At 47.5% G+C, this 57,671-nt stretch carries 45 protein-coding genes, 2 pseudogenes and 1 riboswitch (1 of these 48 cut by a window edge); of the genes and pseudogenes, 40 read left to right on the top strand and 7 right to left on the bottom strand.

Translation table 11 applies throughout. The annotated features are described in order from the left end of the window. From B2U90_RS02575 to B2U90_RS02545, 7 genes are all read left to right on the top strand, one after another. Window positions 1-686 carry the 3' portion of an L-lactate permease gene (locus tag B2U90_RS02575; protein WP_113856294.1) on the top strand. Its footprint begins 838 nt before the window's first position, so 686 of the gene's 1,524 nt are visible here — the last part of the coding sequence; its start codon lies off the left edge, out of view; the stop codon is at window positions 684-686. A 16-nt stretch (window positions 687-702) separates the two neighbouring features. Then, window positions 703-1,344 (top strand): nicotinate (nicotinamide) nucleotide adenylyltransferase, encoded by a 642-nt coding sequence (nadD, locus tag B2U90_RS02570; protein ID WP_113856293.1) that lies wholly within the window; start codon window positions 703-705, stop codon window positions 1,342-1,344. Window positions 1,345-1,899: 555 nt separating this feature from the next. Further along, a complete protein-coding gene (locus B2U90_RS02565) occupies window positions 1,900-2,682 on the top strand; it encodes a carbon-nitrogen family hydrolase (protein WP_292017031.1) in 783 nt (260 codons plus the stop codon). A gap of 36 nt (window positions 2,683-2,718) precedes the next feature. Continuing rightward, complete coding sequence (locus B2U90_RS02560) at window positions 2,719-3,663, top strand: AEC family transporter (protein WP_292017030.1); 945 nt, start codon at window positions 2,719-2,721, stop codon at window positions 3,661-3,663. A gap of 90 nt (window positions 3,664-3,753) precedes the next feature. Next, a complete protein-coding gene (locus B2U90_RS02555; RefSeq protein WP_292017029.1) occupies window positions 3,754-4,920 on the top strand; it encodes a M20/M25/M40 family metallo-hydrolase in 1,167 nt (388 codons plus the stop codon). A gap of 293 nt (window positions 4,921-5,213) precedes the next feature. Then, window positions 5,214-6,713, top strand: a complete 1,500-nt coding sequence (locus B2U90_RS02550) for a succinate CoA transferase (protein WP_292017028.1) — start codon at window positions 5,214-5,216, stop codon at window positions 6,711-6,713. Window positions 6,714-6,872: 159 nt separating this feature from the next. Continuing rightward, complete coding sequence (locus B2U90_RS02545; protein WP_292017027.1) at window positions 6,873-8,783, top strand: fructose-1,6-bisphosphatase; 1,911 nt, start codon at window positions 6,873-6,875, stop codon at window positions 8,781-8,783. 205 nt (window positions 8,784-8,988) lie between these two features. Here B2U90_RS02545 and gdhA read toward each other — a convergent pair whose 3' ends face one another. After that, a complete protein-coding gene (gene gdhA, locus B2U90_RS02540; protein WP_059075654.1) occupies window positions 8,989-10,338 on the bottom strand; it encodes an NADP-specific glutamate dehydrogenase in 1,350 nt (449 codons plus the stop codon). Between the two features lie 520 nt (window positions 10,339-10,858). On the opposite strand from gdhA, the gene B2U90_RS02535 reads away from it, so the two are divergent. The 10 genes from B2U90_RS02535 (at window position 10,859) to B2U90_RS02490 (ending at window position 20,306) form a co-directional block, all read left to right on the top strand. Next, entirely contained in the window at window positions 10,859-11,587 is a 729-nt protein-coding gene (locus B2U90_RS02535) for a suppressor of fused domain protein (protein WP_159897750.1), read from the top strand. 34 nt (window positions 11,588-11,621) lie between these two features. After that, window positions 11,622-12,452: an FAD binding domain-containing protein gene (locus B2U90_RS02530; protein WP_292017026.1), complete on the top strand. Its 831-nt coding sequence runs from the start codon at window positions 11,622-11,624 to the stop codon at window positions 12,450-12,452. Window positions 12,453-12,484: 32 nt separating this feature from the next. Next, a complete protein-coding gene (locus B2U90_RS02525) occupies window positions 12,485-13,363 on the top strand; it encodes a polysaccharide deacetylase family protein (protein ID WP_170087952.1) in 879 nt (292 codons plus the stop codon). Between the two features lie 443 nt (window positions 13,364-13,806). Then, window positions 13,807-14,694, top strand: coding sequence for a prephenate dehydrogenase (locus B2U90_RS02520; RefSeq protein WP_059075658.1), 888 nt, complete (start codon window positions 13,807-13,809; stop codon window positions 14,692-14,694). Further along, complete coding sequence (aroB, locus tag B2U90_RS02515; RefSeq protein ID WP_292017024.1) at window positions 14,675-15,748, top strand: 3-dehydroquinate synthase; 1,074 nt, start codon at window positions 14,675-14,677, stop codon at window positions 15,746-15,748. The genes B2U90_RS02520 and aroB overlap by 20 nt, the downstream gene beginning before the upstream one ends. Beyond that, entirely contained in the window at window positions 15,745-17,046 is a 1,302-nt protein-coding gene (gene aroA, locus B2U90_RS02510; protein ID WP_059075660.1) for a 3-phosphoshikimate 1-carboxyvinyltransferase, read from the top strand. Before aroB ends, aroA begins: the two co-directional genes overlap by 4 nt. Continuing rightward, window positions 17,039-18,142: a chorismate synthase gene (gene aroC / locus B2U90_RS02505; RefSeq protein ID WP_292017023.1), complete on the top strand. Its 1,104-nt coding sequence runs from the start codon at window positions 17,039-17,041 to the stop codon at window positions 18,140-18,142. Before aroA ends, aroC begins: the two co-directional genes overlap by 8 nt. Next, complete coding sequence (gene pheA / locus B2U90_RS02500) at window positions 18,135-18,986, top strand: prephenate dehydratase (RefSeq protein ID WP_059075662.1); 852 nt, start codon at window positions 18,135-18,137, stop codon at window positions 18,984-18,986. The genes aroC and pheA overlap by 8 nt, the downstream gene beginning before the upstream one ends. Continuing rightward, window positions 18,983-19,807, top strand: coding sequence for a shikimate dehydrogenase (gene aroE / locus B2U90_RS02495; protein WP_292017022.1), 825 nt, complete (start codon window positions 18,983-18,985; stop codon window positions 19,805-19,807). The genes pheA and aroE overlap by 4 nt, the downstream gene beginning before the upstream one ends. Continuing rightward, complete coding sequence (locus B2U90_RS02490) at window positions 19,800-20,306, top strand: shikimate kinase (protein WP_292017021.1); 507 nt, start codon at window positions 19,800-19,802, stop codon at window positions 20,304-20,306. The genes aroE and B2U90_RS02490 overlap by 8 nt, the downstream gene beginning before the upstream one ends. A gap of 92 nt (window positions 20,307-20,398) precedes the next feature. Here the strand turns inward: B2U90_RS02490 and aroD are convergent, their stop codons facing one another. After that, a complete protein-coding gene (aroD, locus tag B2U90_RS02485; RefSeq protein ID WP_292017020.1) occupies window positions 20,399-21,148 on the bottom strand; it encodes a type I 3-dehydroquinate dehydratase in 750 nt (249 codons plus the stop codon). 243 nt (window positions 21,149-21,391) lie between these two features. On the opposite strand from aroD, the gene argC reads away from it, so the two are divergent. From argC to B2U90_RS02455, 6 genes are all read left to right on the top strand, one after another. Next, complete coding sequence (gene argC, locus B2U90_RS02480; protein WP_292017019.1) at window positions 21,392-22,336, top strand: N-acetyl-gamma-glutamyl-phosphate reductase; 945 nt, start codon at window positions 21,392-21,394, stop codon at window positions 22,334-22,336. 46 nt (window positions 22,337-22,382) lie between these two features. After that, complete coding sequence (gene argB, locus B2U90_RS02475) at window positions 22,383-23,243, top strand: acetylglutamate kinase (protein WP_292017047.1); 861 nt, start codon at window positions 22,383-22,385, stop codon at window positions 23,241-23,243. Window positions 23,244-23,341: 98 nt separating this feature from the next. Continuing rightward, window positions 23,342-24,526 carry an aspartate aminotransferase family protein gene (locus B2U90_RS02470; protein ID WP_075581516.1) on the top strand — a complete coding sequence of 395 codons (1,185 nt, stop codon included), beginning with the start codon at window positions 23,342-23,344 and terminating at the stop codon, window positions 24,524-24,526. A 130-nt stretch (window positions 24,527-24,656) separates the two neighbouring features. Then, window positions 24,657-25,895, top strand: coding sequence for a Zn-dependent hydrolase (locus B2U90_RS02465; RefSeq protein WP_170087950.1), 1,239 nt, complete (start codon window positions 24,657-24,659; stop codon window positions 25,893-25,895). A 106-nt stretch (window positions 25,896-26,001) separates the two neighbouring features. Further along, complete coding sequence (gene speC / locus B2U90_RS02460; protein WP_059075669.1) at window positions 26,002-28,158, top strand: ornithine decarboxylase; 2,157 nt, start codon at window positions 26,002-26,004, stop codon at window positions 28,156-28,158. A gap of 573 nt (window positions 28,159-28,731) precedes the next feature. Then, window positions 28,732-30,348: a YadA C-terminal domain-containing protein gene (locus tag B2U90_RS02455; RefSeq protein WP_292017018.1), complete on the top strand. Its 1,617-nt coding sequence runs from the start codon at window positions 28,732-28,734 to the stop codon at window positions 30,346-30,348. Window positions 30,349-30,486: 138 nt separating this feature from the next. Here B2U90_RS02455 and B2U90_RS02450 read toward each other — a convergent pair whose 3' ends face one another. The 3 genes from B2U90_RS02450 to B2U90_RS02440 all read right to left on the bottom strand — a co-directional run bounded on the left by B2U90_RS02450 (window position 30,487) and on the right by B2U90_RS02440 (window position 32,585). Then, complete coding sequence (locus B2U90_RS02450) at window positions 30,487-30,750, bottom strand: heavy-metal-associated domain-containing protein (RefSeq protein WP_059075671.1); 264 nt, start codon at window positions 30,748-30,750, stop codon at window positions 30,487-30,489. Between the two features lie 113 nt (window positions 30,751-30,863). Then, complete coding sequence (gene metF, locus B2U90_RS02445) at window positions 30,864-31,721, bottom strand: methylenetetrahydrofolate reductase [NAD(P)H] (protein ID WP_075581513.1); 858 nt, start codon at window positions 31,719-31,721, stop codon at window positions 30,864-30,866. Window positions 31,722-31,751: 30 nt separating this feature from the next. Then, window positions 31,752-32,585 carry a MetQ/NlpA family ABC transporter substrate-binding protein gene (locus tag B2U90_RS02440; protein ID WP_292017017.1) on the bottom strand — a complete coding sequence of 278 codons (834 nt, stop codon included), beginning with the start codon at window positions 32,583-32,585 and terminating at the stop codon, window positions 31,752-31,754. 78 nt (window positions 32,586-32,663) lie between these two features. Next, window positions 32,664-32,758, bottom strand: a riboswitch (SAM riboswitch). 446 nt (window positions 32,759-33,204) lie between these two features. Between B2U90_RS02440 and B2U90_RS02435 the strand changes: the two genes are divergently transcribed. The 4 genes from B2U90_RS02435 to B2U90_RS02420 are packed head-to-tail and all read left to right on the top strand — an operon-like array spanning window position 33,205 to window position 36,763. Further along, window positions 33,205-34,014: an energy-coupling factor ABC transporter ATP-binding protein gene (locus tag B2U90_RS02435; protein WP_075581511.1), complete on the top strand. Its 810-nt coding sequence runs from the start codon at window positions 33,205-33,207 to the stop codon at window positions 34,012-34,014. A 1-nt stretch (window position 34,015) separates the two neighbouring features. Beyond that, window positions 34,016-34,699: an energy-coupling factor transporter transmembrane component T gene (locus B2U90_RS02430; protein ID WP_292017016.1), complete on the top strand. Its 684-nt coding sequence runs from the start codon at window positions 34,016-34,018 to the stop codon at window positions 34,697-34,699. A gap of 13 nt (window positions 34,700-34,712) precedes the next feature. After that, window positions 34,713-36,203 carry a tryptophan transporter gene (locus B2U90_RS02425; RefSeq protein WP_059075676.1) on the top strand — a complete coding sequence of 497 codons (1,491 nt, stop codon included), beginning with the start codon at window positions 34,713-34,715 and terminating at the stop codon, window positions 36,201-36,203. Beyond that, the gene (locus tag B2U90_RS02420) at window positions 36,134-36,763 is read left to right on the top strand and encodes a GDSL-type esterase/lipase family protein (protein WP_292017015.1); all 630 of its coding nucleotides are present in this window, start codon (window positions 36,134-36,136) and stop codon (window positions 36,761-36,763) included. Before B2U90_RS02425 ends, B2U90_RS02420 begins: the two co-directional genes overlap by 70 nt. 96 nt (window positions 36,764-36,859) lie before the next feature. On the opposite strand, the gene B2U90_RS02415 is transcribed toward B2U90_RS02420, so the two are convergent. Beyond that, a complete protein-coding gene (locus tag B2U90_RS02415) occupies window positions 36,860-38,044 on the bottom strand; it encodes a PucR family transcriptional regulator (RefSeq protein WP_162816286.1) in 1,185 nt (394 codons plus the stop codon). Window positions 38,045-38,282: 238 nt separating this feature from the next. Here B2U90_RS02415 and B2U90_RS02410 point away from each other — a divergent pair, with 238 nt between their 5' ends. From B2U90_RS02410 to B2U90_RS02390, 5 genes are all read left to right on the top strand, one after another. Continuing rightward, window positions 38,283-39,449, top strand: a complete 1,167-nt coding sequence (locus B2U90_RS02410; protein WP_292017014.1) for a pyridoxal phosphate-dependent aminotransferase — start codon at window positions 38,283-38,285, stop codon at window positions 39,447-39,449. Beyond that, window positions 39,446-40,666, top strand: coding sequence for a dicarboxylate/amino acid:cation symporter (locus B2U90_RS02405; RefSeq protein WP_059075680.1), 1,221 nt, complete (start codon window positions 39,446-39,448; stop codon window positions 40,664-40,666). The genes B2U90_RS02410 and B2U90_RS02405 overlap by 4 nt, the downstream gene beginning before the upstream one ends. Window positions 40,667-40,808: 142 nt before the next feature. Further along, window positions 40,809-41,798 carry a 2-dehydro-3-deoxygalactonokinase gene (locus B2U90_RS02400; protein WP_292017013.1) on the top strand — a complete coding sequence of 330 codons (990 nt, stop codon included), beginning with the start codon at window positions 40,809-40,811 and terminating at the stop codon, window positions 41,796-41,798. 17 nt (window positions 41,799-41,815) lie between these two features. After that, a complete protein-coding gene (locus tag B2U90_RS02395) occupies window positions 41,816-42,457 on the top strand; it encodes a bifunctional 4-hydroxy-2-oxoglutarate aldolase/2-dehydro-3-deoxy-phosphogluconate aldolase (protein WP_292017012.1) in 642 nt (213 codons plus the stop codon). A 13-nt stretch (window positions 42,458-42,470) separates the two neighbouring features. Next, window positions 42,471-43,271 (top strand): gluconate 5-dehydrogenase, encoded by an 801-nt coding sequence (locus B2U90_RS02390; RefSeq protein ID WP_075581507.1) that lies wholly within the window; start codon window positions 42,471-42,473, stop codon window positions 43,269-43,271. A gap of 113 nt (window positions 43,272-43,384) precedes the next feature. Here B2U90_RS02390 and B2U90_RS02385 read toward each other — a convergent pair whose 3' ends face one another. After that, window positions 43,385-44,398 (bottom strand): LacI family DNA-binding transcriptional regulator, encoded by a 1,014-nt coding sequence (locus B2U90_RS02385; RefSeq protein WP_234995333.1) that lies wholly within the window; start codon window positions 44,396-44,398, stop codon window positions 43,385-43,387. Window positions 44,399-44,753: 355 nt separating this feature from the next. Here B2U90_RS02385 and uxaC point away from each other — a divergent pair, with 355 nt between their 5' ends. The 8 genes and pseudogenes from uxaC to B2U90_RS02345 form a co-directional block, all read left to right on the top strand. Beyond that, window positions 44,754-46,166: a glucuronate isomerase gene (gene uxaC, locus B2U90_RS02380; RefSeq protein WP_113856263.1), complete on the top strand. Its 1,413-nt coding sequence runs from the start codon at window positions 44,754-44,756 to the stop codon at window positions 46,164-46,166. A 108-nt stretch (window positions 46,167-46,274) separates the two neighbouring features. Then, window positions 46,275-47,609 (top strand): gluconate:H+ symporter, encoded by a 1,335-nt coding sequence (locus B2U90_RS02375; RefSeq protein ID WP_059075685.1) that lies wholly within the window; start codon window positions 46,275-46,277, stop codon window positions 47,607-47,609. A 72-nt stretch (window positions 47,610-47,681) separates the two neighbouring features. Then, window positions 47,682-49,148 carry a tagaturonate reductase gene (locus tag B2U90_RS02370; protein WP_292017011.1) on the top strand — a complete coding sequence of 489 codons (1,467 nt, stop codon included), beginning with the start codon at window positions 47,682-47,684 and terminating at the stop codon, window positions 49,146-49,148. Window positions 49,149-49,312: 164 nt separating this feature from the next. After that, entirely contained in the window at window positions 49,313-50,257 is a 945-nt protein-coding gene (locus B2U90_RS02365) for a sugar kinase (RefSeq protein ID WP_059075686.1), read from the top strand. A gap of 12 nt (window positions 50,258-50,269) precedes the next feature. Beyond that, window positions 50,270-51,250, top strand: coding sequence for a bifunctional 4-hydroxy-2-oxoglutarate aldolase/2-dehydro-3-deoxy-phosphogluconate aldolase (eda, locus tag B2U90_RS02360; RefSeq protein WP_292017010.1), 981 nt, complete (start codon window positions 50,270-50,272; stop codon window positions 51,248-51,250). 157 nt (window positions 51,251-51,407) lie between these two features. After that, window positions 51,408-52,664: a tyrosine--tRNA ligase gene (tyrS, locus tag B2U90_RS02355; protein WP_292017009.1), complete on the top strand. Its 1,257-nt coding sequence runs from the start codon at window positions 51,408-51,410 to the stop codon at window positions 52,662-52,664. 232 nt (window positions 52,665-52,896) lie between these two features. Continuing rightward, a pseudogene (gene rpoB, locus B2U90_RS02350) lies at window positions 52,897-56,289 on the top strand (DNA-directed RNA polymerase subunit beta); the annotation flags it as partial. A gap of 356 nt (window positions 56,290-56,645) precedes the next feature. Then, window positions 56,646-57,671 (top strand): annotated as a pseudogene (locus tag B2U90_RS02345) (DNA-directed RNA polymerase subunit beta'); the annotation flags it as partial.

The raw sequence follows: 57,671 nt of genomic DNA, 5'->3' as shown, positions 1-57,671 counted from the left end.
GTCCATTTATCATCATGTTTGTCTTGCTGACCGTGACATCCCGGCTTTTTCCGTTTATTCATAATATGTTAGTGTCTGTAAAATCAGTATTTACAATTTATAACGGCATCAATCCATCGAGCATTACTATTAATTGGTTAACAAATAGTGCTGATGTTATAATGATTTCCGCTATTATTGGTGGACTTATCCAAGGAATGAGCATCAAGGAACAGATTTCAGTCTTTTTTAAAGCTATTTATAAAAATTGGAGTATGATTGTAACGATATGCTCTGTCATGGCTGTTGCCATTATTATGAATTATAGTGGAATGATCCGGACTATAGCTATGTTTATGGTTGTTGCAACCGGAGGTTTTTATCCATTTGTATCCCCTTTAATTGGGGGGTTGGGATCTTTCGTAACAGGGAGTGCTACAACCTCTTCTGCATTATTTGGAAATCTACAGACTGCTACCGCAGAGGCCCTTGGAATATCCGAAGCATGGCTGGCAGCAGGTAATCTATTTGGTGGGGGTGTAGGAAAGATAATTAGCCCACAGATGATTTCATTAGGAGCATCGGCAGTACAGCAGCCTGGGTTAGATAATCGTATTTTACGAGCAACTTTTAAGTGGTTTTTTATTTTAATTGCTATTGGGGGAATATTTTGCTATTTTATTCCTATTATTTTTAAATTATATTGAAGGAGGATACAAATCGATGTTTTGTGAGGATAAAGATTTTCAGGGGAAGAAGAGAATCGGAATTATGGGGGGAGCTTTTGATCCTGTTCATAATGGACACATTCAAACGATGGAAAATGCTATAAAATCGTATCAATTAGATATGGGTGTGTTTTTGCCGACTGCAGATAAAGAAATTCACTCAAAGAAGAATAAATTAAAGGGCGAAATGCGGTGTCAAATGTTAGAGATGTCTTTGCCAGACAATCTTCCTATATATGTATCAAAATATGAGGTTGATTATAAAGGCAGTACAATTCCGTATACTGCTAAAACGATAGAACATTTTATGCATTGTTGTGATGAAAAAGATGTGAGATTTTATTTTATTGCAGGTTCGGATATTATTTATCACCTATCCAGGTGGAAGGCGATTGATGTCTTAAAAGATATATGTGAATTTATATTTGTGCCTAGAACAGATGATGCCTTTGTTCGAGTAAGCGAACAATTGCAAGGACTACGCCAAAACGGTTTGCAGTACACATTAAGTACATGGAAAACGATTCCCATATCGTCTACGCAGATTCGTAATGCTGTACGTAGCCATAAAGATGTAAGTCGGTTATTGCCCGTCCGGGTGCTAACGTTTATACGAGAAAACAAATTGTACCAGTAACTACGTGATATAAAACTTCTAATACCTATAAAAAAATATAGGTATTACCTTTTGATTGGAAAAATATCCAGATCGTAAGTTTTTGTAGTGCATTACGAATATACTTTGGGATTTTGTTTATAAAATCTTCTGCAACAGATAGATTCTTCTGTAGCGTGGAATACCTTATCAATGATGATTAGCAGTCTTTCCTGAAAAATACATATCTACATATTAAAAATCATAGGTTATTTTAAATTTGGGAGAGTTTAAATATTTAAAATTCACATTGATAAAAGATTTTAAGTCCATTTTTATTAGGACCTTAAAGCTTCTACTGTCAAATTGAACCCGGCCTTGACACTATACAAAATCAAGTTAATAAATCTTATAATACACTTATGAATATTGTGTCTAACAGTTAATTATTAAGAAGGTTATAATAGAAATGAGAAATTTTTCTGCTCTATTACAGACTTCTTATTTTTGAGTTTTTATCAGCCGTTGCATTGCCTGACAGCCTCTTATATAATAAATATGCGGGTTTGCATTTTTTGTATTAATGGGGGTGAGTCTATGAAGATAGCAGCGGTACAGGCAGCTATTTGTTATGGCGATGTAGATGCCAATTATCATATAGCCGATCAGGCCATGGAAGCGGCGGCAGCTGCAGAGGCCGATATCGTCGTATTGTCCGAGCTTTGGAATACATCGTTTTATCCGCTAAACGTATATGATCTGGCTGATGAAGAGGGAAAGAGAACAAAGGCTTTTCTTTCTGATGCGGCAAAACGGTATCATGTCCATATTGTTGGCGGTTCTGTTGCCAATAAAAAACAGGGAAAGCTGTATAATTCGACTTTTGTCGTAGATAAGACAGGTGAGGTAGTTGGAGAGTATGATAAGGTTCATCTGTTTACACCAGGAAAAGAAGATACGGTCTTTACGGCAGGAAACCATCTGAATATTTTTGAATTAGATGGCGTGAAAATGGCGTCGATTATCTGCTATGATGTACGGTTCGGTGAATGGGTGCGCATGGCAGCCCTGGCTGGCGCACAGATTCTCTTTGTACCGGCGGCCTGGCCCAATCCACGGCTGGGACACTGGCAGATTCTGAATCAGGCACGGGCTATTGAAAATCAGATGTTCGTCGTAGCTGTCAACAGCTGTGGCCAGGCCGGAGAGTATCAGTTCTGTGGCGGTTCCATGATTATCGATCCCTGGGGCAAGGTCCTTTCCCAGGCAGATGGACGGGAGCAGATTATCACCAGTGATGTCGATTTGTCTGTCATCGAAGGCATCCGTCAAAGCATTAATGTTTTCCGTGACCGCCGGCCGGAATTATATCATCTCTGATATGCCCCGATTATAGATAAGTGAGGAAGTGTTGGTATGGAAGGGGCTATACATGGCCTGCAGGGTATTTTTGAAGTTATTTTTATTATTTCTATCGGCTTTATTTTGTCCCGTAAGGGATGGTTTGATAGCAGTACAAGCGCTCTTTTGACGAAGATTGTCATGAAAGTGGCGCTGCCCTTTTATATGGTAGTCAACATGGTCCGGGATTTTACGCATGATTCATTGGTACAGATTGCGCCGGACCTGGTACTGCCTTTTACTTCTATTTTCCTGGCCTACTTTGTAGGCCGGCTTGCGGCGGCAGTCCTGCATATCCGCAAGGACCGGCAGGGGATATTCATTACCTGCTTTTTTATTGCCAATACGATTTTTATCGGCCTGCCTGTCAACCTGGCCTTGTTTGGTCCTAAAAGTGTACCATCGGTCATGCTTTATTATATGGCTAATACGACCATGTTCTGGACACTGGCGGTGTATCATATTGTCAATGATAGTACAGGTGGAAAGCATATGCCGCTCTTTTCTGTGCAGACAATTAAAAAGGTTTTTTCACCGCCGCTGGAGGGCTTTCTCATCGGCCTCGTTCTGGTTATGCTCGACGTGAAGCTGCCTGATTTTCTGGTCATGAGTTTCCAATATGTCGGAAACATGGCAACTCCGTTGTCCCTGATTGTCATTGGCATTGAAATGAGCCTCATTTCCTGGAAAGACATTCATTGGGACCGGGATATCATCGGCGCTTTATGTGGCCGGTTCCTCGTCTGTCCCTGCTGTGTGCTGGTGCTGCTGCCATTTATCCCTATCACGGATATGTCGGCCAAGGTATTTACCATGCAGGCCAGTATGCCGGCTATGACGCAAATGACCGTCGTGGCGAAATCCGTCGGTGCTGATGTGCAATATGCCACCGAAATCAGTTTCCTGTCTATTGCTCTTGGATTGGTGGTCATTCCCCTGTATATGGCTATTGTCGGTTGAGATAAAGAATTATATAATAGTAAAAGGACGGCTGTCCCAGTGCAGATGCCGTCCTTTTTAGTTGAAACGATGAAATAAAAGGAGTAAGCCATGTCTCTCTATGATGAATTTTCTAAGAAGGTGCAGCAGTATGCTCCTGCTGCCTTTGAATTGAATTATGCGATTGCCAATGATCCCGAGTTATCCGGGGAAGAATATCATGCCTGTGCCCGTCACATAGCGGCCTGCCGGGATGCTGGCATGGATGTGACGGAACGGTTCAGCGGACAGGCCACAGCCTATAAGGCGGTTGCCTGCCATGCGGAATCGCCGGTTTTGCGGGTAGCCGTCCTGGCTGAATACGATGCTCTTCCCGATATCGGTCATGGCTGCGGTCATTCGGCTGGCGGTGCTATCAGTTTTCTGGCCGGAGCTGCGTTTCATGCCATGACGAATCTGCCCGTCTCTGTCGATGTCATCGGCACGCCGGATGAAGAACTGCGGGGTGGCAAAATTCCCATGTGCCAGCAGGGGATTTTCAAGGACTACGATCTTGCCATAATGGTCCATATGTCGTCGTGTCAGACGACGCCCAATTCCCGCTTTCTGGCCCTCGATGATTATCGCATCCGGTTTCATGGACAGACGGCCCATGCGGCAGCCCATCCGTGGAAAGGCCGGAATGCACTGAACGGGGCCATGCTGGCCCTCCATGCTATCGATATGATGCGCCAGCATGTAAAGCCTGATACGCGGATTGGTACGTACATCGTCAATGGCGGGACGGCTTCTAATATTATTCCAGACTATGCTGAAGTGGAATGCTGCGTCCGCCATTCTACCCGGACCTATCTCGACGAAGTGGTTCAGCGCCTGATGCATTGCTTTGAAGGTGCGGCCATTGCTACGGAAACGACCTTTGATGTATCCCAGCTGGGGTATAAATATGATGACCTTGTATGGAATGAAACGGCGACGGAAGTCGTGCGCGGCGTGCTCCGGGATATGGATGTGCCCTTTGTAGAACCTGACTGCGGTGGCAGCTCGGATATTGCCAACGTCAGCCATCAATGCCCGGTGCTCCACGTCCATCTGGCCATGGGGGATACGTTCTATCCGGACCATTCCAAAGAAATCGCCGATATGGTCAAAAACAAGGCCATTGAACCGGTCATCATCCGCGGTGCAGAAATCATCGGGGCAACCGTATTGCGTCTGGCGGAACATGAAGACTTGTGCAAGGCGATGAAGGAAGAATTTGATGCGGCGGAAAAATAATACAGCAAGCCGTTGAAAGAAAGACGGACAAGAGGTTTTGCCTTTACGAACGGGGCTATCTCACGAAGACACCGTGCTTTGTGAGATAGCCCCGCTTTTTTTATCGTCAGCTTGTATAATAGTTCTGCGTGAAATCTTTATAAACAGTTCATCCGGATCCTTCTGGCAGTGAAATCTGTATGTACCAGAATGCTATGAATAGTGTTATACTAATATATGAAATACATACGGAATATGTTATTAATTTATGCATGATGAGGAATAGAATCGAATGCAGGAAATGAGGGATTGCAATGATTGACATTTCAGATCGTATACGAAATAAAGCATACATCTCGAGAGTTACAACGGCCGAAGAAGCGGCGAAGCTGATTCATCCTGATGATATTGTGGCCGTGTCGGGGTTTACACCGGCCGGGTATCCCAAAGCCGTACCGCTGGCTCTGGCGAAGCGGATAGAACGGGAACATTTTCAGATTACGCTCTATGCCGGGGCATCCATCGGTGATGAAATTGATGGGGCCCTGGCACGGGTACATGGCGTTTCCCGCCGGTTTTCCTATCATACGAATAAAGATCTGCGCCGCGAAATCAATGATGGCAGTGTGGCTTATGCCGATTATCACGTCAGCGTATTTGCCCAGCTGCTAAGGGAAGGGTTCATGAAGCACCCCGATATCGTCGTGGTGGAAGCGGCAGCTATTACAGAAGCAGGGAATCTCATCCCTACTACGTCCGTAGGGACGACACCGGCTATGATTGACGTGTGTCAGAAAGTCGTCGTTGAAATCAATGTGACACAGCCGCTCAGTCTGGAAGGAATGCATGACGTATACGATGTTCCCAATCCGCCATTCCGTGAACCCATTCCCATCGTCCATACAGGAGACCGTATTGGCAAGCCGTATATTACCTGTGGCTGGGATAAAATCGTTGCTATTGTTCCCTGTGATATTCCCGATGCTCCCCGGTCGTTTAAACCTGTCGATGAAAACGGCCGGAAGATGGGAAATCTCATCGTGCAGTTTTTTAAGGATGAAGTAGCAAAAGGCCGGCTGCCGGAACATCTTCTGCCACTCCAGTCCGGTGTCGGATCGGTGGCTAATGCGGTCATTCAGGGGCTGGCAAAAAGTGATTTCGAACATTTGTCTATCTTTACGGAAGTGCTCCAGGACGGGATGTTTACCCTCATCGATGCCGGGAAAGTCGATGCCGTATCGACAGCTTCCATTTCGGCATCCCCGGAAGGGCTGAAGCATTTCTATGAACATATTGATGAATATAAGAAAAAAATCGTCATCCGGCCCCAGGAAATTTCCAATAATCCCGAAGTAATCCGCCGCATCGGAGCTATTGCCATGAATACGGCCATCGAGTTTGATATCTATGGTCAGGTCAATTCGACACATATCTGTGGCAGTCGTCTCATGAATGGAATTGGCGGTTCCGGGGACTTTGCCCGGGCGGGATATCTGACGATTTTCTTTACCAGTTCGACGGCAAAAAACGGTGCCATCAGTTCCGTAGTTCCCATGTGCTCCCATGTGGATCACACGGAGCACGATGTGGATGTGCTCTGTACAGAGCAGGGTATTGCAGACCTGCGCGGTCTTTCTCCTGTCGAACGGGCACGGACTATCATAGCCAACTGTGCCCACCCGGATTACAGAGACCAGCTCACAGATTATCTGGACCGGGCTATTGCCGTAACAGGCAGCCAGCATGAACCACAGCTCCTGAAAGAGGCCCTGTCATGGCAGCAGCGCTACCTGGAAACAGGGAGTATGAAATAGTATAACACCCTCACAAGTCAGATTTTTCCAGTCTGTCTTGTGAGGGTTTTGTGCATCCTCTGTACATCCCTAGATTTTTATGTCGGTTTTCGTGTACAATATAAATAAAGACTTTGTATATCATGATCGGCACGGCCGAAGAATGGGGAGATACGATAAATGGAAAATTATGCTGGATATTCCGATGAATATATCAAATATCTGGAACTCCTGGCTAAAGAATACCCGACCCAGGAAGCGACGTTTACAGAAATCATCAATTTGCAGGCTATCGTGAATCTGCCAAAGGGAACGGAACATTTCATGAGCGACCTCCATGGTGAATATGAAGCGTTTTATCATATATTGAATAATTGTTCCGGTGTTATCCGGGAAAAAGTGGAAATGCTCTTTTCCAATTCCATGAGTCAGGAAGAACGGGATGACCTGCTGACACTCATTTATTATCCAAAAGAAAAACTGGATCTTATGAACCGCAAAAAGCTGGTAACGGACAAATGGGCCCGTAAGACGCTCCATCATCTGATCCGTCTGGCGAAATTGCTTTCGTCCAAGTATACCCGTTCCAAAGTACGTAAAGCGATGCCGCCGGTTTTCCGGTTCGTCATCGATGAATTGCTTCATGCCCAGCCCGATGAAGATAAAAACCGTCACGTCTATCATTCCAAAATCCTCGACACGATTCTGGAAACGGGGAGCACCCGTTCCTTTATTTATGCGTTGACGGCTTTGATTAAACGGCTGGCTGTGGATCATCTGCATATTATCGGCGATATTTATGACAGGGGGCCCCATGCAGATAAAATCATGGATAATCTCATGCATCATCATTCCATGGATATCCAGTGGGGAAATCATGACATTCTTTGGATGGGAGCTGCCGCCGGCAGTGCTGCCTGTATTGCCAATGTTTTGCGCAATAATATCCGATATCATAATTTGGAAATCCTGGAAAGCGGGTATGGCATCAGCCTGCGCCCGCTGGCCTTGTTTGCCTTGAAGATGTATACCAAAGATGATGGCATCGAACCGATGGTTAAGGCAATCAATGTCATCTTATCCAAACTGGAAGGGCAGGTTATTTTTCGTCATCCGGAATATAATATGGATGACCGTCTGCTGTTTCATAAAATCAATCTGGAAACAGGGACCATTACGCTGGATTCCGGGACATATGAACTGACTACGAAGGATTTCCCGACATTCAATCCTCAGGATCCCTATACCCTGTCTCCGGAAGAACATCTTATTATGGCTGAATTACAGACGGAATTTTTGCAGAGCGAACGGCTCCAGCGGCATATCCAGTTCCTGTACAGCCATGGTTCTATGTACCGGTGCTATAATAATAATTTATTATTCCATGGCAGCCTGCCGCTCAACGATGATGGCAGCTTTAAAGAAATTTATTTCGATGGACATGGGTATAAGGGCCGGGCTTTTATGGATCATGCCGATCATATGGCACGGCGCGCCTATACCAAGAGGGATACGGACAGCTTGGATTATATGTGGTATATGTGGGGCGGCCCCGATTCTCCTGTGTCCGGGCGTATTGTAAAGACCTTTGAACGCAGTTACATTGCCGATAAAGATACGTGGAAAGAACCAGAAAATGCCTATTTCCGCTTGAACCGGGATAAAGACGAATGCATCAAGATTCTTCATGAGTTCGGGATTGATTCGCCGCAGGGACATATTATCAACGGACATACGCCGGTAAAAGTGAAAAAAGGGGAAAGTCCGATCCGGGCCGAAGGCAAGGAACTTTGCATTGATGGGGGCTTCTGTAAAGCCTATCAGAATTCGACAGGGATTGCTGGGTATACATTGATTTTTAATTCCCACGGAATCCGCATCAAGGCTCATTATCCCTTTACGGATGTAGAGGAAGTATTGCGGACCAATGCCGATATGGGGTCCGAATCGACTCAGGTAGAACTGGAACCTAAACGGGTCATGATTGGTGATACGGACAATGGCAAAAAATTGTTGCAGATGATTGATGACTTGAAGGCCCTGCTCCAGGCATATCGGCAGGGGATTATCATCGAACGGCGTGGTGAATGATGAAGCGCACGTGAACTGCTGTATAGAAAATGAAGGAGATTGCATGGGGCTGAAGCCCGTATGCAGTCTCCTTTTTTTGCGTTGCGCGTTCTTTTGCCGGATAACGTATGATATGACCTCGCTCACATCGGCATCGCAGCGGCATGAAAAAGAGGCTGTCTTTTAGACAGCCTCCTGATAGTACATGAGTTATGGAGTTGTAGATTTAGAATACACCCTGCTGGAGCATAGCATCGGCTACACGTTCGAAACCGGCGATATTAGCACCTGCTACGAGATTATATCCGAAACCGTTGCGTTCTGCTGCGTCTACAGAATTCTGATAAATCGTGTTCATGATTTCATGGAGACGGGCATCGACTTCTTCTGCAGTCCATACGAGTCGTTCGCTGTTCTGGCTCATTTCCAGAGCGGACGTAGCAACGCCACCGGCGTTTACGGCTTTGGACGGAGCAACGACCATGTTCGGCTGTTCCATCAAATATTTCAATGCGTCGTTAGTAGTCGGCATGTTGGCAACTTCGATGTAGTACCGGATACCATTAGCGACGATTTGTTTTGCTTCTTCCATATGTACGTCGTTCTGCATAGCCGACGGCATAACGATATCAACTTTGACGCCCCACGGTTTTTCACCCGGATGGAATTCTACGCCAAATTTATCAGCATAGTCCTGGACGCGGTTGCGACCGGAAGCACGCATTTCGAGGAGGTAATTGATCTTTTCTTCAGTTACGACGCCATCAGGATCATAGATATATCCGTCCGGACCAGAGAGGGTAACAACTTTGGCACCGAGCTGGGCAGCTTTCTTGCAGATACCCCAGCAAACATTACCAAAACCAGCGGCGGCAATCGTTTTGCCTTTAATGTCTTCGCCATCGTGTTTGAGGACATTTTCCAGATAGTATACAGCACCATAGCCTGTCGCTTCCGGACGAATACGGGATCCACCATAGCTGAAGCCTTTCCCGGTCAGTACGCCGTTTTCGAAGCAGCCTTTCAGACGACGATATTCGCCGAAGAGGTAACCGATTTCACGGCCGCCAACGCCCATATCACCAGCCGGTACGTCGATGTCCGGACCGATGTAACGATAAAGGGCCTGCATGAAGCTCTGGCAGAAACGCATAATTTCTGCATCGGATTTGCCATCGGGATCAAAGTCTGCGCCACCTTTGGCGCCACCGATAGGAAGACCCGTCAGAGAGTTCTTGAAAATCTGTTCGAAACCGAGGAATTTAATGATACCGGGATATACGTTTTTCTGGAAACGGAGACCACCTTTATATGGCCCGATTGCGCCGTTGAACTGGCAGCGATAACCTGTATTGGTATGGATTTTACCGTTATCATCTTCCCAGACAACGCGGAATGTAAACATCCGTTCCGGTTCGACCATGCGATTCAGGAGATCGTATTTTTCGTATTCCGGATGACGTTCTACGACAGGATCCAGGGACGAGAATACTTCTTCTACGGTCTGGACAAATTCCGGTTCATTAGCGTGTTTCGTTTTGACGTTTTCGATTACAGATGCAAGATACTTGTTCATAAAGCTTCACCTCATTTGAAAAATTAGTTTACCCCGAACTTCTCTCTACGGCCTTATCATAACACTTTTTTTTTCGTTTGCAAATACCATAATGTGAAAATAAATTATAACATTTTCAGGAAAATACTAAAAATATAAATAAATGCAAATAAAATATAATGAAAAAATTTAATTTATATTAAAAAATAAATGAACGGCTGTATCATGCCTTAATATTATTTTATAAATGATAATTTGTAATGTATTATAAATAGACTATATTTGTTTGCTATATAAGGACAAAATGCGTAATGCGATATAGATGGTATATGTGATATGATGAATATCTGTACATCATATCACATCATATAATGTATATATAGCATATACTTACCGGTACAGATAATGCAGTCTTCCGGATATCTGTTTTCCCATATAAACCGGCATTAGAGACCTGACTAAAAAAGGAAAGGGCGTCTGATGGGTTCAACAAATGGCCGGTCTATGTTATAGTAAGATAGAACATAAGGGAGTGATACCGATGGACCGTTGTCCGATTCCTAAAATCACACATTTTTTTTCTATGAATGATCTGGTAATGAAACCGGTGCCCGTATTGCATCGTGAATATACCGGAGCAGTGGAACAATACTTCCATACGTTGTTTCCCAACCGGAAACGGACGGTCCTGGCTGATACGGAACCGGTTCCGCTGCCTGTTGATATAGAGGTTTTATATCCTACGACAGAAGAGCCGTTTTATGTTATTCATACTCTGGGGATGAGTGCCACACCGATGACCTATCCCGAAGGAACGGAAAGTAGCGAAGTGCGGGAATCATATAGTGAACTGTGTCTGATGCTGCCATCTGACTGGCCGTTTGCCCATGACCGAATTCTTTCTATGGGGGAACAGGCTGCCTGGCCGCTTCGGATGATCCGTGATCTGGCTAAATTTCCGCATGCTCATCATCTGTGGATGTCTTACGGGTTCATCCTTCCCAATTCAGAGTCAAACGAACCATTCACTACGGAAAGTGATCTTTGTGGAGTCCTTATGGTACAGTTTGATGGTGAATTGGGAGAACTGACTTTGGACGATGGCATAATTATCCAATTACTAATGCCAGTCCTGTTGTATGCCGATGAACTGGAAGCCTATGATAGGCTGGGGCCGGATGCACTGATTGAGCGGATCCTGGATTGTACTCATGAGTCGTTTCTTTTGGATTTGCATCGCAGTCATGTTGCACAAGGACTATTAAAGTAATAGAATAAAACTGTTGTGAAAGGAGGTGCGCCAAGTGGTATCGAGTGATAGTGTCATTGCTCCCCATACATCGGCTGAAGCGTATAGTGCTTACCGGACTGTCGCATCGTCAGTTCTTGTAGCCGGTGCGCAGGAGTTGAAACGTAAAGATACTCATTATAAACTGGCCATCGAATTGGATCATACCGGGCTTTCCTATATCCGGGACGAAGGAGAAGAAATCGCTGTCGGCGCGATGACGACGATGGCAGAAATAGAGAAATCGCCACTGTTGAAGGGCCTGGCAGGAGGGGCCATATGTGCATCTTTGAGAGAGGTACCGGACCGGGAACTGAAACAGAGGGCAACGCTGGGTGGCCTGATTGCTTCCAAACAGCCTTTTTCCATGCTGCTTCCTATTCTCTTGTCCCTGACTGTCGATGTGGTCCTGGAAGACAAAGGGCGTATGGAATTGCGGGATTATCTTTCGTGTCCTCCTATGGGGGAATTAATCACAGAAATCGTGATTGCCCGGGAGTTCGTCTATACCGCGTATATGGCCTACAGAAGTGAGACGGGCCAGCAGCCATATCTGACTGGCGCTGTCACTATGGGAGAAGATCAGTGGCGGATTGTCGTCGGCGGTCGTCCCGGTGCAGCAGCTATTGCAGAAAAGGCTAGTGAGGAATTGTCTGCCAAAGGACTGCAGGCCAGAGAAAATGTGGCTCACATGGTCAGCGAAGAACTGGATTTTGAAAATTTCGGCCCTTGTTCTGAGCAGGAACGCCGGGAGCTGACTATAGATATGATGCGCATATTGATTAAAAAAGCGTGGAAAGGATTCAGCCGTCAGAACAGCCTGACGATGAAATCTGTTAAAAGGTAAGGAATGGAATCAAAAGGTAAGGAGTAGAGAACGTGAAGGGAAGAATAATAACTGGTTTATTGGCCATATGTGTGTTAGCAGGTAGTGGATGGTTTTTGTATAATCATCACGGACATATAGCACCGGAGGTACAACAGGCTGCTGCCATATCTCACCCCGATGTGGCATTTGTGGGAGATGATTTTACTCTGCCAGCTGTCGATAATGACCTGCCTGTGTATGATCATTATACGGTACAGCAGCGTAAGGACAAAGGTCTTCCTCTGACATACGGTACGACCAGGGATTATTATTATGGGGATCATGTGGCCTATCTAACCTTTGATGATGGGCCGAATAAAGAAAATACGACAAAAATACTGAAAATCCTGAAAGACGAACAGATTCATGCTACGTTTTTTCTGACCGGTAATAATGTAGAACGGTATCCCGACGTCGTGAAGGCTATTTATGAATCGGGCAATGCCATCGGCATCCATTCCTACAGCCATGATTATAAGAAACTGTATGCGTCGCCTAAAGCCTATATGGATGAAGTCAATCAGACGGCCGGTCTGATTTATGATGTCATCCACGTGCGTCCTATTATCAGCCGTGCGCCGGGTGGCACATCGGGACATTTTACCAAGGCGTTCTGGCAGGCTCTCAACCAGGAAGGGTATATCGAAGTAGGCTGGAATGCCCTGACGGGAGATGCCGATGGGACGGGTAAAACAGCTGGAAAAGAAATAGAAAATATTAAGAAGCAGCTGGCATTGCGGCCATATCTCCACAGCCACCTGGTCATTCTCATGCATGATGCCAGTGGCCATCAGGCGACGGTAGAAGCTTTGCCGGGACTCATTAAACTGCTCAAGAGCCAGGGCTATACATTCCGCGTCGTCACAACGGCCATTCCGCCGAGCTGGTGATGGTATACAAAAGTCCTTGACAAGGAAACAATTTCGGTATAGTATATGTTTATCTTATTTTAAATTTCAGTTCTGCAAGGAGCCGTACCATGAATAACGCTATGTCTTTCACGGCAGTTGCATATAGCTTTAGAAACAGCCAGGCCTACCTGTATTTGGGCACTGGCTATTTTTGCTGTGATAAATGCATAGACGAGACAAAGACATGGGTTGTTTGAATCAGTGGGAAAATATCACTGTATAAGACGGCAGCGGCGGATGCAGCATAAGGCAGGCTCATGGGAGCCTGTTTTTTTTGTGGTATGCTATCTGATTCCTGTTGCAGACCGTACGGTATAAAAGAAAATCAGAGGAACCTCTTTTTCTAGCGTACGTCATTTAGTATACTAAAGAGGAAACGTTGCCAACAGCTATCAGGCAGCGAATATTTTGGGGGGAACGCAATGGAAAGTACAGACAGTGGTTTTTTTACGGATTATGTCATCGCGATTGTCGGGCTGGGACTTATTGGCGGTTCGTATGCCAAGGGATTACGAAAATTACATGTCAGGTCTATCATTGGGATTGACGTTAATCAGGCGGCTCTGGCAGAGGCACTGGCCGATGGTTCCATTGATGAAGCATCGAATGATGGCAGTCAGCTTCTGGGGGAGGCCGATATAGTTATTTTCTGCATGGCTGCAGATGCTATGATGGCGTTTATTGGACAGCACCGTCAGGATTTTAAACAAGGGGCTCTGCTGACAGATGTCGCTGGCATCAAAGGGGATTCGGCTGACCGGATCAGGTCACTGCTCCGGAATGATCTGGATTTTGTCCCGGGACATCCAATGGCAGGAAGGGAAGGCAGTGGCTATGGCATGTCCCGGGCTGAAATTTTTGATGGCGCCAATTATATACTCGTACCTATGGAAGGCAATAAGCCGGAACATGTCGATGTGATTGAACGGATGGCACGTGCCCTTGGCTGTGCCCACGTGGTACGCGTAGGAGCAGCAGAACACGATAAACTTATTGCTTATACGAGCAGTCTGCCCCATGTTTTGGCCATATCTCTCATAAATAGTGAATCGATGGATACGATGACGCGGTATTTTGTTGCCGGCAGTTTCCGTGACGGGACACGCGTTGCAGATATTAATGCCCCGCTCTGGACCAAACTGTTCCTTTCTAATAAGGATAACCTTTTGAAAGAAATTGACCGGTTCAGTGCATCGTTGAAAGCGTTTGCCGAACTGCTTTCTGATGAGGATACCAAGGGCATGACCCAATTTTTACAGCAGGCCGCTTTGCGGAGAAGGGAATTAGTTCATGAAACAAATCCACGTTGAATTAGGAAACGATTCGTATGAAATCTATATTGAAAATGGCCTTCTCGACCGGGCCGGCAACTATATCCGCAGTCTGACAAAAGCAGAAACAGTTGCCATCATTACGGACAGCACATTGGAACCACTCTATGGTAAACGCCTGGAACAGAGCCTGCAGCAGGCAGGATTCCGGACCGGATGCATTGTCATTCCCGCAGGAGAAGCGTACAAAAATGCCAATCAGCTGTTAGACATCTATCAGAAGCTGTCGGACCTGGGTATTACCCGGTCGGATATGATTATTACCTTCGGTGGCGGCGTCGTCGGAGATCTGGGAGGTTTTGCGGCAGCTACGTTCCTGCGGGGCGTGCCGTTTGTTCAGATTGCTACCTCTATCATCGCCCAGGTGGACAGCAGTGTCGGTGGTAAAGTGGCGATTGATCTGCCGAGCGGCAAGAATCAGGCCGGTGCTTTTTATCAGCCTAAAGCCGTATTAATTGACCCGGATTTATTGCAGACACTGCCGGAACGGTTTGTCCGCGATGGATTGGGAGAAGTCATCAAATACGGTTGTATCCGTGATGCGGGCCTGTTTTCCCTTATGGAAACACTGGATGAACATAGCATTACTTCTCATTGGGATGAAATTATAGAAACTTGCTGCCGGATTAAGGCGGATGTGGTGGAACACGATGTGTATGATATGGGGGAACGAATGATCCTGAATTTCGGCCATACAATCGGGCATGCGATTGAACGCTTGTATGGGTTTGGTCACTATACTCATGGGGAAGGCGTTGCCATAGGAATGGCTCTTCTCACGGCACGGACTGAGGCACTGGGACTGACCGAAGCGGGGACGGCCCGACGTCTGGTGGACATCCTGAAACGATATCACCTTCCGTATACGGTGGACGCATCGGCTGACGACTTGTTACCTTATATCGGACATGATAAGAAAAAACGCGGTTCTCATATGACACTCATCATTCTCAATCGGATTGGTTCCTGCCGGCTGCTGCCAGTGGAACTGGCTGATCTTTCGACTTATATCACAGGAGGCACACCATCATGAATATCTGCATGACACCCCATCCGTTCGGGGGCGTACTGGCCGTCCCATCATCGAAAAGCCTGGGACACCGCGATCTTATCTGTGCCGCTCTGGCAGAAGGAGAAAGCGTGGTCGAACATATTTCCCCATCGGAAGATATCGAAGCGACTTGCCGGGTTCTCCGCCATTTTGGTGCTCAAATAGAAGAAATTTCCGATACACTGCCAGGCCGCGTTTCCTATCGAATACAAGGCGGTATCCGCCAGGATCGCAATCCTGTGACGGTTGATTGTGGTGAATCGGGTTCGACACTGCGTTTCCTTATCCCGCTGGGACTTTTGACCGGCCGCACTGTCACGTACACGGGCCGGGGACGCCTTGTTTCACGGCCTCTCCAGCCATATTATGCTATCTTCCAGTCCCGCCATATTGCCTATCAGACAGCTGACGACGGCGGTCTTCCTCTGACGGTGACGGGGACACTCTCTCCCGGCGCGTATACTCTGCCGGGCAATGTCAGTTCCCAGTTCTTTACAGGGCTGCTCCTGACACTGCCACTCCTTACGGGAGATTCGGCTCTCTATAGCTCGACGACACTGGAATCAGCCAGTTATGTCGGCCTTACCCTGGATACGATGGCCCGCCATGGCGTGCAGGTTGAAGAAGAAAAACCAGGTGTGTATCAGATTGCTGGCGGTCAGTCGTACCAGCCGGGCCGGTACGAGGTAGAAGGAGATTATTCCCAGGCTGCATTCTGGCTGGCCGCAGGCTGTCTGGGCCATGATGTGAAACTGACCGGCCTCCGCCGCCACAGCGCCCAGGGAGATGAAGTCATCGTCGATATTATCCGCCGCATGGGTGGCAGGATAACAGAAGAACCAGACGGCCTCATGGCCAGTCCGTCTGCTTTAAAAGGGACGACGATTGATGCCGGCGACTGCCCGGATCTGGTCCCGGTGCTGACGGTTTTGGCGACGGCTGCCAGCGGCACGACTCATATCGTCAATGCCGCCCGTGTCCGCCTCAAGGAATGTGACCGGCTCCACGCCATGGCAGAAGAATTGAATAAATTAGGCGGCAGGATAACAGAAGAACCAGACGGCCTCATCATTGAAGGTACCGGCCAGGTTCATGGTGGATGCGTACAGGCCTGGAACGATCATCGCATTGCTATGTCTCTGGCAGTGGCTTCCCAGATTGCTGAAGGGCCGGTACAGATCGATGGGGCAGAATGCGTCAGGAAATCCTATCCCCGGTTCTGGCAGGATGTGGCGGCTATGGGCGGAACATATACAGAGGAGGCTGGCAGTGATGAATAATACCTTTGGATATCATGCAGGACTGACAATTTTTGGAGAATCTCATGGAAAGGCCATCGGGGCCGTCCTGGACGGACTTCCTGCCGGTATTTCTATCGACTGGGATGCCGTACGGCAGGAAATGGCCCGTCGTGCTCCCGGAAGGAATGCTATGTCTACGGCACGACAGGAAGCCGATGCCTTTGAAATCGAAAGCGGTTATTTCAACGACCACACGACAGGAACACCGCTGTGTGTCCTGATACGCAATAATGATCAGCACAGTCGGGATTATGACCAGCTGCGCCATATGATGCGGCCCGGTCATGCCGATTACAGCGGTAAGGTACGGTATGACGGATACAATGATTACCGCGGGGGCGGTCATTTTTCCGGCCGTATTACAGCACCACTCGTCTTTGCCGGTGCCATAGCTTCCCAAATCCTGGCCAGGGAAAGTATCTGCATAGGGGCCCATATCCTGCGCATCGGACAGGTTGCTGACCGCCATTTTGCTCCCTGCGGTGAGTCGCCATCCCTGTTTCAGCAATTGAAACAGCAGACGCTGCCTGTCCTTGATGGAACTAAGGCGGCTTTGATGGAACAAGAAATCCTGACAGCCAAAAGCCAGCTCGATTCGGTAGGTGGCTTGATAGAAGGGCAGATATTGGGACTGCCGGCAGGCCTGGGTGATCCGTTCTTCGATTCGGTCGAAAGCCGGCTGTCTCATATGTTTTTCTCTATTCCTGCCGTCAAAGGGGTAGCCTTTGGTGATGGATTTGACATGGCATCGCATCATGGCTCTGAAATCAATGACTCCTTTTATTATGACGGGACAGTGATCAGGACGCGCACCAATCACAATGGGGGAATCAATGGCGGTATCACTAATGGGATGCCGGTCAATTTCCACCTGGTCATCAAGCCGACGGCATCCATTTCGAAAGAACAGGATACCATCGATACGGATACACAGGCGGATTGTAAACTGGTCATTAAAGGGAGACATGATCCCTGCATTGTCCAACGGGCCGTACCTGTCGTAGAAGCGGCCACGGCCTGGACCATACTGGATATTTTCCTCGGCAGCAGGAAGACAGGTGGCGCTCATGACTAAGACGAAGCCAATGGCCATCGCTTGTTTTGGCTTGCCCGGGTCTTATACGTATGAAGCGATGATGTCCTATTTTGACGGGAAAGATATAGAACCTCAGTATGCCTCACAGTTTGAAGATGTCGTCCAGGCCGTGGCGCGGCGACAGGTGCGTTACGGGGTCCTGCCCATTGAAAATTCCTCAACGGGCGGTATTACTGATGTGTACGATCTGATTCACCGCTATGATTGCCACATTGCCGGAGAAAAGTACGTGCGTATCGAACATAATCTGCTGGGAGTGCCCGGAGCGACTCTGGCCGATATACACGAAGTCTATTCCCATCCCCAGGGCATTGCCCAGTGCCGGGATTTCCTGAAAGGACATGAAGACTGGCTGCTTCATCCCTATTTCAGTACGTCCCAGAGTGCCGAAATGGTGCATAAGACGGGCGATGTCCACATCGGAGCCATTGCCAATACCATATCGGCCGATATGTACGGGCTTACCATACTGGCCCGCCATATCAACGACAACACCATGAACTATACCCGGTTTTTCATTATTTCTGCAGAAATGGAAGAAAGCGATGATATGGACAAGATTACGCTGGTATTGACGACCAAACACAAGCCCGGTGCGCTGTATCATGTGTTAGGCCATTTCTTCTATAATGCCATGAATATGACTCATCTGGAATCGCGGCCTATCAAGGGGCGTCCGTTCGAGTATTTTTTCCATATTGATGTCATGGGTAATATACGGAATCCAGCAACAGCTATCGTACTGCACAATCTGGAAGAACATTGTAATTATTTTAAAATCCTTGGGAATTATCCATCTGACAAAGGGGGCAATATTCGATGAAAGCAGGACTAATAGGAAAAAAACTGGGGCACACGGCTTCTCCGGCTATTCATGAAAAAATTTTTCAGGCCATGGGTGTGTCCGGAACCTATGATGTACTGGAAATGCCCCCGGACAGTCTGGCAGAAAATTTAAAACGCCTGGCACAGGATGGATATACAGGCTGTAATGTTACCATTCCCTATAAAAGGGATGTCATGCCCTATCTGACGGATATATCCCGGGAAGCACGGATCATCGGGGCCGTCAATACGATTCATTTCACCGATGAAGGAGCATTCGGATATAATACCGATTATGACGGATTTGGCAGGTCTCTGGAACAGGCTGGTATCGGAGTTGCCGGACAGGACTGCGTCGTCCTGGGGACCGGAGGAGCCGCCAGAGCCATCATCCAATATCTGGCAGACAAGAACGCCAGGTCGATTACAATTGTTTCCCGCCAGCCTCATTCCAAGATAGAATTTGATGCATTCACGAAGAAAATCGGAGCATCGGAGATAGATTACCAATCGCTTGAAATGTCTCGCGGCGGGGATGTACTGGTCAACTGCACGCCTGTAGGCATGTTTCCCCGCATGGACGGATGCCCTGTTTCTGAAGCATGCATTGCGGCCTTTCCGGCTGTCGTAGATCTCATTTATAATCCCAAAGATACAGAACTTTTGAAAACGGCACGCCGCCATGGTGCCCGGACACGGAACGGCATGTACATGCTCGTGGCTCAGGCAGTGGGGGCAGAAGAACTATGGACGGGGCAGAAAATTGCTTCATCCATAGTTGAACAGATTGCTAAGGAAATGGAGCACCTCTATGAATGATAAACGGAATATTATCATTATTGGCATGCCCGGCTGTGGGAAAAGTACGTTGGGAAAAGCTCTTGCCATCCGGCTGAACCGCCCCTTTTATGATGCCGATGATGTCATTGTCTGGCAGGAAGGAAAATCCATTCCGGAACTCTTTGCCATCAGTGAAGACTGTTTCCGCGATGCCGAAGTCCGGGCCAGCCGGTTTCTGGCGTCTAAAGAAGGGATTGTCGTCGCCTGTGGGGGAGGCGTCATTAAACGGCCGGAAAATATCTCTATATTCAAGAAAACGGGTACGGTCTTTTTCCTGGATCGTTCTCCCGAAGATATCGTCAGCGATGTTGATGTCTCCGTACGGCCCCTCTTGAAAGATGGCAGGCAAAAAGTGTATGATCTCTATGAAGAACGCATCGGTCTGTACCGGGAGGCTGCCGATTACTGTATCCGCAACGATAAGCCTATGGAATCGGTCCTCGACGAATTTGAAACACTGATTGAAAATATCCCGTAATATAAAAACCGACTGCCGTGTGGAGCAGAAATTGCTTCATGCGGCAGCCGGTTTTTGTCGTATGCTGGGAAAAAGAAAATGAGCAGTGTGATTCAGCCATGGAGCGCCTGTAAAATCTGGTGCAGTGTCGTTACTTCCAGCTGGCCCGGGGCAGAGGCCTTTTTGGCTGAACCAAAGGTCAGAGAAGATCCGAAACATTCTCCGCTGATGCGGCTGATAGCACCGAGGCGTCCCATAGACATGGTGATGAGCGGTTCATCAGGATACTGGGATTTGATAGCTTCCGTCGCCGATAAGAGAGTCAATACGTCCTTCGCTGATTTGGGCATGCAGGCCAGTTTTGCAACATCAGCTCCCAGCTTTTTCATGCCGATGAGACGGCCTGTGATTTCGTCGAAGGATGGCGTCTTATGAAAATCGTGGCTGCTCATGATGACCGTGATGCCATATTCTTTGGCAACTGTCAAAGTCTTTTTGATGTCCTCGCGGTCACGGAAGTATTCAATGTCCACAGCATCGATGGTACCGCTTTTGATAGTATAGTCCAGGAGAGAGAAGTAGTAGCTTTCGGGAACGTCCGTTTCGCCGCCTTCTTCTTTCGTGCGGAACGTGAACAGGATGGCTTCGTCCGGTAATTCCTGCCGGACGACTGTCAGGGCCTGGCCGACGGCATCCAGGGACAGGACATCCTTTAGAAAGTCGATGCGCAATTCGATGACATCATATATCTTATCCTTTAGATAGCGGCATTCCTGGACGAGTTCGTCCAGGGAACGGCCGACAATGGGAACACAAATTTTCGGCATGCCGTTATCGAGAGGCACGTTGCCAATTTTTACCATAATATATATTCCTCCTAATGCAGCAGATTTTTCTCTTTTGACGATATTATAACGTACGCAGCTGATGCAGGCAATGAAAGACTATCAGAATATAGCCGGATGACAGGGGAAAGATACAGATTTTGGGTCATACGGTACTTTTTTCTTGACAAATGGTATGACATTAACTATAATGAATAAAAATTCAATAAATATTCATTAAAATTAATTAAGCTGCACATACGGCATCTAAGGAGTGGCACCATGAAAACAAAAGTATTTATTGACGGTCATTCAGGTACGACAGGACTGCGCATCCATGAACGGCTGGCAGCACGTCAGGATATTGAATTATTACAGATTTCTGAAGAATTGCGAAAAAATCCGGATGAAGTAAAAAAATATATGAAAGCGGCAGATATTGCATTTCTCTGCCTGCCTGACGCAGCGGCCGTCGAAGCGGTCGGTCTGGCTGAAGGAACCGGTGTCAAAATCATCGATACGTCTACAGCTCACCGCATTGCACCGGGATGGGTCTATGGATTCCCTGAATTATCAAAGGAACAGAGCGGAAAGATCGCTCATAGCAGTCGTGTCGGCAACCCCGGCTGTCATGCCAGTGGCGTCATTTCCCTTGTCCAGCCTTTGACCGCTGCCGGGATGATGCCTGCTGACTATCCCGTTACCGCTTTTTCCCTTACGGGGTACAGTGGTGGTGGCAAAAAGATGATAGCTGCCTATGAAGGAGAAAAGACGACAGACCTCCTGTCACCCCGCCAGTACGGACTGGGACAGACGCATAAACATCTGCCAGAAATTGTTACCATCTGTCATCTGGCGGATAAACCGATGTTTTCGCCGATTGTAGATGATTATTACAGTGGCATGGAAGTGACCGTCCCGGTCTTTACGAAACTGCTGAAGGGCGCGCCGGGCATACAGGATGTATGGGAGACATTGGCGGCCCATTATGATGGCTGTGACTTTATCCATGTACGCCCCCTGGGGGAAGATAAAGGTGGTTTTCTGGCGGCCAATGACATGAGCGGCCGCGATGACATGGAAATTTTCGTCACAGGAAATGATCAGCGGATTCTCCTTACTTCCATTTTTGACAATCTGGGGAAGGGTGCATCGGGAGCCGCTATCGAGAATATGAATATTATGCTTGGCATAGATCCGAAAACGGGTCTGAATCTGGGAGATTAAGGAGAATCGTACAGTTATGACAACGACAACTTTTATGGATCACGACATACAGGAAGTGAGCAATGCCCAGAAGGCACGCATTTTGCGCGATGCCCTTCCTTATATCCGGGAGTATTACGGCAAAGTCGTAGTCGTCAAATATGGCGGCAATGCGATGATTAATGAAGAACTCCGCAAAGCCGTACTGGCAGATATTGTGCTTTTGCACCTCATTGGTGTCAAAGTTGTCCTGGTCCACGGCGGCGGACCGCATATCAAGGATATGCTCAATCAGGTGGGGCTGGAATCGAAATTCCTGAATGGTCTGCGTGTAACCGATGAAGCGACGATGAAAATCGTTCAGATGGTACTGGCTGGTCAGGTCAATAAGGATCTGGTCAATCTCCTGGGATCATTGGGAGGCAAAGCCATTGGTCTGTGCGGTATCGACGACGATATGATCCAGGTAAAAAAACAAAGTGATGAACTGGGACTGGTCGGGGAAATCACTCATATCAATCCGGAACTCATCCATGACAGTCTGGCCAATGGATACATTCCCGTCATTTCGTCTATTGGAACCGATGGCAAAGGCGTTTCCTATAATATCAATGCCGATACGGCGGCGGCTGAAATTGCCGGTGCTCTCCAGGCAGAGTGCATGATTTCCCTGACCAATATCGACGGTGTGCTCCGCAATCCTGAAGATCCGTCCACCTTGTTCCATAGCCTGACTATGCAGGAGGTGCAGAAGCTTACTGACGAAGGAATCATTGCCGGTGGCATGATCCCCAAAGTCAAATGCTGTACTGACGCTATCGACTGTGGTGTAAAGCGGGTATTCATCATCAATGGTACAGTACCTCACGCTATTCTCATCGAAATGCTGACCGAAGAAGGGCTGGGAACTATGTTTGTTAAACAATAATGCCTCGATGACTGTTGTTTCAGCAGCCATTGGAATTACTATACGTATCCGGGCATCTGCTATATGTATACAGGGTTGTTTTAAAGGAGGAAATAAATATGTCTGTAGAAACAGAAAAGAAAGAATTTGAAAAATTAGATAAAGAATATATCGTTAATGTATATAACCGCCTCGATGCCGTTCTCGATCATGGCAAAGGCTCTCTGGTATACGATGTCAATGGCAAGGAATATATCGACCTCAGTGCCGGCATTGCCGTCAACGTGTTTGGCGTTTGCGATGACGTATGGCAGAAGGCTGTCATCAATCAGCTGGGCAAACTCAGTCATATGTCCAACGTTTTCTATACAGAACCACAGATTGTCCTGGCAAAAAAAATCTGCGAAAAAACAGGCATGAAGAAAGTCTTTTTCTCCAATTCCGGTGCTGAAACAAATGAATGCGCCATTAAAGCAGCCCGTAAATATTCCCACGATAAATATGGCGATGGCCGCTATACTATCATTACTCTGAAAAATAGCTTCCACGGCCGGACAATGGCTACTCTTACTGCCTGCGGTCAGGATTCACTCCATCAGGACTTCGGTCCCTTCCTGCCGGGATTTGTCTATGCCGAACCGGATAATTTCGAATCGGTCAAAAAACTGGCTGAAGAAAATAAGACCTGTGCCATCATGATGGAACTGGTACAAGGTGAAGGCGGTGTCCATCCGCTGAATCCGGATTTCGTCCATCAGGTTGCGGATTATGCCAAAGCTCATGACATCCTGCTCATTATCGATGAAGTGCAGACAGGTAACGGCCGTACGGGCGCCCTCTATGCTTATATGAGATATGGCATACAGCCAGATATTGTAACGACGGCCAAGGCCATCGGTGGCGGGCTGCCATTTGCCGTGACGATGTTTGCTGACTCCTGTCAGCACGCCCTGACGGATCATACCCACGGCTCGACTTTTGGCGGTAATCCTATCTGTGCTGCCGGAGCCATTTCCATTATTGACCGTCTCGATGATGACCTCATGGCCGATGTCCGTAAAAAAGGCGAATATATCAAAAAAGAACTGGAAAGCTGCCAGAATGTAGAATGGGTATCCGGCTTGGGTCTCATGCTGGGCGTCAAACTGAAAAAAGATCTTATGGAAGTCGTCAACGGATGCGTCGATGCCGGCGTCCTGGTCCTGACAGCCAATGGACTCCTGCGCCTGCTGCCTCCGCTGAATATCCCCATGGACGTACTGCAGAAGGGTATAGAAAAAATTAAAGCCGTCATTGATGGCTGATACAATCTAAAACAGAAGCTGCTGTGAGAAACAGAACCCAATCCCCGATAAACGGGCTCTCATGGCAGCTTTTGTTTTTATGCTGTTCATGCTATGATATGTCATAGTATATAAAGAAAGGAAAGTTTCTATGATAACAAAAGCAGAACGAATAAAGAAAGATATAACGACGATTGCCCAGTTTCAGTCGAAGAAAGGACGGGGCTGTAACCGTTTTTCCTATACACCGGCATTCCGGCAAGCTGCTGATTATATCGCAGAAGAAATGAAAAAAGCCGGACTTACCGTACGGGAAAATGCCGTAGGTGCCATATTAGGGACCTTGCAGGGAGAACAACCGGAACTCGCCCCTGTTGTTTCAGGCAGCCACCTCGATTCTGTGCCAGAAGGAGGCAATTTCGATGGGATTGCAGGCATCTGTACCGCACTGGAAGCGGCGAGGGCTTTTCACGATGCAGGAATCCGGCCCCGCCGGCCTTTTTGCTGTATAGCTATTCCGGAAGAAGAAGGACCTCAGTTTGGCTCTGGCCTGTTTGGAAGCCGGGCTATGTGCGGGCAACTTTATGACGATGAAATTCATCGTTTCCGCAATGCTCAGGGGCAATCGATTGCAGAGGTCCTTACGGCCTATGGTAAGAATCCTGAAAAAATTGCCAGTGAGACGATACATACAGGAGACTGGGCTGCTTTTTTAGAATTGCATATCGAACAAGGGCCTGTCCTTGACCGGGAACATCTTGAACTGGGAATCGTTGAAGCAATTGTAGGATTGAAATATTATTTTGTTACTATTAAAGGAATTTCTAACCATGCAGGTGCCACACCGATGACAATGCGGGCTGATACTGTATTAGCTATGGCAAACGCTGTATCGGCCGGCGCTGATACAGCGTTGACATTGGGAGACGGTACGGTCTTTACCACCGGAATAATCCAGACTCATCCCGGGGCAGGTAATATTATCCCGGATAAGACGGTGTTTTCCATTGATTGCCGGAGCCGGAACATGAATAGTATTGAAACGGTCATGAAGGCTGTAAAGGCCTCATTGGAAACGAGTAAGAAACAGAATCCCGGCCTTTCCTATGCTATAGAAGAGCGGTTACATGCCGATCCTGTCGAAATGGATCAGTCTTTGCAGAACCTTCTGGAAACTCAGACACAGATGCTTCATATTCCATACAAACGCATGTGTTCTGGAGCCGGTCATGACACAATGGTTTTCAATCATTTGATGCCGACTGCTATGATTTTCGTACCCAGCCGGGATGGAAGAAGCCATGTGCCGGAAGAATGGACCGATTACAGGTATATCCAACAGGGGGCCGAAGTCCTCTATCAGACACTTCGACAGCTTACGGCACAATAGGAATGAATATATCTTATTAAATTACCTGTCAAGTCTTGTTATTCTTATATATTAAGACTAAAATAGGGCTATCAAATTGAAAGGAAGAGGATAGGAGAGAAAACATATGAAACATTTAAAGATTGCGTACAGTTTTGACGTGCAGTATTATTTTGTGGACAGCGACCGGGAAATCGTGCCTGTAGAACAGACGGATTTTACCGATGTGGCTGTCGCCGTCTTATCAGATCAGGACTATGACTACATTGATACCATCGATGCTACCGGGTTTGGCATCCCTATCATGGTCATCATGCCAAGTGGAGAAAAGCTGCCGTCTCATTATCTGGATAAGGTAGACATGGTCCTTTCGGAAGAAATGGTCAATAAGAGCCGTTGCATTGAAACGGCGGAACGTCTGGCCAGTAATTATGAACAGACTGTATTACCTCCGTTTTTCGGGGAGCTTGTCGAATACGTCAGCGAAAAGAACAACCCATTCGACTGCCCGGGCCATCAGGATGGCGCCTTTTTCAAGAAGCATCCGGCAGGTCGGTATCTGTACGATTTCTTTGGTTCTCATATTTTTCAGTCAGACATCTGTAATGCCGACGTTACTCTGGGGGATCTGCTCATTCATGAGGGGCCGGCTCTCGATTCACAGGATTTTGCTGCCAAGGTCTTTCATGCAGACAAGACCTACTTCGTCCTCAATGGGTCATCGGCATCCAATCGTGTCGTGACTAATGCGCTTCTTACGCCGGGTGACCTGGTACTCTATGACCGGAATAATCATAAATCAGTAGCCATCGGGGCGCTCATACAGGCCGGAGCTACGCCGGTATACCTGGAAACGGCCCGCAATCCCTATGGGTTTATTGGCGGCATTGATGCTCATTGCTTTGATGAAACGTATCTGCGGCAGCTTGCTGCTGAACGGGACCCGGAAAAGGCGAAGCAGCCCCGCCCGTTCCGTCTGGCAGTCATTCAGCTGGATACGTATGATGGGACTCTGTATAATGCCCGCTACGTAGTAGACCGCATTGGTCATCTCTGTGATTACATCCTCTTTGATTCAGCCTGGGCCGGATATGAACAATTCATTCCCATGCTCAAAGATAGCAGCCCGCTGCTCCTGGACCTGGGAAAAGACGACCCGGGCATCTTTGTCGTCCAGTCCGTACACAAACAACAGGCTGGCTTTTCCCAAACGTCACAGATTCACAAAAAGGATAGTCATATTCACGACCAGCCGCGCTATGTGAATCACAAGACTATTAATAACGCATTCATGGCTCAGGCGACGACGAGCCCGTTTTATCCGCTCTTTGCTACTCTCGATGTCAATGCCAAAATCCATGCCGGTGACGCCGGGCGCAAGATGTGGCGGGACTGTGTAAAAATGGGAATAGAAGCCCGCAAAGATATTCTTCGCCGCTGTCACTATATCCGTCCCTTTGTGGCACCTGTAGTGCATGACCGGCCGTGGCAGAAGGGAAATACGGAAGCTATGGCCGATGATATTGATTACTTCACTTTTGAACCCGGTGCCAGATGGCATGCCTTTGAAGGGTATGGTCCCAATCAGTATCGCGTCGATCCCTGTAAACTGCTGCTGACGACGCCGGGAATCGATGCCGAAACGGGAGAGTATGAAAACTTCGGTATCCATGCCAATATTCTGGCTACGTATCTACGGGGAAATGGAGTCATTCCGGAAAAATGCGATCTCAATTCTATCCTGTTTTTGCTGACGCCGGCAGAAAATAAGAATAAACTCCGTTTTCTCACGAGCCAGCTTGTCCGCTTTGAACGGTTTGTGGATAACAACGTCCCTATGCAGGAAGTCCTGCTGGGCGTATACAATAAGTACCCCGGCCGCTATACGGGATATACGCTGCGGCAGCTTTGTCAGGAAATGCACGACTTCTTCAAAGACCGGAATGTTAAGGATTTGCAGAAAAAACTATTTCGCAAAGAATTTTTCCCGGAATACGTCATGCGTCCCCAGGAAGCTCATTATGCCTTTATCCGGGGTGAACGGGAACTGGTGCCTCTCGATGAAATCGAAGGCCGCATTGCTCTGGAAGGAGCGCTGCCATATCCGCCGGGCGTCCTTTGCGTCGTACCAGGTGAACGCTGGTCCCATACGGCTGTCCAATATTTCAAGGCATTGGAAGAAAGCCTGAATGAATTGCCCGGCTTTGCCCTGGAAATCCAGGGCGTATACCTGGAACACGAAGGTGACCGCATCCGTGCGTATGGATATGTATTAAAAGAATAGAACAGGAATGTTGCTGTGTATTATAAAATAAAAGTCTGTCGCATGCCAGGTGCGGCAGACTTTTTGTCTACAGTGTCAAAATTATTGCTTACGTATACGATGCTAATGAATATTTGCATATATTTTAAAACAAAATTGACATGGAAAAGATAGCACATTACATCAATAGGATAATAATATATCCATTTCGTGACAAATATATGTAAATTTGATACAATAGGGTCAAGCAAAAAGATTTGTTTTTTTTGTTTATTATTTTATAGGAAGGAGGTGGCAATATGGCTCCTGACCAGTGTATATTTGTGCCGATGATGTGCAATACAATATATGAAAAGAAGAAAATTTTTGCGCCTCGAATATACCGGGGGGGGTATTTGTTCGACACTATTTTCTATTAATATAAGAAATCATTACGATAAATATAAAAAAAGATACAGCTATTACAGCATGCTGCCTGTTTTATATTCTCTGCTCCTTTCCTTGGGTAACCTGACATGCCGGTCAGGAACAAGGAAAATTAGTTCGTGAAATAAAAATTCATAAGTGTATTTCATGTAACAGGAGGAGAGAATCATGAATTTATCAGGGAAAAAATTGACGACAGCTATTTTAGCAGGCTTGATGGGTGCCACTGTTGTTGGTATTTCTGTAGTAGGTGCAGAAAATCCGGTTGTTCTTGATGGGACGACTTTAAAAGTTTCTACTAATATAGGAACTAAACCTATTATGAATCCGGTGAATGTAACTAAAGGGATTATAGATGGAACGACAACAGGTGGAAATATTGTTAAGTCTGATAGCACCGTAGGTGCTAATTTGAATGCACTAGATGCAGCTGTTGTAGGGAAAGCAGACAAAGCAGCTTTAGATGCTAAGGCCAACAAAACGGATTTTGATGCTCTTAAAACGAAAGTAGGTAATGCCAAAGTAGATACGGCGCTCCATGTTGATAAAGATGGCAAACTGGTAGTTGGTACAGATAAAAAAGTCAATAAGGCTGTCAGTGTAGAAAAAGGCTTCAAAGATGGAACGACAGAAGCCGGCCAGGGCAACATCATCAGTGCCGATAACACGGTAGGCCAGAATCTGACAGCTTTAGATACTGCAATTGCAGCCAATAAACAAGAAACTGATGAAGCTCTTGCAAAGAAAGCTGACCAAGCAGACTTAGAAAAAGCCAAAGTAGATACGGCGCTCCATGTTGATAAAGATGGCAAACTGGTAGTTGGTACAGATAAAAAAGTCAATAAGGCTGTCAGTGTAGAAAAAGGCTTCAAAGATGGAACGACAGAGGCCGGCCAGGGCAACATCGTCAGTGCCGATAACACGGTAGGTCAGAATCTGACTGCTTTGGATAATGCGGTTGCCACTAACCAGAAAGCCATTGGTACTGAAACGAAGGAGCGTGCAGCTGCTGACCAGACGCTGCAAGATAATATCGATGCAGAAGCTACTGCCCGTGATCAGGCCGTTGCACAGGAACGAGCTGAACGCAAGGGCGCTGATGCCGCACAGGATAAAGTCATCAAACAGGTCAATGACAATCTGGTAAGCTCTGTCAACACGATTAACAAGAACGTAGCTGATGGATTTAATGCACTGAGTGCCGTAGATTTGCAGGAAGCCCAGACCCGTGCAGCAGCAGACCAGACGCTGCAGAATCAGATTGCAAACAATACACAGGCTATCGGCACGACGAAAGATGGTAACTATGTCAAGAGCAATAATAGCGTTGGCCAGAATCTGAATGCCCTGGATGCCCAAGTAGGTCAGAATAGTGCTAATATCAATCAGTTGTTCAGTGATTACAGCTCTATGAAGACGGATATCAATAAAGTTGGTGCTCGTTCGGCTGCATTGGCTGGTCTTCATCCTCTCGACTTTGATCCGGCTAATAAACTCAACTTTGCTGTTGCTTCCGGTTCGTTTAAAGGAGAAAACAGCGTTGCTCTCGGCGCATTCTATCGCCCGAACGAAAATGTTATGTTCAGTGCTGCCAGCACTATGGGTGATTCTGACAATGCGTATACCTTTGGACTGAGCTTTAAGATTGGCCCGTCCTCGGCTAAGACAAAGACCACTTCGCCCGATGCGGAAGAACTGTACAAAGTTGTTGGTCAGTTACAGGATCAGTTAGCGGCTCAGCAGAAAGAAATTGAACAGCTCAAAGCAGAAAAAACTGCTAAATAACCTGCCATAGCAGAAACAACTGTAAAAGTAACATAGAATATACTATAAAAGGACCAGGGCCTGTCAAACGACAGGTCCTGGTCCTTTGTGTGCGGCATCGTAAGTACACATGCATCAGAATGGTAGTGACGACGCTTTTTATTCTTTTGTATCGGTAATCTTGTCTACGGAATAGCCGGCATTGACGACGGCTTTAAACATGGCTTTTTCATCCGCCTCATCGGTTACATGGACGGTAGCCCGTTTATCCATAAGGCTGACTTTGGCTTTCACGACGCCAGGTACGGCTTCCAACGCTTCTTTTACGTGGGCCGCGCAATGGTCGCACATCATGCCGCTGATATAGATATATTTTTCTTTTCCTTCCTGACTGGAACCGAAAAGGTTACTGAAGAATCCCATGTATATCCCCTCCACATCTCGTATATGAGAATGAATTTTATTATATACATCTATTATACGGAAGAAATGGCAAAAATACAAGTCAATGCAATCCGGTGTTTGTCTTATGAGTGCTACAGCAGTGTGCGGATAGCGTTGGCAATGCGGGTGGCCACGTATGGATTGTTCATGGTGTAGATGTGGATGCCGTCTACGCCGTTGGCCAGGAGATCTACAATTTGATCGATGGCATAGGCGATTCCGGCATCGCGCAGGGCGATATTGTCATGACCATACCGGGTCAGGATCTTCTGGAATTTCAGTGGAAGAGTAGCTCCGCAAAGAGTGACCATCCGTTCTATTTGTTTCTTGTTGGTTACGGGCATGATACCCGCTTCGATAGGAACGCGGATTCCAGCCTGGGTCGATTTGTCGAGGAAGTTGTAAAAATCGTGATTATCGAAGAAAAGCTGGGTGATGAGTTCGCTGGCACCGGCATCGACTTTGATCTTCAGATGGTCTATGTCTTCTGCCAGTGTTTTAGAATTGGGATGGCCTTCGGGATAGCATGCGCCGATGATATTGAATTCATCACCTGTCTGTTGACGGATGAAGGCGATGAGGTCACTGGCATGGGGAAATACGCATTTTGGTTCGATGCCGGGCGTTTTATCTCCGCGCAGGGCCAGAATATTTTCGATACGGTGTTCCCGTAATTTCTGCAATGTATCCAGTACTTCATCTTTGTCCAGGTTGATGCAGGGCAGATGGGCCGCCGTTTCGCAGTTCAGGCTTTTGATTTTGGAAGCGACTTCTACGGTGAGATTTCCTCCTTTGCCGCCGGCACCGCAGGTGACGCTGATAAAATCCGGATGGAGACCGCTCAGTTTTTCCAGCGTCGGATAGACCGTTTCAACGGGAATTTCTTTTTTGGGCGGAAAGACTTCAAAGGAAAAAACAGTTTTCTTAGAAAATAAATCACAAGTTTTCATCTACATACCCCTCGTCATGAAATAGTGTTATCAGAAGCTGGGAATAATAGCTCCGTTATATTTTTCTTCAATAAATTTCTTTACTTCCGGTGATTGCAGTGCTTTTGCCAGTTTCTGGATTTCCGGACGATTTTCATCACCGCGGCGTACGACCAGAACGTTGGCATAAGGCGAATCCTTGGATTCGGTGAATAAGGCATCCTGGAGCGGATTGAGTCCGGCTTCGAGAGCGTAATTGGTGTTGATAAGTGCGATATCTACATCATCCAGGGAACGGGGAATCTGGGCGGCATCGAGTTCGATGAACTGGAGGTTTTTGTCATTTTTTTCAACATCCTGCACGGTAGATGCGATACTGCCTCCGTTCTTCAGGCTGATCAGGCCGGCTGTCTGGAGTACGAGAAGTGCACGGCCACCGTTTGTAGGATCATTGGGGATGGCGACTTTGGCATTTTGTCCAAGCTGGGCCAGTTCCTTGAGCTTATGGGAATAGATGCCCATTGGTTCGACGTGGACCTTGCACAAGGCAACCAAGTCCGTACCGTGTTCACTGTTGAATTTTTCCATATAGGGTTCATGCTGATAGAAATTGGCGTCTAGTTCTTTATCCTGCAAGGCCAGATTGGGTTTGACATAATCTGTAAATTCGATAATATTCAGGTCTACTCCTTCAGTGATGAGCATGGGCTTGATTTCTTTCAGGATTTCCCCATGTGGTACCGGTGATGCACCGATAGTAATTTTGACATTCTGAGATACTTCCCGGCCACCGGCCGGTTTCTGTCCTCCGCAGCCGGTCATGAGAACAGCTGCAGCTCCTATAGCGATGGCAGCAGCGGTTATCCAGACTTTCCATTGTTTCATACTATCCCTCCTGTAATCTAAAGCCTCCAGAGGGCATAAAAAAGACTCTTTCCCGAAAGAGAAAGAGTACAGTGATTTTCTTTATCTCCCGGAATTTCTTCCGCAGGAATTGGCACCGTATTATCGGTTGCCGGGTTTCATAGGGCCCGTCCCTCCGCCACTCTGGATAAATGTATATACCGTCATAAGACAGTACGTAATGAAATTGTTGAAGTTATTTTACCATGATTGCAGAATTTGTCAAGGAAGAAAAAAGATTGGCTGATTTCTCTTGACTTTAAGAAAAAAAGCCGTATAATTACAAGTAATCTACATAGTATTGTCGATGAACGAAACGAGTACGTGTACAGCGACAGCTACAGCGAGCCGATGGCAGTGAGAGTTCGGCGCCGGTCCGTACAGGGAATGGATTCGGGAGATGCGGCCTGAACGGTGACCAAGTAGGGTTCGACGGTGTAGTTCCACCGCTATCAAAGAAACGTGTATCGCTCTTTTTGAGGGCCGTACATAGTGAGATGGGCTTTAAAGCCAATGTGGGTGGTACCGCGGAAGAATCAGACCTTTCGTCCCTTTAGAGGGATGAAAGGTTTTTTTATTGTTTAAGAGAGGATGAACAGGAATGCTGGAAATGAGAGATGTGACGTTCCACTACACAGACGGTACACCTGTATTGGAACATATGAACCTGACGATTGGTACCGGTGAATTTATCGGCCTGGGCGGCCGCAACGGCTGTGGGAAGACGACGGTAACCCGCTTGCTCATGGGTCTTGAAAAACCCGTATCGGGAGATATTTTCCTCGATGGGAAAAGAATCAACGATGAAGAAGCGGCAGCCCGCAGTCCCTATATCGGATATGTATTCCAGCGGCCGGAACGGCAGATGTTCCGACCGACTGTGCGGCAGGAAGTAGCTTATGGACCGGAACAGCTGGGCCGCAGCCGTGAAGAGGTTGCATCGGCTGTTACAGAGGCGCTGCAGGCTACAGGGCTGGAATCTCTGGCGGAAGCTTATCCACCCAATCTTAACCGGGGAGAAAAACAACGCGTTGCCATTGCGTCGGCCATTGCCATGCACACACAGTACCTTATCCTCGATGAACCGACGAGTGGCCAGGACAGTGCCGATAAAAAATCGCTCATGGCACTTTTGTCCCGGCTTCATCGGGATGGACTTACCATTCTTATCATCAGCCACGATATGGATATATTTGCCGAATACTGTCAGCGGGTCATCGTTATCGGACATCATACGAAAGCCTTTGACGGGACACCACAGGATTTGTTTACGAAAAGAGAAGACTTGTATGAATTAGGATTGAACCGGCCTGATGCCGTGACGTTGTCTCAGGCTGTAGCGGGACTTCCATATTGCAAGTCCGTTGATGAATTTACGGCAGCCATGCTGCAGCGTCTGGGAGGGAAATAAGATGAAACATTTTGTACCAGTAACAAAATTATTAGGCACTGTTGCTTTTTCGTTCTGGGCTCTCGTGTTGCACACGCCAGGCCCTCTGGCAGCCCTGGTCGTCATCGAACTAGTCCTTTTGGGCTTTACCGGCAATATAGCTCGCAACTTTAAGGCTGCCATGAGCCTGGCTGTCTTTGCTGTTTTCCTGGCAGTGGTACAACTTCTGGGAGGCGGTTCTCTCGAATCGGCTTACGTTACGGGACTTCGGATGCTGGCGATGACCATCGTATTTATCATCCTTCTCACGACAACGCGGCTGCAGGATTTGACAGCGGCGCTGGTCAAACAAATCCATATTCCATATGAATATGCGTTCATGTTTACAGCAGCACTGCGGTTTGTCCCCGATTTCATTGCCGAAAGCAAAACGGTTCAGGAGGCACAGGCCTGCCGGGGGCTTTCAACAAAAGGTAATGTCTTTAAGAAATGCATTCATTACATGGGTGTCATTCAGCCGTTGATGCTTAAATCCCTGGGGCGTTCAGAAACGATGGCGCTGAGCTTGGAATTACGGGGGTTTGGCAATAATGAACATAGCTTTATGGTAAATGTACGGCCAGCCGGCTGTGACTATGCCGTTATGGCTTTATTCGTGGGAGTGAGTGTACTTGTCGTGTATATGCGTATTTTTGGCATAGTCTGAGGGGGAACGGGAAATGAAACATATTGAAGATATCAGCACATTAGAATTTCATCACCGTCAGGGTGGACAATTCCGCTGGATTACCATTACGACGCTGATGCTGGCTATTGGTACTATCTTGCATCTCGTATCGCCAAGCGTTGGCGGTGTCACGCCAAACTGGACCATTGCAACGTACTGTGTGGCTATCTGCCTGACCAAACCGACCTATCGGCAGGCTCTGGGCATTGGCCTGGTAGCAGCACTGATCAACGTCCTTACCTCTAAATCAGGCTTTCCTTATGGCAATCTCATCAGTGAACCCATAGGAGCTCTGACTTGTGCTTTTCTGGTTAAAAATCTCGCTTTCCTGAAATTCCGCGGCCATTCGTGCCTGCCTGTCCTGACGGGCTTCGCGGCTACCTGTATGAGTGGCGGTGCTTTCGTCACGATTTTGAAATTTGCCTTAGGCCTGCCAAATAATGTTTATTTTACGGGCATGCTGCCGCTGGTTGTTATCGTCGGTGCACTCAATGCTGTAGTAACACCGCTTATGTATTTTCCGGCTCTTCGCCTCTTTGTATCGCGGGGAATTCTCGATTCCCTGGAAGAACAGAGCGTCACTTCGGATCATAGCCAGTATGATTTGAAGCCGTCTGTCCCGGGACTTATTTCCATTGAACATCTGTCTTACACTTACAACAAACAGACGACGCCGGTCCTCGACGATGTGAGCCTGGCTGTGCATAAGGGAGATTTCCTTGTCATTACCGGCGAAAGCGGCAGTGGCAAGAGTTCCCTCTGTATGGCTATGACCGGTGCCATTCCTCATTACTTTGGCGGTGTCATGAAAGGCATGGTGTATGTGGACGGAAAGGCTACGACGCAGACAACCATTTCCCGTCTGGCCAGCCGTGTCGGTGCTATGCTTGACGATTATGACAGTCAGCTCGTGGCTATGACGGTGGAAGAAGAAATCGCCTTCAGCCTGGAAAATCAGGGTGTAGCACCGGATAAGATTGAAACGGCTATTACGGAGGTATTGGAAAAGGTTAAACTGACGCCGTACCGTACACGGCAGCTGACCAATTTATCCGGCGGCCAGCGTCAGCGTCTGGTTATTGCCGGAGTGCTGGCGACCAATCCGGAAATCCTCGTATTCGATGAACCGACATCGGCTCTCGATCCGGAAGGAACCCATGATTTCTATGAACTGGTTCACGAATTGAATGTTCGTTACGGACATACTATCGTGGTTATTGAACATAATCTGGAAGCGGCCCTTCCTTATGCCAACCGGCTGGTGCTTCTCGACCATGGCCAGCTCCGGTCGGATGGAGATGTAGAAACGACACTCCGCTACATGTATGACCATGATATCTATGCGACAGCGGTACCGAAAGTGTTTGCCTGCCAGATGGATCTGGAAAAGGCGGGATATCAGTTTGATCAGCCATGGCTTTCTGTAGAAGCGGCAGTCCGGTCATTGCAGGATGCGGCACCGGCACTGGAACGGGCGGTGTAGCCATGCACCTTCTTTGTCTCGGTGACAGTCTGACTTATGGATACGATGTACCTCCGGAAAAGGGCTGGGTGAATCTCCTGTCGGATTCCCTGAAATGGGAAGTCGATAATCGCGGATTGTGCGGAGATACAACCTGGGGAATGCTGACACGGCTGCGCCGGCTTGCCTTGTCCGGGTACGACGCTTTTTTCCTCATGGGCGGATCTAATGATATACTGGAAGATATTCCGGTGCGGGGGATACAGGCTAATATAATGGCTATGATACGGCTTTTGCAAAAACAACATAAACCCGTTTATCTGGGCATTCCGCCCTGCACACGGCAGGAAAGCGCAGACTATGGCTGGCAGGCCTGGGAAGATGTAGATAGGCATAATGATATTTTATCAGATTACCGGATATGGCTTCTTCAACAGTGTCAGACAGAAGACCTCCATCCCATCGACTTCTATACAGTCCTGCAGAAATCACCGCATTACGCAGACGGTGTTCACCCTGATGAAACCGGCTATCGGCTTCTGGCAGATGCAGCCATATCGGCCATGAAGCTGGGATATTGAAACGTGTGGTATAACACCGATTATACCGACACACATATTGTTAAGAAAAATGAATCGCCAATGCAATGATTCCCTTTTGATTGCATTGGCGATTTTTTATAGTTCGATATTGCTGCATTCTTCTATCTTTATAGCTAAGGATAGTTTTTCATATGATTCTGGTTGCAAGAGATTGCATGATAAGAGGTGGCTAATCTGTTTCAGACGATACCGGATTGTATTTTTGTGCTGGCCTAGCTCGTCAGCCGTTTTGTCGATATTGCCACCACATCGTACGAATGATATAGCCGTTGTCATCAGGGCGGTATGATTTTCTGAGTCATAATCGCGGATAGGGTTTAAAATAGAAGAAGTAAAGTGCTGCATAGCGGGTTCGTGACAATAGGGAAGCAGAATGCTATGGATGCCTAACGTATCATACATTTGATAAGGGTGTGACAAATCTGTGTGGAAATAACTGCTGTAGATAGCTTCTTCTATACAGAGTTTTATTTTTCGTTCCCGGTAGTGGATAGAACTAACACCCATATGATACGAAACAGCCAGTGAGCCAACTGGTGTATCCAGAATTTGCTGGGCTAATTCGTCTGGCCGGGCATTTTTAAAGTTATGGGAAGAATAAATGTATAAAAGTCCGTTTTTGTATCGTAAAAGGGTATTATACGAGGTCAACAATCCTGCGTATTTGGCCGCAGATTCCATCTTCATATAGTCATTGGTAGTTAGTGGTGTATCAGAGCGGAAATACATGCAAAAGATATCAGGCTGCAAACAGGGGTTAATTTCCAGTTGTAGTTCTTTTTGTTGTTTGTCATGTTCGGGTAAAGTAATAATACGGGAAATAATGTGCTCAAATTTGTCGAAATCATAAAGAGACTGCAGCCGTTTGTAAATATTGATAATTATTTTTTCAAAATATTGTTCGGAGTTTTTTATAAGAATAATGGGAAAACCAGCCGAGTCGGCGAATCGTAATACATGGGGAGATAAAGGCAGACTATACACATTTTTTATAACAAGACCGCTACAATTGCGGTGATGCAAAAGTCGTATAGCATCAATTAGACAGCCGGGATCTTCTTTAGCATATTGCAGACTGGATAAGATAAGCTGGTTGGGGATGAAACTTAATTTCGTGTATTTATTTTTTAATGTCCGGTCATATTCATAATCCAAAATTCCGCATGAGGTTATTTGATTGGAAATACCTGTGGCACCAGCAATGAGAGTAAAACCAGAGAACTCAGGATAATGTAGAATCTCAGCGATTGTTAATTTCAATAAAACCACCTCGTATATTTTGTATAAATAAATAAGATATATTTAGTATATCTGCATAAAAAAGAATCTGCAATATGAAAATGTGAAGAAATATACTCTAAAAAATTATATAAAAAAATAAAAGTATAAGAAAAAATTAGAAAATAATACAATAATCATATGTTGAATGCATTATTTATTTTATATAAAATTTATTTAGAAAACGATAGTAAATAAAAGTGCTGAAGGGAGGAGTAATATGGTTGTTTTAAGCAAAAGAGCCCAAAACCTTCATCAAGGGGCTATCCGGGCCATGTTCGATAAAGCAGCAACTATGGATCGTGTTATCAGTATGGGCATTGGAGAGCCGGATATGGCAACACCTATGCCCATCTGCGAAGCTGCAGCTATGGCACTGCGAAATGGTCAGACACACTATACGCCGAATGCAGGGACATTAGAATGCCGGCGGGCTGTTTCTGAATGGGGCAGTATAAAAGAACTTCATTATGATCCTCAAACGGAGATTATTATCACGCCTGGAGGAATGGGAGCATTATCTTTGCTCTTGTCCGTTATTGTGGAAGATGGTGTTGAAATACTGATTCAGGATCCTCAATGGTTGAATTATGCCAGTCAGGTTCAATTTTTTGGAGGCACTCCAGTTTCTGTTTCTACGTGTGCAGAACGAGGGTTCGTCATTCAGGCGGAAGATATAGAGCACAAAATTACGGAAAAAACCAAAGCTCTTATGCTGAATTCACCTAATAATCCGACGGGAGCTGTCATTCCAGAAGAAGAACTTGGAAAAATTGCAGAAGTGGCTATCCGCCACGATCTTCTCGTAATTTCCGATGAAGTATATGATACGCTGTATTATAAGGATAAACCCGTTTCTATCAGTACTTTACCTGGAATGAAAGAAAGGACCGTTGTCATCAATAGCCTATCTAAAGCATTTGCAATGACTGGATGGCGGATTGGTTTTGCTGCCGGACCTGCGGAAATCATTAGCAAAATGGTACCTGCCCAGGAAAATATCAGTGCTTGTGCCAATGCGCCAGCCCAGGCAGCAGCGGTGTATGCTTTACATCATCCTGAATTATCGGAAACATTGTGCACGATATTCAGGCAAAGGCGTAAGATTATCACGGACGGTCTGAATGCGATACCGGGGATTTCCTATGATGAACCTGCTGGAGCCTTTTATGTATTTCCCAATATCCAATCTTTCGGAATGACGAGTTCTGAATTCTGCAATCGCCTGCTGGAAGAAGAACATGTAGTCTGTATTCCTGGCAGTGCATTTGGACAGGCGGGGGAAGGGTACATGCGCATGGCCTATACGTGCAGTGAGGATGAGTTAGTGGAAGGATTGCAACGGATAAAACGCTTTTGTGAAACCATAAGGGGGAATCAGATATGAGTAGTGTATTCAGGTACATGAATCAACATTTTGCACTGTGTTTGTTTGGAGCGGTTATTGTTGGTATTGTTCTTTCTTTTGTCATGGGAGAGCAGGTCGTATTGTTGAAGCCTCTGGGTACTATTTTTACCAGACTTCTGGTTATGATCGTACCTGTATTGGTATTTTTTTCTATTGCGTCTTCCTTTGCGAACATCGGCGATGCTACCCGGATGAAACGGTGGGCTGGAAAAATTATTGGATGGTTTGTTCTTTCGATGCTGATAGCCACGTTTTTAGGCATTGCTATGGGGCTTATTTTTAAACCAGGTCTGGGCATTGAATTGCATTCTGCTGATTTTAAAGTGACAGAAATTACAGTTGATATGTTTATTAACTGGCTTCCTAAGAATTTTGTTGGCTGCATTGCAGAAGGAAATACTATCCAGATTGTGTTCTTATCCATTTTTGTAGGAATAGCTGTGGTCATGATGCCTGAAGGAAAATCTAAGACATTCCTGACTAATATTCTTTCGTCAAGTCAGGATTTGATCTTGCAGATTGTAAAAGGAATCATGTATTATGCGCCTATTGGGGTGGCGGCTTTAATGGCTACGTCTATAGGAGAATTAAAAGGTTCGTTTGTTTCTCAGATGGGTAGTTTTCTGGCGGCTTACAGCATTGCCTTTGTTCTGCAGGTAGCTATCGTATATTTCCTGCTTTTGTATGTTATTGGCAAAATTAATCCATTCCGCTTTACCAGAAAAATGTTTCCTGCGCTGATTACCGCTTTTACAACGACCAGTTCGGCGGCTACTCTGCCTGTAAACCTCCGTTGTGTCAAAGAAATGGGAGTCGATAAGGAAATGACAGACTTTGGCCTTCCCCTGGGAGTTACATTTAATATGGATTCAATGGGGATTGAAATCCCTCTATATATCATGTTAGGGATGTATGCTGTAGGAACTGCACCTACTATTGGGCAGCTTTTCCTTTTTGTTATCATGGGGATAGCCTTTTCGATAGGTTGTGCCGGTGTTCCAGGTGGTGGACTGGCCATTGCCGTCATTCTGGTTAATGCGTTCGGATTGCCGACAGAAGTTGTTGCCTGGATTGCAGCAGTATTCTTCTATCTGGACATTACAGGAACGCCTATGAATATATGGGGAGATGCAGTTTGCACGGCTATTGTAGCAAGCAAAGAGGGGAAAATTGATTGGGATAAAATGAATTCTTAAGTTTTGATTGTAAAGAGCCGGTACATGCCTGTGCCGGCTCTTTTGAAAATCAGATATGATAGAAATGCGTTTCTTTCATGGACAAGTCTGGTTGTACCATGCTACAATGCAAGTAGTGGTATGGTGCAGAAAGGGTGATGATATGTATATTGCAACGATTGATGGAGGGACGAGTAATACCCGCGTTTTTGTCTGGTATGATGGCATCATTGCCGGACAGGCAAAGGCGGCTGTTGGTGTGCGTAATACGGCTATGGATGGGACGAATCAGAGATTGCAGGAAGCTGTCCGGGATACTTTGGCTGAGGCGGCCCGCATGGCGGGTGTTGCAACTGGTGATATATCGATCGTATTGGCAGCGGGAATGCTGACGAGTAATGTGGGACTGTGCGATATTCCTCATGTGACAGCGCCAGTCAGTCTCGAAGGGCTGGCTCAGGCCATGGTAGTCAAAGAATTGCCTGCTATATGCCAGCAGCCACTATGGTTTGTCCCCGGTGTACGGAACTGTGATCCGGCAACGCTCACTCCGGATCAGAGTATCGATATGGATATGATGCGTGGCGAAGAAGTAGAAGCGGCCGGTCTATTGGCACAAGCGGCTCCTGAGGGAAAAGCCGTATTCGTCCTGCCGGGCTCACATAATAAATATGTTATGATTGATGAACAGCAGCGTATACAGGGATGCCTGACAACGTTATATGGCGAACTGCTTCATTCCCTGACATTTGATACCATACTGGCCGATACACTGAACCGGTCATTTGCATCAGAATTTCTGGCAGGACCATTCCGGAAGGGCGTCAGTGATTATTATCAGATGGGACTTTTACATGGTGCTTTTATGACGCGGATCCTTGGGATGTTTTGTCATTATACGGCACAGGAAGCGCAGAATTATCTCCTTGGGCTGCTCATGGCGGATGATATGACGGCACTGAAGAGAAGCCGGATTTTTGCCGGATTGGAAAAAGCCATCTTTGTCGTAGCCGGTAATACGGTCATGCAAAAAGCCTACGAGGCAATCCTGAAAAAAGATGGTTATCAGGTCGTGCTGGCCGCAGAAGAACAGCAACAGGCCTTATCTGGCCGGGGCGCCCTTTATCTGGCTGGTTTGCGCGGACTGCTTTAAGGGAAAGGAGAATGGACATGAGTTTATTGCAAGACATGCTGGATGCTAAAATTATTTCTATTATCCGCGGCGTTGCCAGTCAGGATATTGTGCCAGCTGTAGAAGCTCTGCAGCACGGGGGCGTGCGCTTTGTCGAAGTGACCTACCGGCCTGGTGATGAAGAAGTCTGCAAGGATACACTGCGGAGTATTGCTATCCTGCAAAAACAGTTTGGCGGCCGGATGCATATTGGTGCCGGTACCGTCCTTTCTGTAGAGCAGGTAGAAGATGCGGCACAGGCCGGAGCCGAATTCATCATTTCACCGAATACGAATACGGATGTCATCCGGTATACTAAGCAGAAAGGCCTGATTTCACTGCCTGGAGCTTATACGCCGACAGAAGCCGAAACGGCCTGGGAAGCCGGGGCCGATATTGTCAAAATTTTCCCGGCCGGTAATCTGGGACCTTCGTATTTCAAAGCCGTCAAAGCGTCTTTATCCCAATTGCGCTTATCGGCTGTTGGCGGCGTATCGGAACATAATATTGGAGATTTTCTGGCGGCTGGCGTAGATTCCTTTGGTATTGGCAGCAATCTGGTCAGTGCTGACCGGGTGCGCCGCAGAGATTTTGACGAAATTGAGAAAGCTGCCGCCTTTTATACAAATGCTGTGCGATAAGGAGGAAATAGACATGAGTTATATGGATATGTTTTCCCTGAAAGGAAAAGTCGCTCTCGTTACTGGCGGGTCATATGGCATAGGGTTTGCCATTGCCAGAGCCTATGCCCGGGCTGGAGCCCGCATCGCCTTTAATTGCCGCAGCCAGGAACATCTGGACATGGCCATGACTGCCTATGAAAAAGAAGGAATTGAGGCCCAAGGGTATATTTGTGACGTGACAGATACAGAGAAAGTCCGGGATATGGTAGCAGATATTGACGCCAGCCTGGGGACCATTGATATCCTCGTCAATAATGCCGGCATCATCAAGCGGATTCCTATGTGTGATATGGATGAAGCGGATTTCCGCCAGGTCATCGATATCGACCTCGTCGCACCGTTCATCGTATCCAAAGCGGTTATCCCCGGCATGATTGCCAAAGGTGAAGGAAAAATCATCAATATCTGCTCTATGATGAGCGAACTGGGCCGGGAAACGGTATCGGCTTATGCGGCTGCCAAAGGCGGTCTCAAGATGCTGACCCGTAATATCTGTTCGGAATTTGGCGGAGCCAATATCCAGTGCAACGGCATTGGCCCGGGATATATTGCAACGCCCCAGACTGCCCCGCTCCGGCAGCGGCAGTCTGATGGTTCCCGTCACCCTTTTGATGCCTTCATTGTTTCCAAGACGCCGGCAGGCCGGTGGGGGACTACGGAAGATTTGGAAGGACCGGCTATTTTCCTGGCCTCGCATGCTTCCGACTTTGTAAATGGGCATATTCTTTATGTTGATGGGGGAATCCTTGCCTATATTGGCAAACAGCCATAAGGTGTGGCTGCATAGAAAAACGAGGATGTGACAAAATGATTTTGACAGAGCATTTTGTTACATCCCCGGTATATAAAGGCTAAGAGAGTGAGACACGTTTAAAATGAAGTGTTTCACTCTTTTTTTGTCTGGAAGCTTTCCCGTTCTACAAGGATAGCACTGAATTCTGTGCGGACAGGGACAGGCTGATCCTGTCCGGAGAGAAGCTGGGTCATGGACTGGACGGCGCTGGCACACAGGCTGTCCAGCCTGTTGTCGATACTGCTCAGGGTAGGAGTGGCGCAGGTGGCAAGGATGGAATTGTTCCAGCCGATGACTGGTACATACCGTCCGTTTTCCAGGGCAGCTCTTTGTGCTCCGACGGCAAGAATGTCTTCTGATGTGACAATCGCATCGAAAGGAACATTGCGGGAGACAAGGTTTTCAATCGCTTTTTCAGCACCTTCCAGGTTGAGAGAAACTTGCTGGATGAGTGCCGGATTTTCTTTTATGCCCAGTTCTTTCAATCCCTGACGCAGGCCCTGCAGTTTATGACGGCCGCTGTAGGTGCGGACATCGTATAGATAGGCGATGTGCCGGCAGTGTTGTCTGGCAAGCGTGTGGACAAGACGCCGCATGCCTTCTGCTTCGTTACAAACGATGCTATAAATGCCAGGCTGGTGGTAATCGCAGTTGATGGTGAGAACCGGAATTTTGCCGGCAGCTGCAGTAAGGGCTGCAATATCAGGCTCTGAAGAAAAGACGGTGCCTACTGTAATCAGGCCGTCGACATGCTTATTGACCAGACCGGTGATATATGGGCTGTTATGACCTGTATTGGGGCCTGTGCAGGAGAGCATGATATCGAAGTGGTGCTGCCTCATTCCGTCTTCAATGAGGGATACGGCACGGGCAAAAAAAGCATCGGTCAGACTGGTACAGAGAACACCGACGATTTTCATAGAGTCCAGACCCAGACCGCGGGCAAACGGATTAGGTGTATAACCCATGTCCTTTATGGCATCCAGCACGATGCGGCGCGTTTTTTCGCTGACCCGGCTGTTGCCATTAAGGACCCGCGACACGGTGGCAATAGATACATGACATTTTTTTGCTATATCATAGATGGTTACGTTCATATCCGACATAGGAGAACCTCTCTATCATCATGAAAAATCCTATATTTACATTGAGTATAGCATAAAATGAGAAAGAGAGTAAATACATATCGTGAAAGTGGTTACACAAAAAATACAGAAGCATTGCATTATACTAACTAGATGGAAAATGCGTGCATGTATCATAAGAAATAAGCTTTGCTACCGGATTTTTCAGGATATAATTGGTGAAAAAGTGATGTTTTGATGAGTTTAAGTTAATAAAAAACATAAATTATATCTATTTCGCATGAACATTGACAGACCGGTGGAGGCATGTTACATTTCTCTATGTAATAAATTATTGTAAGCGCTTACACAAAAATAGAGAGGGTGTGGCACGACGATGACAGAATTTATGACGGAAGATTTCCTGCTCCATTCCCGTACGGCGCGGCAGCTCTATCATGGATATGCCGAAACGGAACCTATTGTAGATTATCATTGTCATATTTCTCCCCGGGATATCGCTGAAAATCACCGCTTTTCCAGTATTACCGAAGCCTGGCTGGGTGGTGATCATTACAAATGGCGGCTCATGAGGGCCTGCGGGATACCTGAGCGGGATGTGACCGGTGAGGAAAGTGATTTAGAAAAATTCACAGCTTATGCGAAAGCGCTTTCTCGTGCGCCGGGCAATCCACTGTATCATTGGAGTCACCTGGAATTACGGCGCTATTTTGGCTGCCGGCAGGTATTATCAGAGCAGACGGCTCCGGATATCTTCCATCATTGTCAGGAAATACTGGAATGTGATGATAGTCTGCGCGTGCAGGGGCTTCTCCAAAAATCCCGGGTACGGGTCCTGTGCACGACAGACGATCCGGCTGATGATCTTCATTGGCATCAGGTGCTTCACGATAGCCAGTTCCATTCTGCCCGGGTCGTACCGGCGATGCGCCCTGACAGGCTGATGCACATTGAAGGAGATGATTTTTCTTCTTATGTGGAACAGCTGGGGGAATCGGCAGATATGACGATTCATACATTTGCCGATATGTGCGATGCATTGAAGCGGCGGATGGATGTATTTGCTGAAATGGGCTGCCGGGCAGCCGACCACGCTCTGGATGAAGTCGTCTATCAGCCTGTGCCGGCGGCTTCGCTGGAACGTATTTTCCAAAAAGGACTGAGTCATAAAACTATCTCTTCAGATGAACGGGAACAGTATCTTACAGGCCTTCTCCTATTCCTGGCTGGTGAATACCGGCACCGGGGATGGGTCATGGAACTCCATATGGGGGCTCTTCGCAACGTCTATACCGATATGTACCGGCGTTTCGGGGCTGATACCGGGTACGATGCGATTGGCCGGTGCTGCAATATTGAAAAATTAGCCCGCTTCCTGGATCACCTGGAACGGGAAGGCAGTTTGCCGAAGACTATTTTATTTTCAGCGTCACCGTATGATTTGATGGCTCTTACGGTTCTGGGAGCATCTTTTCCCAAAGAAGGGATTGCGTCCCGTATCCAGCCGGGCGTTCCCTGGTGGTTCAACGATACGAAACAGGGGCTCCTCGACTATCTGACGATTGTATCGGAAGAAACCGTATTAGGTAATATGGTGGGGATGCTGACCGATTCCCGGTCGTTCTTATCGTATCCGCGTCATGAGTATTTCCGGCGTATTCTTTGTGACTGGCTGGGGAATCTAGTGGAATGCGGGGAATTTCCTGATGACGAAGCACAGCTGGCGTCGCTCATCCACCGGCTCTGTTATGGAAATGCCATATCGTTTTTCCAGTTTCCCTGTCAGTAAGGGGTTGCTTTTGCCTGTTATACTTTTACTATTTTAGTTTTAGTATTTATTTATCATTATTATGCAGACGGACAAGAAAAATGACAGGCTTGTCCAAAGGAGGTTATTATGGAACACTGGTTACCTGTGCTATGGGTAGTCGTAGCCATTGCCATGCTGTTGTTCCTGACCGTAAAGGTCAAGCTGCACAGCATGATTACGTTGCTCTTAATGGCTATTTTTGTTGCGTTTATGGAAGGGATGGATGCCGGTACACTGGTCAAGACAATCAGTAAAGGGGCCGGCAGTACGCTTGGCGGCGTCGGCCTTATCGTCGTCCTGGGGGCAGCTCTGGGCCAGCTCATGACCGACTGCGGGGCGTCCAAAAAAATTGCCGATACCATCGTCAAGCATTGTGGTGTCCGCACGTTGAAATGGGGCGTCCTTATCGTTGGTGTCATCTTTGGTATTTCCATGTTCTTTGAAGTGGCTTTTATGGTCGTAGTGCCGCTGGTCGTCAGTATTGCCAAGGAAGCCAAGGTTCCATATATGTTCCTGATTATTCCGGTTCTGGCAGCAGTTGCCCAGGCACACAGCATTTTCCCACCTCAACCGGGCCCGGTTGCCCTGGTGGACGCCTTTGGTGCTGACAGCGGCATGGTCTATCTTCTGGGACTGGTCGTCGTTATTCCGTCTATTATCTGTGCTGGTATTGTTTTACCAAAATTCCTCAAGGGAATCGACACCTATGCAGAACCTAAACTGGGGAATCTCAGCGAAGTGGCTGTCGGCCAATACAAGCTGCCACCGTTTCTGGTCTGCCTGATTATTCCCCTCCTGCCAGCTATTTTTATGATTGGCAATACGATCGTCGAAGCTACGGCTGGCAAGGGAACGGCCCTTGCTACGGCTTTTGGCTTCTTTGGCAGCCCGAATGTCAGCCTGCTTACGGCAGTTTTGGTCGCTATTTATGTATTCGGTATCCGTGCAGGCCGCACGGTAGATGAAACGTCTACGTCTATTACTAATGCAATCAAAGGTATTTCTACGGTTGTCCTCATCATTGGCGCCGGCGGCGTATTCAAACAGGTCATTGTCGATGCCGGTGTCGGACAGCATATTGCCGCTGCTGTTACAGGACTTTCCATTTCACCGCTTATCCTGGCCTGGATCATTACGGTCATTATCCGCTGGGCTACAGGGCAGGGCGCCGTTTCAGCCATTACGGCGGCCGGTATTGTAGCTCCGCTGATCCCCGTATTCCATGTGGATCCGACGCTGCTCATGCTGGCTACGGCTGCTGGCAGTAATACCATTACGATGCCGAATGATGCAGCGTTCTGGATGATGAAAGAAACGTTCAATCTTTCTATGGGACAGACATTCAAGACCTGGGGGCTCCTGGAACTTACCAACTCCGTCGTTGGTCTGGCAATTGTCCTCGTATTATCACTGGTCATTTGATGCGGAATACAAATCCGGATGCTGCCTGCCGGCGGTATCCGGTTTTTCTCTTATCGGGAAGGAAAGGTGAAGATGATGAAATCTATTGAATCCTGTTTTACCCACAGCCAGCATCCGGTCCGGGTCCTGCAATTCGGAGAAGGACGGTTTATGCGGGCGTTTGTCGATTATGCCATTGATGTAGCTAATGAAGAACAGGGCTTTAATGGCAATGTGGTAATTGTGACGCCACGGGCTGCCAGACGGCCGGAAGCGTTTGCCCGGCAGCAGAATCTCTATACAGTACGCCTCCAGGGAATGCAGAATGGCCGGAAGGTCGTATCCGACCGTGTCATCACCTGCATTGACGATGTCCTGTCCCCTATTGCTGATTATGATGCCTATATGGCGTTGGCCAGACTCGATACGCTTGCATATATAACGTCCAATACGACCGATGGGGGTATCGTTTTTTCTCCCGGAGATAAGCTGGAAGACCGGCCGCCCCGGACGTATCCGGCCAAGCTGACTCAGTTCCTTTATGCGCGTTATCGCTATTTTAATGGGGCAGAAGATAAGGGACTGGTCATTCTGCCGGTCGAACTAATTGATCATAATGGCCGAACCTTGCGTGCCTGTGTCAATCAGTATGCTGCACTCTGGAACCTGCCGTCTGCATTCTCACTGTGGCTCGACAAGGCCTGCCAGTTTACGGATACTCTCGTAGACCGTATTGTCACAGGATATCCTGACGAACAAACAGCACAGGCGGTTCAAAAAGAACTGGGCTACACGGATGAACTCCTGGATATAGCTGAACCTTTTGCGCTCTGGGCTATTGAAAGTCCGGGACTGGAAAGACGGCTGCCCTTTACTTCGACCTATTTTCAGGCAGTTTTCACGACGGATATTACGGTGTATAAGGAACGGAAAGTGCGAATCCTGAACGGAGCACATACGTCGATGGTCCTTGGCGCCTATCTGGCTGGTCTGGATTATGTAGGCCAGTGTATGGCAGACGAAGATATCCGCCTATCGTTGGAACAGACGGTCTATAACGAAATCCTTCCGACGGTTCCTATGAATCAGAATGATGTGCGGTCGTTTGCCAATGCTGTATTTGAACGGTTTGAAAATCCCTTTGTCCACCATGAACTTCTGGCGATTTCCCTTAATTCGACGGCAAAATGGAGAGCCCGCATTCTTCCATCTTTGAAAGACAGTCTGCGTGCTACGGGACAACTGCCGCAGTGGCTGACCTATTCTATGGCAGCTCTGCTGGCTTTTTACCGTTCGCAGGACAAAGGAAATGATTGTCTCATAGGACACCGCGGTGAAAACACGTATCCTATCCGTGACGATGCGGACCGGCTGGCATTTATCGCTTCTCATGCGGCACTTCCTGATGTAGCGTATGTTGCGGCAGTCCTGAAGCAGACGGACTGGTGGGGCGAAGATTTGACAGAGATTCCCGGCTTTTCTCAGGCTGTGACCGATCATCTGAGCCGTATAGATACGATTGGCGTCCGTGCTCATATCCGGGAAATGCTGAAAAAATAATTTTTCTTCCTAACAAAAATATAACATAAATTCTAGTGTGTTAGAAAAATATTGGTTTTTGATGGCGGCAGGAGAATTGATGTTTCCCTGTCGCCATGGTAGTATAAATAGAGAAATTTATAGTAAAAATAAATAGTATATCCGTTATGAAGGAGGCTGTTAGGATGGGTAAAGTCCTGACCATCGGGGAAGCGATGGGGCTTCTCGTTGCAGAAAGTGAAGGTCCGCTGGACCAGGTGAAACATTTTGAACGCCATGTCTGCGGCGCGGAATTAAATTATATTGTCGGCATGGCACGCCTGGGGTTTGATGCCTATTATGTATCCCGTGTGGGAAACGATCCTTTTGGGACATGTATCTGCAATTTCCTCCGGGAAAATCATATTCATGATACGTACGTACAGGTCGATGATGCGTATATGACGGGGTTCCAGATGAAGGAGAAAGTATCCTGTGGTGATCCGAAAGTTGCCAATATCCGGCGTAATACGGCATTCACTCATTTGACTGCAGCGGATTTTGCCGGTATCGACTGGCAGGGCGTGCAGCTTCTGCACGTGACCGGAATTCCTCTGGCATTGTCCGATAATTGTCGTCAAGCCATCGCTTTTCTCATGGAAGAAGCTCATCAAAATGGCGTGCCCGTATCCTTTGATACGAATCTCCGGCCCATGCTCTGGCCGGATGAACAGACGATGTGTGATACGGTATGCAAGTTTTCGCTCAAAGCCGATATCGTACTGCCCGGCCTGAGTGAAGCACTGCGGATTACAGGACTTGCTGATGAAAAGTCTATCGGCCAGTTCTATCTTGATCATGGTGTAAAAACTGTTGCCATTAAACTTGGCGGCAGTGACGGTGTCTATGTCTGCACGGCAGAAGAAACACATTATGTGCCCAGCTATCACGTCGATCATATTGTCGATACCGTTGGGGCTGGTGATGGATTTGCCGCAGGATTTACAAGCGGCCTGCTGGACGGGTTGTCTTTGTATGATGCGGCACGGCGTGGTGCGGCCATCGGTGCTCTGCAAATTCAGGTAGCCGGTGATAATGAAGGCCTTCCTACGCGCAGCCAGTTGCAGGAATTTCAGGAACGTGCGAAATAAGGAGGAAATAATATGATTAGTGAAAACATGAAAATGATGTTTGATATTGGACTTGTTCCACTCGTCGTCATTGACGATGCGGCAGATGCCGTTTCGTTTGGACAAGCCCTGGTCGATGGCGGAGTGCCCGTGGCTGAAGTTACATTCCGCACTGATGCCTGCCTTGATGCAATCCGGGCTATGCGCCAGCATGTGCCGGGACTCCTCGTCGGTGCCGGTACGGTGCACAACGTTGCCCAGGCCGATGCCGCTGTCAAAGCTGGTGCAGAGTTTATCGTTACACCGGCCTTTAATCCGGCTGTTACCCAGTGGTGTATCGACAATCACGTAGATATCATTCCGGGTACGGTCAGCCCAGCCGATATCGAAGCGGCAAATGGCATGGGAATTGAAGTTTGCAAGTTCTTCCCGGCTGCTGCATATGGTGGCGTGAAGACGCTGAAGGCGCTGGCCGGTCCATTTCGTGATATGAAGTTCCTGCCTACGGGGGGAGTCAATCTCGAAAATATGACCGAATATCTTGACCTTTCCAATGTTGCCGCCGTCGGTGGCAGTTTCATGACACCGTCTGATATGGTCCGGAACAAAGACTGGGCTGGCATTACGGCGACCTGCCGTCAGGCTGTACATAATCTGCTGGGTTTTGAAATTTGTCATACAGGCATCCATTGTAAGACACAGGCGGAGGCAGAAGACGTAACGGATCGTCTGTGCGCACTCCTGGACCAGGAAAAAATCACTATTCCCGGGGTGTCTTATTTTGTCGGTACGGTTGTCGAAGTATGCTATCAGACTCTTCCTGGGGAAAAAGGGCATATCGGGATTGACACGCGCGATATGGAACGGGCTATGGCATATTACAAACACCGTGGCGTAGAATATGCTGATAATGGTCTGTTTTATGATGACCAGGGACGGGTCCGCCTGGCATATTTCAAGGAATTGTATCATGGTTTTTCCGTTCATCTTCGCCGGAAGCCCATGGCAAAATAATTGATTGTCTGTCAACAGAGAATAAAGAAGGCTGCTGCATAAAACGAATCTTTGTGCGGCGCCTTCTTTTTCTATTGGAATGGGTTTGACGGACCGGGCCGGGTAGGCTATAATGAATAATTAGAACACAATCCTATGAAGATAAGGAGCCGATTTCATGAATATTATTGACGAACTGACCTGGCGTGGAGCCATCAATCAGATGACAGAAGAAGAAAATCTCCGCAAATTGACTGATGAAAAGAAAATCTCTCTGTATTGCGGCGTCGATCCTACGGGCGATAGTCTCCATATAGGACATCTTATTCCTTTTATGATGCTGAAACGGTTTGCCCTTCAGGGGCATCATCCTTATATCGTCATCGGCGGCGGTACCGGTGCTATCGGTGATCCCAGCGGCCGTAAGACGGAACGCAAACTGCAGACCATGGAAAAAGTCCATGACAATGCGGAAAAGTTGAAAGCACAGTTTACTCATCTTTTTGGCGATGATGAAAATATTACGTTCGTCAATAATTTCGATTGGCTTTCCCAGATCAGCCTCCTTGATTTCCTGCGTGATTATGGTAAGTTATTCCCTATTAATGTCATGCTTGCCAAGGAAGTCGTAGCCAGCCGTCTGGAAGCGGGCATCTCGTTTACGGAATTTACCTATCAGATTCTTCAGGCTGTCGATTATGAACACCTGTACAGCAAATATGACGTGCAGCTCCAGGTCGGCGGTGCTGACCAGTGGGGCAATATCACCGGCGGCATTGATATGATCCGCAAGATGCATGGCGGCAATACGCCGGTATATGCGCTGACGATTCCTCTCATGCTCAAATCGGATGGAACAAAATTTGGCAAGACCGCCGGTGGAGCTATCTGGCTGGATCCGGAAAAGACATCTCCCTTTGAATTCTATCAGTTCTGGCTCAATCAGGACGATGCCGATGTCGTTAAGTATCTCAAATACTTTACATTCCTCAGCAAGGAAGAAATCGATGCCTTGGCGGAAGCTGTTGAAAAGGAACCGGAAAAACGCCTGGCCCAGCGCCGTCTGGCAGAAGAAGTCACCCGGTTCGTACATAGTGAACAGGCTCTCAAAGAAGCACAGAACATCACAGAAGCCTTGTATCACGGCAGCATTGCTGACCTTACAGAACATGAACTGGAACAGGCCTTTGGTAAAATGCCGACCGTCGATGTGACGGATGAAGAAAAAGACGTGGTTAACTGGCTGGTCGATTCTACTATTTATTCGTCCAAACGGCAGGCCCGTGAAGATATCACTAATGGTGCTGTAACAATCAACGGTATCAAAGTGACCAGCCTTGACGAAATCGTACGGCCACATAAGAATTCCAATGGTAAATATGTCGTCGTCCGTAAAGGCAAGAAAAAATATACACTGGCTAAAATCAGTAAATAAATAAAAATTATATATTGACGGAAGCGACTCCATGTGCTATAATAACTCATTGCAAAATGTTCAATTTGCGAGTATGCTATTTGTGAGATACATGGAGGAACTGCTTCCGGTTAACAAAAATTAAGCAAGGTTCAATCTATTCTTGATATGGAGCCTTGCTTTTTTGTCGCTTTTCGCAAGTTTCACACACATTCATTGGTGATTTAGTTTTTATAAGGGGTGAAGTAACAGCATGTTCAAACCTGTACAAGTTGGGAAAAGGACCCGCTATACGTATGCGAAAATCAACGAAGTCTTGAAGATGCCGCATTTGCTGGATTTACAGATTAAATCCTACGAATGGTTTTTAGAAAAGGGGCTCAAAGACATATTCAGGGATATTTCGCCGATTGAAGACGCTGCGGGGAATTTATCCTTATCTTTTGAAGATTTTAAATTAGGGGAACCGAAGTACGATATCCGTGAATGCAAGGAACGGGATACGACCTATGCCGCACCGCTCCGCGTCCAGATCCGCCTCGTCAACCATGTGACCGGCGAAATCAAAGACCAGGAAGTATTCATGGGAGACTTCCCGCTGATTACTGATACAGGTACGTTTATTATTAACGGTGCAGAACGTGTTATAGTCAGCCAGCTCGTCCGCTCACCAGGTGTGTATTATGGCCGTGAAATCGACCCCATGGGTATCCGTCTGTACAATTCGACGGTTATCCCGAACCGCGGTGCCTGGATTGAACTGGAAACGGACGCCAATGATATCGTCTATGCCCGTATCGACCGCAACCGGAAAATCCCTGTGACGGTACTTATCCGTGCCCTTGGCTGGTCTACCAATGCGGATATTCTCGACCTTTTCTATGATGATAAGCGCCTCAAAGCCACTTTTGAAAAGGATACGACCGAATCACAGGATGAAGCCCTTGTAGAAATTTATAAAAAACTGCGTCCTGGTGAACCACCTACGGTAGAAAGCGCCCGCAATCTTTTTGAAGGACTCTTCTTTGATTCCCGCCGCTATGATATGGCCCGCGTAGGCCGCTATAAGGCTGGCAAGAAACTGGGATGGCAGCGCCGCCTGTTCGGACTGACTCTGCATGAACCGATTGTCAATCCGGAAACAGGGGAAGTCGTCATACCGGCAAAAACGGAAATTGGCGACGCTGAAGTACAGAAAATCAAGGAAAGCGGTGTATTTTCCGGAGACGGACTGGCCATCGCTTTTGTTGAAAAAGCGGATGGTTCTGTCTACAAGATTATCTGCAATAACAGCAACTTGCCATATGAACACCGCACGATTACGAAGGAAGACATTATTGCCAACATCGATTATCTCCTCAATCTGATGGATGGCTTTGGCAACGTCGATGATATTGACCATCTGGGCAACCGTCGCCTGCGCTGCGTCGGAGAATTACTGCAGAATCAGTTCCGCATCGGCCTGACCCGTATGGAACGGGTTGTCCGTGAACGTATGACTATCCAGGATTCGGAACAGATCACGCCGCAGGTATTAATCAATATCCGGCCTGTCGTAGCTGCTATTAAAGAATTCTTTGGTTCCAGCCAGTTATCCCAGTTCATGGACCAGACCAATCCTCTGGCCGAACTGACACATAAACGCCGTCTTAGTGCCCTTGGCCCTGGTGGTTTATCCCGTGAACGCGCCGGGTTTGAAGTCCGCGACGTTCATCATTCCCATTACGGCCGTATGTGTCCGGTAGAAACGCCTGAAGGTCCGAATATCGGTCTGATTTCTTCTCTGGCCTGCTTTGGCAAGGTCAATGAATTCGGCTTTATCGAAGCACCGTACCGCCGCGTGGATAAGGAAACCCACGTCGTTACCAACGATGTACACTACATCACGGCTGATGAAGAAGAACAATATATCATTGCCCAGGCTAACGAACCGCTGACAGAAGACGGTCATTTCGTACACGAACGTGTCGCCTGCCGTCATGGGGAAGATACCCGTGAATTCCGTGCTGAACGGGTCGATTTCATGGACGTATCACCTAAGGAAGTCGTATCTGTCGGTACCTCTATGATTCCATTCCTGGAAAACGACGATGCCAACCGTGCCCTCATGGGTGCTAACATGCAGCGTCAGGCTGTGCCTCTTCTCCGAACCCAGGCTCCGCTTGTCGGCACCGGCATGGAATATAAGGCGGCCTGCGACTCCGGCGTCTGCATCCTGGCTAAACATGCCGGCGTCATCAAACGTGTTACAGGTGATGAAATTATCGTCAGCACTGACAGCGGTACAGAAGATACATACCGCCTGATCAAATTTGTCCGTTCCAACCAGAGTACATGTATCAACCAGCGTCCTCTTGTGTATAAAGGCGAACATGTGGAAGAAGGCCAGGTGCTGGCTGATGGCATGGCTACCGATGGTGGCGAACTGGCCCTCGGCTATAACATCCTCGTCGCATACATGCCTTGGGAAGGCTATAACTACGAAGATGCTGTCCTATTGAGTGAAGATTTACCGAAAAACGATTTATATACATCCATCCACATCGAAGAATACGAATGCGATGCCCGCGATACGAAACTGGGATCTGAAGAAATTACCCGCGAAATACCGAATGTCAGCGAAGACAGCACGAAGAACCTTGACGAAGACGGCATCATCATGGTCGGTGCCGACGTATTCCCCGGGGATGTCCTGGTAGGCAAGGTCACGCCAAAGGGAGAAACGGAACTGACTCCGGAAGAACGGCTCCTGCGCGCTATTTTCGGTGATAAAGAACGGGAAGTCCGTGATACATCGCTGCGTGTGCCTCATGGTGAATCCGGTAAAATTGTCGATGTCCGTATTTTCTCCCGTGAAAATAATGATGAACTGCCGCCGGGCGTCAACCGTCTCGTCCGTGTATACATTGCCCAGAAACGTAAAATCCATGAAGGGGATAAGATGTCCGGCCGTCATGGTAATAAAGGTGTCGTTTCCCGCGTTATGCGCCAGGAAGATATGCCGTTCCTGCCGGATGGTACACCGGTACAGATTGTGTTGAATCCGTTGGGCGTACCGTCCCGAATGAATATCGGTCAGGTATTGGAAACTCATCTGGGCTGGGCTATGCATGAACTGGGATTACAGATTAAAGCAATGGATCCGACACTGGAAAGCAAACTCCGGGCTGTTGGATATGATTATGATAAATATGGCATGCCGAAACCGGATAAAGCCGGTATCCACATTGCTACGCCGGTATTTGATGGTGCCCATGCAGAAGATGTCTTTGAAGCTCTGAAATTGACCGGTCTTCCGGAAGATGGGAAATCCATCCTCTATGATGGTCGTACAGGGGAACCGATGGACCGCCGTGTCACGGTCGGGTACACATACTTCCTCAAACTGCATCACCTCGTCGATGATAAAATCCATGCCCGTTCGACCGGCCCGTACTCTCTGGTTACACAGCAGCCGCTCGGTGGTAAAGCCCAGTTCGGCGGCCAGCGTTTCGGGGAAATGGAAGTCTGGGCTCTTGAAGCCTATGGCGCTGCCTATACGCTGCAGGAAATGCTGACTGTCAAGTCCGACGATGTCGTCGGCCGTGTCAAGGCATATGAAAAGATTGTCAAAGGGGAAAATATTCCGGAACCGGGCGTTCCCGAATCGTTTAAAGTACTGCTGAAAGAATTGCAGGCTATTGGCCTGGATGTGCAGATTCTCAATGAAGACGGTGATGAAGTTGTCATCAAGGAATTGGATGATGATGACGATGTCGAACCGGAACAGAATGATGATCTGCGCCGTGTCATGGAAGGGGAACATGAAGGAGACGGAAACGCTCCGACCGAAGCTCCGGCTGATGATGCAGCCGATGTCAGTGATGATGAATATGTCAATGCTGGCGAAGAAGATGACATCATGAGTGGCATGACGTATGAAACCGTCCCGGGAGAAGATAGCGCGGATGATGAAACTAATGAAGATGAATAATAGTCACTATAGAGAAGGGAGCGGTATTTGTGCTGGATGTGAATGAATTTGATTCAATGCGGATTGGTCTGGCATCACCGGAAAAAATCCTGGAATGGTCTCATGGCGAAGTAAAGAAGCCGGAAACAATTAACTACCGTACGCTGAAACCGGAACGGGACGGCCTGTTTTGCGAACGCATCTTTGGGCCGACCAAGGACTGGGAATGCCATTGCGGGAAATATAAACGTATTCGTTATAAAGGTGTTGTCTGCGACCGTTGCGGTGTTGAAGTAACCCGTGCCAAGGTCCGCCGCGAACGGATGGGCCATATCAAATTGGCTACACCCGTATCTCATATTTGGTATTTTAAAGGTATTCCGAGCCGTATGGGCCTGATTCTCGATATCTCGCCCCGCTCTCTGGAAAAAGTATTGTATTTTGCTTCTTTTATCGTTCTTGACCCCGGTGACACGCCGTTGGTTAAAAAACAATTGCTGACAGAAACGGAATACCGCCAGTATCAGGAAATGTATGGCGATAAATTCCGCGTCGGCATGGGGGCTGCTGCTGTCAAGGAGCTCCTTCAGGAACTGGATCTGGACCAGCTCGATAAGGATTTACGGGAAGAACTGCGTGACTCTTCTGGTCAGCGCCGTGTCCGTGCTATCCGCCGTCTGGAAGTAGTAGAAGCATTCCGCCATTCAGGGAATAAACCGGAATGGATGATCATGGATGTCATCCCGGTCATTCCGCCGGAACTGCGTCCAATGGTACAGCTGGATGGTGGCCGGTTTGCTACATCGGATCTGAATGATCTGTACCGCCGCGTCATCAACCGTAACAACCGTCTGAGCCGCCTGTTGGAACTGGGTGCGCCGGATATCATCGTCCGCAATGAAAAGCGTATGCTCCAGGAAGCCGTCGATGCGCTTATCGACAATGGCCGCCGTGGCCGACCGGTCACCGGCCCGGGCAACCGTCCTCTCAAATCTCTTTCCGACATGCTGAAGGGGAAACAGGGCCGTTTCCGTCAGAACCTCCTCGGTAAACGTGTTGACTATTCCGGCCGTTCC

Source organism: Megasphaera sp. UBA4233, from assembly GCF_002395615.1.
Taxonomy (GTDB): Bacteria; Bacillota; Negativicutes; order Veillonellales; family Megasphaeraceae; genus Megasphaera; species Megasphaera hexanoica.
The sequence above is the reverse complement of the archived record's forward strand: the minus strand, read 5'-3'. Positions and strand labels throughout refer to the sequence as shown.

What these genes read in the sequence shown, in the direction of transcription:
- nadD (WP_113856293.1), top strand. Translation starts at nt 703, where the DNA reads ATGTTTTGTGAGGATAAAGATTTTCAGGGGAAGAAGAGAATCGGAATT.
- metF (WP_075581513.1), bottom strand. Translation starts at nt 31,721, where the DNA reads ATGAAAACTTGTGATTTATTTTCTAAGAAAACTGTTTTTTCCTTTGAA.
- B2U90_RS02465 (WP_170087950.1), top strand. Translation starts at nt 24,657, where the DNA reads ATGATAACAAAAGCAGAACGAATAAAGAAAGATATAACGACGATTGCC.
- B2U90_RS02565 (WP_292017031.1), top strand. Translation starts at nt 1,900, where the DNA reads ATGAAGATAGCAGCGGTACAGGCAGCTATTTGTTATGGCGATGTAGAT.
- B2U90_RS02395 (WP_292017012.1), top strand. Translation starts at nt 41,816, where the DNA reads ATGAGTTTATTGCAAGACATGCTGGATGCTAAAATTATTTCTATTATC.
- B2U90_RS02550 (WP_292017028.1), top strand. Translation starts at nt 5,214, where the DNA reads ATGATTGACATTTCAGATCGTATACGAAATAAAGCATACATCTCGAGA.
- B2U90_RS02435 (WP_075581511.1), top strand. Translation starts at nt 33,205, where the DNA reads ATGCTGGAAATGAGAGATGTGACGTTCCACTACACAGACGGTACACCT.
- B2U90_RS02375 (WP_059075685.1), top strand. Translation starts at nt 46,275, where the DNA reads ATGGAACACTGGTTACCTGTGCTATGGGTAGTCGTAGCCATTGCCATG.
- B2U90_RS02390 (WP_075581507.1), top strand. Translation starts at nt 42,471, where the DNA reads ATGAGTTATATGGATATGTTTTCCCTGAAAGGAAAAGTCGCTCTCGTT.
- gdhA (WP_059075654.1), bottom strand. Translation starts at nt 10,338, where the DNA reads ATGAACAAGTATCTTGCATCTGTAATCGAAAACGTCAAAACGAAACAC.
- B2U90_RS02425 (WP_059075676.1), top strand. Translation starts at nt 34,713, where the DNA reads ATGAAACATATTGAAGATATCAGCACATTAGAATTTCATCACCGTCAG.
- B2U90_RS02560 (WP_292017030.1), top strand. Translation starts at nt 2,719, where the DNA reads ATGGAAGGGGCTATACATGGCCTGCAGGGTATTTTTGAAGTTATTTTT.
- tyrS (WP_292017009.1), top strand. Translation starts at nt 51,408, where the DNA reads ATGAATATTATTGACGAACTGACCTGGCGTGGAGCCATCAATCAGATG.
- B2U90_RS02410 (WP_292017014.1), top strand. Translation starts at nt 38,283, where the DNA reads ATGGTTGTTTTAAGCAAAAGAGCCCAAAACCTTCATCAAGGGGCTATC.
- eda (WP_292017010.1), top strand. Translation starts at nt 50,270, where the DNA reads ATGATTAGTGAAAACATGAAAATGATGTTTGATATTGGACTTGTTCCA.
- B2U90_RS02400 (WP_292017013.1), top strand. Translation starts at nt 40,809, where the DNA reads ATGTATATTGCAACGATTGATGGAGGGACGAGTAATACCCGCGTTTTT.
- aroD (WP_292017020.1), bottom strand. Translation starts at nt 21,148, where the DNA reads ATGGTAAAAATTGGCAACGTGCCTCTCGATAACGGCATGCCGAAAATT.
- aroB (WP_292017024.1), top strand. Translation starts at nt 14,675, where the DNA reads ATGAAACAAATCCACGTTGAATTAGGAAACGATTCGTATGAAATCTAT.
- B2U90_RS02365 (WP_059075686.1), top strand. Translation starts at nt 49,313, where the DNA reads ATGGGTAAAGTCCTGACCATCGGGGAAGCGATGGGGCTTCTCGTTGCA.
- B2U90_RS02520 (WP_059075658.1), top strand. Translation starts at nt 13,807, where the DNA reads ATGGAAAGTACAGACAGTGGTTTTTTTACGGATTATGTCATCGCGATT.
- B2U90_RS02490 (WP_292017021.1), top strand. Translation starts at nt 19,800, where the DNA reads ATGAATGATAAACGGAATATTATCATTATTGGCATGCCCGGCTGTGGG.
- aroA (WP_059075660.1), top strand. Translation starts at nt 15,745, where the DNA reads ATGAATATCTGCATGACACCCCATCCGTTCGGGGGCGTACTGGCCGTC.
- B2U90_RS02370 (WP_292017011.1), top strand. Translation starts at nt 47,682, where the DNA reads ATGATGAAATCTATTGAATCCTGTTTTACCCACAGCCAGCATCCGGTC.
- speC (WP_059075669.1), top strand. Translation starts at nt 26,002, where the DNA reads ATGAAACATTTAAAGATTGCGTACAGTTTTGACGTGCAGTATTATTTT.
- B2U90_RS02440 (WP_292017017.1), bottom strand. Translation starts at nt 32,585, where the DNA reads ATGAAACAATGGAAAGTCTGGATAACCGCTGCTGCCATCGCTATAGGA.
- B2U90_RS02420 (WP_292017015.1), top strand. Translation starts at nt 36,134, where the DNA reads ATGGCTTTCTGTAGAAGCGGCAGTCCGGTCATTGCAGGATGCGGCACC.
- B2U90_RS02385 (WP_234995333.1), bottom strand. Translation starts at nt 44,398, where the DNA reads ATGTCGGATATGAACGTAACCATCTATGATATAGCAAAAAAATGTCAT.
- pheA (WP_059075662.1), top strand. Translation starts at nt 18,135, where the DNA reads ATGACTAAGACGAAGCCAATGGCCATCGCTTGTTTTGGCTTGCCCGGG.
- B2U90_RS02555 (WP_292017029.1), top strand. Translation starts at nt 3,754, where the DNA reads ATGTCTCTCTATGATGAATTTTCTAAGAAGGTGCAGCAGTATGCTCCT.
- B2U90_RS02535 (WP_159897750.1), top strand. Translation starts at nt 10,859, where the DNA reads ATGGACCGTTGTCCGATTCCTAAAATCACACATTTTTTTTCTATGAAT.
- argC (WP_292017019.1), top strand. Translation starts at nt 21,392, where the DNA reads ATGAAAACAAAAGTATTTATTGACGGTCATTCAGGTACGACAGGACTG.
- B2U90_RS02405 (WP_059075680.1), top strand. Translation starts at nt 39,446, where the DNA reads ATGAGTAGTGTATTCAGGTACATGAATCAACATTTTGCACTGTGTTTG.
- aroC (WP_292017023.1), top strand. Translation starts at nt 17,039, where the DNA reads ATGAATAATACCTTTGGATATCATGCAGGACTGACAATTTTTGGAGAA.
- B2U90_RS02545 (WP_292017027.1), top strand. Translation starts at nt 6,873, where the DNA reads ATGGAAAATTATGCTGGATATTCCGATGAATATATCAAATATCTGGAA.
- B2U90_RS02470 (WP_075581516.1), top strand. Translation starts at nt 23,342, where the DNA reads ATGTCTGTAGAAACAGAAAAGAAAGAATTTGAAAAATTAGATAAAGAA.
- B2U90_RS02430 (WP_292017016.1), top strand. Translation starts at nt 34,016, where the DNA reads ATGAAACATTTTGTACCAGTAACAAAATTATTAGGCACTGTTGCTTTT.
- B2U90_RS02455 (WP_292017018.1), top strand. Translation starts at nt 28,732, where the DNA reads ATGAATTTATCAGGGAAAAAATTGACGACAGCTATTTTAGCAGGCTTG.
- aroE (WP_292017022.1), top strand. Translation starts at nt 18,983, where the DNA reads ATGAAAGCAGGACTAATAGGAAAAAAACTGGGGCACACGGCTTCTCCG.
- uxaC (WP_113856263.1), top strand. Translation starts at nt 44,754, where the DNA reads ATGACAGAATTTATGACGGAAGATTTCCTGCTCCATTCCCGTACGGCG.
- B2U90_RS02450 (WP_059075671.1), bottom strand. Translation starts at nt 30,750, where the DNA reads ATGGGATTCTTCAGTAACCTTTTCGGTTCCAGTCAGGAAGGAAAAGAA.